General features: G+C 60.9%; 47 protein-coding genes and 1 pseudogene (2 of these 48 cut by a window edge). 23 read left to right on the top strand and 25 right to left on the bottom strand.

Translation table 11 applies throughout. The features are described 5' to 3' along the window. From gspE to QMK54_RS01920, 15 genes are all read right to left on the bottom strand, one after another. On the bottom strand, window positions 1-1,259 hold the 5' portion of the coding sequence (gene gspE, locus QMK54_RS01990; protein ID WP_223591751.1) for a type II secretion system ATPase GspE. Its footprint begins 214 nt before the window's first position; only the first 1,259 of its 1,473 coding nucleotides appear in the window; it begins with the start codon at window positions 1,257-1,259; its stop codon lies beyond the left edge, outside the window. Between the two features lie 3 nt (window positions 1,260-1,262). Continuing rightward, window positions 1,263-3,179: a type II secretion system secretin GspD gene (gspD, locus tag QMK54_RS01985; RefSeq protein WP_223591749.1), complete on the bottom strand. Its 1,917-nt coding sequence runs from the start codon at window positions 3,177-3,179 to the stop codon at window positions 1,263-1,265. An 8-nt stretch (window positions 3,180-3,187) separates the two neighbouring features. Next, window positions 3,188-3,742 (bottom strand): type II secretion system protein N, encoded by a 555-nt coding sequence (locus QMK54_RS01980; RefSeq protein WP_320401957.1) that lies wholly within the window; start codon window positions 3,740-3,742, stop codon window positions 3,188-3,190. Between the two features lie 58 nt (window positions 3,743-3,800). After that, window positions 3,801-5,267, bottom strand: a complete 1,467-nt coding sequence (gene gbpA, locus QMK54_RS01975; protein WP_110660864.1) for an N-acetylglucosamine-binding protein GbpA — start codon at window positions 5,265-5,267, stop codon at window positions 3,801-3,803. A 273-nt stretch (window positions 5,268-5,540) separates the two neighbouring features. Then, a complete protein-coding gene (hemE, locus tag QMK54_RS01970) occupies window positions 5,541-6,608 on the bottom strand; it encodes a uroporphyrinogen decarboxylase (protein ID WP_110660865.1) in 1,068 nt (355 codons plus the stop codon). 232 nt (window positions 6,609-6,840) lie between these two features. Then, on the bottom strand, window positions 6,841-8,259 hold the full coding sequence (locus tag QMK54_RS01965) for an FAD-dependent oxidoreductase (RefSeq protein ID WP_108216250.1): 1,419 nt from the start codon (window positions 8,257-8,259) through the stop codon (window positions 6,841-6,843). A gap of 32 nt (window positions 8,260-8,291) precedes the next feature. Next, the gene (gene gltB, locus QMK54_RS01960; RefSeq protein ID WP_223591737.1) at window positions 8,292-12,737 is read right to left on the bottom strand and encodes a glutamate synthase large subunit; all 4,446 of its coding nucleotides are present in this window, start codon (window positions 12,735-12,737) and stop codon (window positions 8,292-8,294) included. 350 nt (window positions 12,738-13,087) lie between these two features. Beyond that, window positions 13,088-14,677, bottom strand: a complete 1,590-nt coding sequence (locus tag QMK54_RS01955) for an AAA family ATPase (protein WP_223591728.1) — start codon at window positions 14,675-14,677, stop codon at window positions 13,088-13,090. A gap of 10 nt (window positions 14,678-14,687) precedes the next feature. Beyond that, window positions 14,688-15,788, bottom strand: coding sequence for a 3-dehydroquinate synthase (gene aroB, locus QMK54_RS01950; protein WP_320401956.1), 1,101 nt, complete (start codon window positions 15,786-15,788; stop codon window positions 14,688-14,690). A 150-nt stretch (window positions 15,789-15,938) separates the two neighbouring features. Next, window positions 15,939-16,457, bottom strand: coding sequence for a shikimate kinase AroK (aroK, locus tag QMK54_RS01945; RefSeq protein WP_015093141.1), 519 nt, complete (start codon window positions 16,455-16,457; stop codon window positions 15,939-15,941). A gap of 4 nt (window positions 16,458-16,461) precedes the next feature. Next, on the bottom strand, window positions 16,462-18,513 hold the full coding sequence (gene pilQ, locus QMK54_RS01940) for a type IV pilus secretin PilQ (RefSeq protein ID WP_223591723.1): 2,052 nt from the start codon (window positions 18,511-18,513) through the stop codon (window positions 16,462-16,464). A gap of 13 nt (window positions 18,514-18,526) precedes the next feature. Continuing rightward, window positions 18,527-19,054 (bottom strand): pilus assembly protein PilP, encoded by a 528-nt coding sequence (locus QMK54_RS01935; RefSeq protein ID WP_110659704.1) that lies wholly within the window; start codon window positions 19,052-19,054, stop codon window positions 18,527-18,529. Continuing rightward, the gene (locus QMK54_RS01930; RefSeq protein WP_223591720.1) at window positions 19,051-19,674 is read right to left on the bottom strand and encodes a type 4a pilus biogenesis protein PilO; all 624 of its coding nucleotides are present in this window, start codon (window positions 19,672-19,674) and stop codon (window positions 19,051-19,053) included. Before QMK54_RS01930 ends, QMK54_RS01935 begins: the two co-directional genes overlap by 4 nt. Then, window positions 19,671-20,237, bottom strand: coding sequence for a PilN domain-containing protein (locus QMK54_RS01925; RefSeq protein WP_320401955.1), 567 nt, complete (start codon window positions 20,235-20,237; stop codon window positions 19,671-19,673). Before QMK54_RS01925 ends, QMK54_RS01930 begins: the two co-directional genes overlap by 4 nt. Beyond that, window positions 20,237-21,301, bottom strand: a complete 1,065-nt coding sequence (locus QMK54_RS01920) for a pilus assembly protein PilM (protein WP_320401954.1) — start codon at window positions 21,299-21,301, stop codon at window positions 20,237-20,239. Before QMK54_RS01920 ends, QMK54_RS01925 begins: the two co-directional genes overlap by 1 nt. Before the next feature lie 216 nt (window positions 21,302-21,517). On the opposite strand from QMK54_RS01920, the gene QMK54_RS01915 reads away from it, so the two are divergent. Then, window positions 21,518-23,959: a penicillin-binding protein 1A gene (locus QMK54_RS01915; RefSeq protein WP_413787364.1), complete on the top strand. Its 2,442-nt coding sequence runs from the start codon at window positions 21,518-21,520 to the stop codon at window positions 23,957-23,959. A gap of 238 nt (window positions 23,960-24,197) precedes the next feature. Here the strand turns inward: QMK54_RS01915 and QMK54_RS01910 are convergent, their stop codons facing one another. From QMK54_RS01910 to rpmE, 3 genes are all read right to left on the bottom strand, one after another. Beyond that, a complete protein-coding gene (locus QMK54_RS01910) occupies window positions 24,198-25,466 on the bottom strand; it encodes a malic enzyme-like NAD(P)-binding protein (RefSeq protein WP_110659699.1) in 1,269 nt (422 codons plus the stop codon). 179 nt (window positions 25,467-25,645) lie between these two features. Continuing rightward, window positions 25,646-26,437 carry a thermonuclease family protein gene (locus QMK54_RS01905; protein ID WP_110659698.1) on the bottom strand — a complete coding sequence of 264 codons (792 nt, stop codon included), beginning with the start codon at window positions 26,435-26,437 and terminating at the stop codon, window positions 25,646-25,648. A 35-nt stretch (window positions 26,438-26,472) separates the two neighbouring features. After that, complete coding sequence (gene rpmE / locus QMK54_RS01900) at window positions 26,473-26,691, bottom strand: 50S ribosomal protein L31 (RefSeq protein WP_007989302.1); 219 nt, start codon at window positions 26,689-26,691, stop codon at window positions 26,473-26,475. A 283-nt stretch (window positions 26,692-26,974) separates the two neighbouring features. On the opposite strand from rpmE, the gene QMK54_RS01895 reads away from it, so the two are divergent. From QMK54_RS01895 to QMK54_RS01850, 10 genes are all read left to right on the top strand, one after another. After that, the gene (locus QMK54_RS01895) at window positions 26,975-29,194 is read left to right on the top strand and encodes a primosomal protein N' (RefSeq protein WP_223590457.1); all 2,220 of its coding nucleotides are present in this window, start codon (window positions 26,975-26,977) and stop codon (window positions 29,192-29,194) included. Between the two features lie 236 nt (window positions 29,195-29,430). After that, on the top strand, window positions 29,431-31,167 hold the full coding sequence (gene argS, locus QMK54_RS01890; RefSeq protein ID WP_110662536.1) for an arginine--tRNA ligase: 1,737 nt from the start codon (window positions 29,431-29,433) through the stop codon (window positions 31,165-31,167). A gap of 1 nt (window position 31,168) precedes the next feature. Next, window positions 31,169-31,882: an SPOR domain-containing protein gene (locus QMK54_RS01885; RefSeq protein ID WP_320401952.1), complete on the top strand. Its 714-nt coding sequence runs from the start codon at window positions 31,169-31,171 to the stop codon at window positions 31,880-31,882. 287 nt (window positions 31,883-32,169) lie between these two features. Then, entirely contained in the window at window positions 32,170-32,700 is a 531-nt protein-coding gene (hslV, locus tag QMK54_RS01880) for an ATP-dependent protease subunit HslV (RefSeq protein ID WP_046031180.1), read from the top strand. A 55-nt stretch (window positions 32,701-32,755) separates the two neighbouring features. Beyond that, window positions 32,756-34,093: an HslU--HslV peptidase ATPase subunit gene (gene hslU, locus QMK54_RS01875; RefSeq protein WP_110662089.1), complete on the top strand. Its 1,338-nt coding sequence runs from the start codon at window positions 32,756-32,758 to the stop codon at window positions 34,091-34,093. Window positions 34,094-34,247: 154 nt separating this feature from the next. Then, window positions 34,248-34,625: a gamma-butyrobetaine hydroxylase-like domain-containing protein gene (locus QMK54_RS01870; RefSeq protein ID WP_223590462.1), complete on the top strand. Its 378-nt coding sequence runs from the start codon at window positions 34,248-34,250 to the stop codon at window positions 34,623-34,625. A gap of 259 nt (window positions 34,626-34,884) precedes the next feature. Next, window positions 34,885-36,564 (top strand): class II poly(R)-hydroxyalkanoic acid synthase, encoded by a 1,680-nt coding sequence (gene phaC / locus QMK54_RS01865; protein WP_110662090.1) that lies wholly within the window; start codon window positions 34,885-34,887, stop codon window positions 36,562-36,564. Window positions 36,565-36,705: 141 nt separating this feature from the next. Beyond that, window positions 36,706-37,560 (top strand): poly(3-hydroxyalkanoate) depolymerase, encoded by an 855-nt coding sequence (gene phaZ / locus QMK54_RS01860; RefSeq protein WP_110662584.1) that lies wholly within the window; start codon window positions 36,706-36,708, stop codon window positions 37,558-37,560. A 115-nt stretch (window positions 37,561-37,675) separates the two neighbouring features. Further along, window positions 37,676-39,358 (top strand): class II poly(R)-hydroxyalkanoic acid synthase, encoded by a 1,683-nt coding sequence (phaC, locus tag QMK54_RS01855; RefSeq protein WP_110662585.1) that lies wholly within the window; start codon window positions 37,676-37,678, stop codon window positions 39,356-39,358. Window positions 39,359-39,530: 172 nt separating this feature from the next. Next, window positions 39,531-40,151: a TetR/AcrR family transcriptional regulator gene (locus QMK54_RS01850; RefSeq protein ID WP_110663321.1), complete on the top strand. Its 621-nt coding sequence runs from the start codon at window positions 39,531-39,533 to the stop codon at window positions 40,149-40,151. A gap of 195 nt (window positions 40,152-40,346) precedes the next feature. Here the strand turns inward: QMK54_RS01850 and QMK54_RS01845 are convergent, their stop codons facing one another. The 3 genes from QMK54_RS01845 to QMK54_RS01830 form a co-directional block, all read right to left on the bottom strand. Beyond that, window positions 40,347-41,252, bottom strand: coding sequence for a phasin family protein (locus tag QMK54_RS01845; RefSeq protein WP_223590465.1), 906 nt, complete (start codon window positions 41,250-41,252; stop codon window positions 40,347-40,349). A gap of 10 nt (window positions 41,253-41,262) precedes the next feature. Beyond that, the gene (locus QMK54_RS01840; RefSeq protein WP_110663007.1) at window positions 41,263-41,685 is read right to left on the bottom strand and encodes a phasin family protein; all 423 of its coding nucleotides are present in this window, start codon (window positions 41,683-41,685) and stop codon (window positions 41,263-41,265) included. Window positions 41,686-41,930: 245 nt separating this feature from the next. Next, window positions 41,931-42,206 (bottom strand): polyhydroxyalkanoic acid system family protein, encoded by a 276-nt coding sequence (locus QMK54_RS01830; RefSeq protein WP_103397263.1) that lies wholly within the window; start codon window positions 42,204-42,206, stop codon window positions 41,931-41,933. A 155-nt stretch (window positions 42,207-42,361) separates the two neighbouring features. On the opposite strand from QMK54_RS01830, the gene ubiE reads away from it, so the two are divergent. The 11 genes and pseudogenes from ubiE (at window position 42,362) to QMK54_RS31125 (ending at window position 50,552) form a co-directional block, all read left to right on the top strand. After that, window positions 42,362-43,132 (top strand): bifunctional demethylmenaquinone methyltransferase/2-methoxy-6-polyprenyl-1,4-benzoquinol methylase UbiE, encoded by a 771-nt coding sequence (gene ubiE / locus QMK54_RS01825; RefSeq protein ID WP_007989286.1) that lies wholly within the window; start codon window positions 42,362-42,364, stop codon window positions 43,130-43,132. After that, window positions 43,132-43,755, top strand: a complete 624-nt coding sequence (locus QMK54_RS01820) for an SCP2 domain-containing protein (RefSeq protein WP_110662391.1) — start codon at window positions 43,132-43,134, stop codon at window positions 43,753-43,755. Before ubiE ends, QMK54_RS01820 begins: the two co-directional genes overlap by 1 nt. Continuing rightward, on the top strand, window positions 43,752-45,356 hold the full coding sequence (ubiB, locus tag QMK54_RS01815; RefSeq protein WP_110662390.1) for a ubiquinone biosynthesis regulatory protein kinase UbiB: 1,605 nt from the start codon (window positions 43,752-43,754) through the stop codon (window positions 45,354-45,356). Before QMK54_RS01820 ends, ubiB begins: the two co-directional genes overlap by 4 nt. Before the next feature lie 91 nt (window positions 45,357-45,447). Next, window positions 45,448-45,849 carry a phosphoribosyl-AMP cyclohydrolase gene (hisI, locus tag QMK54_RS01810; RefSeq protein WP_007989281.1) on the top strand — a complete coding sequence of 134 codons (402 nt, stop codon included), beginning with the start codon at window positions 45,448-45,450 and terminating at the stop codon, window positions 45,847-45,849. Beyond that, window positions 45,842-46,174, top strand: a complete 333-nt coding sequence (locus QMK54_RS01805) for a phosphoribosyl-ATP diphosphatase (protein ID WP_085725457.1) — start codon at window positions 45,842-45,844, stop codon at window positions 46,172-46,174. Before hisI ends, QMK54_RS01805 begins: the two co-directional genes overlap by 8 nt. Before the next feature lie 25 nt (window positions 46,175-46,199). Further along, window positions 46,200-46,472, top strand: a complete 273-nt coding sequence (locus QMK54_RS01800; protein ID WP_007989280.1) for a twin-arginine translocase TatA/TatE family subunit — start codon at window positions 46,200-46,202, stop codon at window positions 46,470-46,472. A 10-nt stretch (window positions 46,473-46,482) separates the two neighbouring features. Continuing rightward, on the top strand, window positions 46,483-46,935 hold the full coding sequence (gene tatB / locus QMK54_RS01795) for a Sec-independent protein translocase protein TatB (protein ID WP_110662507.1): 453 nt from the start codon (window positions 46,483-46,485) through the stop codon (window positions 46,933-46,935). Next, window positions 46,932-47,726, top strand: a complete 795-nt coding sequence (gene tatC / locus QMK54_RS01790; RefSeq protein ID WP_007989278.1) for a twin-arginine translocase subunit TatC — start codon at window positions 46,932-46,934, stop codon at window positions 47,724-47,726. Before tatB ends, tatC begins: the two co-directional genes overlap by 4 nt. Beyond that, window positions 47,723-48,430 (top strand): 16S rRNA (uracil(1498)-N(3))-methyltransferase, encoded by a 708-nt coding sequence (locus tag QMK54_RS01785; protein ID WP_103397257.1) that lies wholly within the window; start codon window positions 47,723-47,725, stop codon window positions 48,428-48,430. Before tatC ends, QMK54_RS01785 begins: the two co-directional genes overlap by 4 nt. 205 nt (window positions 48,431-48,635) lie before the next feature. After that, window positions 48,636-49,697: pseudogene (locus tag QMK54_RS31130) on the top strand (methyl-accepting chemotaxis protein); the annotation flags it as partial. Further along, entirely contained in the window at window positions 49,680-50,552 is an 873-nt protein-coding gene (locus QMK54_RS31125; RefSeq protein ID WP_413787363.1) for a methyl-accepting chemotaxis protein, read from the top strand. The pseudogene QMK54_RS31130 and the gene QMK54_RS31125, both read left to right, overlap by 18 nt. 175 nt (window positions 50,553-50,727) lie before the next feature. Here the strand turns inward: QMK54_RS31125 and mdoH are convergent, their stop codons facing one another. The 4 genes from mdoH to pip all read right to left on the bottom strand — a co-directional run bounded on the left by mdoH (window position 50,728) and on the right by pip (window position 56,832). After that, window positions 50,728-53,298: a glucans biosynthesis glucosyltransferase MdoH gene (mdoH, locus tag QMK54_RS01775; RefSeq protein ID WP_223590473.1), complete on the bottom strand. Its 2,571-nt coding sequence runs from the start codon at window positions 53,296-53,298 to the stop codon at window positions 50,728-50,730. Next, complete coding sequence (locus tag QMK54_RS01770; protein WP_110659666.1) at window positions 53,291-55,105, bottom strand: glucan biosynthesis protein G; 1,815 nt, start codon at window positions 55,103-55,105, stop codon at window positions 53,291-53,293. Before QMK54_RS01770 ends, mdoH begins: the two co-directional genes overlap by 8 nt. A 321-nt stretch (window positions 55,106-55,426) precedes the next feature. Beyond that, on the bottom strand, window positions 55,427-55,864 hold the full coding sequence (gene dtd, locus QMK54_RS01765; RefSeq protein ID WP_223590479.1) for a D-aminoacyl-tRNA deacylase: 438 nt from the start codon (window positions 55,862-55,864) through the stop codon (window positions 55,427-55,429). Next, window positions 55,861-56,832 carry a prolyl aminopeptidase gene (gene pip / locus QMK54_RS01760; protein WP_103397252.1) on the bottom strand — a complete coding sequence of 324 codons (972 nt, stop codon included), beginning with the start codon at window positions 56,830-56,832 and terminating at the stop codon, window positions 55,861-55,863. Before pip ends, dtd begins: the two co-directional genes overlap by 4 nt. Before the next feature lie 520 nt (window positions 56,833-57,352). Between pip and QMK54_RS01755 the strand changes: the two genes are divergently transcribed. Beyond that, on the top strand, window positions 57,353-57,671 hold the 5' portion of the coding sequence (locus QMK54_RS01755; RefSeq protein WP_320401950.1) for a DUF6124 family protein. It continues 77 nt past the right edge of the window; only the first 319 of its 396 coding nucleotides appear in the window; it begins with the start codon at window positions 57,353-57,355; the stop codon falls past the right edge of the window.

The raw sequence follows: 57,671 nt of genomic DNA, 5'->3' as shown, positions 1-57,671 counted from the left end.
TGCTCACAGCCCGAGGCCTTGAACAGGGTGTGCGGCGTGGCGGTGTCGAGCCCCAGGCGCCGACAGGCCGCCGCATCAGCGATGTACGAAACCTTGCAATGAGGGCACAAGGTGCGCAGCAGGCGCTGGGCCAGGATGCCCACCAGCGAGGACGCCAACAGGTAGGCATCGACGCCCATGTCGACCAACCGCGTGACGGCGCCAACCGCACTGTTGGTGTGCAAGGTCGACAACACCAGATGCCCGGTCAAGGACGCCTGCACTGCGATCTCGGCGGTTTCGCGGTCGCGGATTTCACCGACCATCACCACGTCCGGGTCCTGACGCAAAATCGCCCGCAGGCCCCGGGCGAAGGTCATGTCGACTTTCGGATTGACCGGCATCTGGCCGACACCCGGCAGGTGATACTCAATCGGATCTTCGACCGTGAGAATGTTGCGGGTCTGGTCATTCAGACTGCTCAGCGCGGCGTACAGGCTGGTGGTCTTGCCGGAGCCGGTCGGCCCGGTCACCAACAGGATGCCGTGGGGCTTGTGCAACAACTGGCGCAAGGCCGCGAGGGTATCGTCCGGCATGCCCAGCCGATGCAGGTCGAGGCGCCCGGCCTGCTTGTCGAGCAGGCGCAACACCACCCGTTCACCGTGGGCCGAAGGCAGCGTCGAGACCCGCACATCGACTTCATGCCCGGCCAGGCGCAAGGCCATTCGCCCATCCTGGGGCACGCGCTTTTCCGCGATGTCCAGGCGCGCCATGACCTTGATCCGCGACACCAGCAGCGTCGCCAGCTCACGCTTGGGCCTGAGTATTTCTCGCAGTTGGCCATCCACCCGCATGCGCACCGACAGATACTGCTCGAAGGTTTCCAGGTGCACGTCCGAGGCGTGCTCGCGCACTGCTTCACCGAGCAGCGCGTTGATCAGGCGAATGATCGGAGCATCGCCCTGTTGCTCCAGCAGGTCGGCGGTTTGCGGCACCTGATCGACCAGGCTGAGCAAATCCAGTTCTTCGTCCAGTCCTTGGGCTACCTGCTCCACCGCGCTTTGCCCCTCGCGATAGGCTGCTGCCAGGCGCGAGGCGTATTCTTCGCCGTCGACGATGACAATCGGCAGCGTCGACCCGCACACCCGGTGCGCTTCCGCCAAGGCGGTGAGCGGCGCGTCGCTGCGCATGGCAAGGCGCAGCGACGCGCCGTCATGCTCCAGCAACACGCCAAAACGCCGGGCGAAGCCGAAGGGCAATTGCTCGCAGGGTTCGCTCATGGATTACTGCGCCTTGCTGCGCAAATCGAACACTGGCGCATCCGTGGCCGGTTCGAACAACCCGCGTGCCTCGGATGGCAGCAACAACGAGTTGTTTTCCCCCGCCCCTGATTTGCTCAAGTCACGCAGCGCGTTGTAACGCTGCTGGCTGACCTGGGACAGGTCTTCCTTGCTGCGCACGATGGTCGGCCGCAAGAACACCATCAGGTTGCTTTTGGTCTGGGTGTCACGGCTCCAGCGAAACATCGCGCCGAGGTAGGGAATGTCCCGCAACAGCGGCACGCCGCTTTTCTGGGTGCGCACGCTGTCCCTGATCAGGCCGCCGATCACGATGATTTCGCCATCGTCGGCGAGGATGGTGCTTTTGAGCGCTCGCTTGTTGGTGATCAGGTCCGAGGAATCAATGCCCGACACCGACGGTGCGATGTCCGACACTTCCTGCTCGACCTCCAGGCGCAACGTCGAGCCCTCGTTGATATAAGGCTTGATCTTCAGGCTGATGCCGACGTCCTTGCGCTCGACGGTGGTAAACGGATTCTCCGCGCCGTTGCTGTTGGTGGCATAGGAGCCGGTCTTGAACGGCACGTTCTGGCCGACGATGATTTCGGCTTCCTGATTGTCCAGGGTCAACAGGCTCGGCGTGGACAGCAGGTTGCTGTGGGTGTTGCGGGCCAGGGCCGAAATCAGCGCACCGAAGCGGTCGCCGCCCAGCTGCAGGATCGCCCCTTCCGGCGCCGATCTTTTCTCGTCGAAGCTCAGCCCACCGACAATCGGAATATCGGTGCCGGGAAAGTTTATGAAGCCCTTGGCGTCACCCGTGTTGAGGTTCCACTGCACGCCGACGGCCTCGGCGATGTCGCCGGAAATTTCGACGATGGCGGCATGGATCAATACCTGGGCCCGTGGCTGGTCCAGCTGACGCACGATGCTTTCGATGGTGCGCACCTGCGCCGGCTCGGCGATCAGTATCAGCGCGTTCTGGCTTTCATCGGCCTTGATCATGAAGGTTGCACCGCCGGACGTGTCCTTGGCGCTGCCGACGGCGGATGTCTGCTTCCTGCCCTGCCCCATCGACTCCAGAATCTCGGCCAACTGCTTGGCATCGCTGTGACGCAGGCGAATCACCCGGGCATTGTCGAGCGTGGTGGTGGCCGGCGTATCGAGACCTCGGGCCAGTTCGATCAAGCGCTGGCGAACGACCGGCGGGCCAATGAAAATCAGGCGATTGGTCCGGGTGTCGGCCAATACCTGTATCGCTGACTCGGCATTGCGCTTGCCCATGGAGGCCTCGATCACCGGCGCGACATCGCGCGCCTGGGCATGCTTGAGCTCAACCACCGCAGGCGGGTTGCTCTGGCCCAAGTCCAGTTCACGGATCACCCGGGCGATACGTTTCACATTGGCGGCCGTATCGGTCAGCACCAAGGCGTTGGCCGACACCGAAGGACCGATATAACCATTGGCTGAGACCAGCGGCCGTACCAGCCCGGCAATGTCGGAAGCGCTGCTGGTATTCAGGCCTATGACTTCGGTTACGAACTGCGACGCCGTGGTGGTTTTTACCGTGCCCTGGCCGGCCCGTGTCTTGGCCTCGGCGACCGGGGTGATGAGAATCCGGTCGCCCTCATCGATCACCGTAAAGTGATGGGCGTCGAGTACCGAATAGAACAACCGGCGCACCCCTTCACGATCGAGGGCCTGCCGGGACATGACGGTGATTCGACCGGAGACTTTGGGGTCCAGCACCACCGTGGTCCCCAGAATGTCGGAGATCTCTTCGACGATGTCGCGCAGCTCTGCGTTGTTCATCGCCAGCTGCCATTTTTCTTCGGCGCGAAGCGTGCCCGAAAAGGCTGCTGCCGCCAAAACGGCAAGCACAAGTATGCAGCGCAACCGATGCGCGCCGACGAAGCTGGTCATGAAATTCTTCACTCTGGTTGCCCGGGGAGCGGGCGTAAAAAACGCGTGGTCGTGGAAACCGGCTGGGAGTCGACGGCTGATTCGAGTCCCTTCAGAAAACGTGCGCCTGGGGGTACGAGCGTCAGCAGCTCTTCTCGCCCCTTGTTCCACAGTGCAACCTGGTGGTTCTCGATACGACGCAGGACGCTGCCGCCAGGCAAGCGCTCACCCACCTGATAGAGACGAGCACCCTGTGCATTGGCCAGTAGTGCCTTGGATAAACCGCTGCTGACAAAGCTCGCTTGCAACGTCAGCGGCTCGGCGCTAGGCCGCGGTACGGCCTGCGTCGTCAGGCCGAACACGATGGCAATCGATGCGGTTTCGAGCGGTTCACGCGTGGGCACCGTCAACTGGGTTGCAATGTCGGGCGACGGTGACGCCATTTGCTCGCGAAAATCCCTTTCCTGCCATGCCAGAAACACCGCGCCGCCCACTGGCAAAACGAGCCAGCAAGCGCTGATCAGGCATGCCCGAAAGCGCTGTCCGGAGAAGCTCGGAACCTTCATTTTCAACTCGCTACTCAACAGAAGCACCTGGCTTCAGGCGACCTTTTCCAGGGCGTCTGAAGCCAGTTGCGAGGACTTACAACTTGTCCCACGCCATGTGCCAGTGAGAACCGGCACCCGGCTCATAATGGCTGGCGGAAGGGCTGTACTGCTTGCAGTAACCCGACTCAGGGAAAGGCTTGCATTCAAAGACTTCGTCGGTCTTCGGTTGCAACACCTTGGTGCCGGCGGTATAGCCGCTGATGCCTTCAGGGAACACGAAATCGTATTCGATGCCCGCGCCTTCACCGGTTATCTGGGTGGTCTGGGTGTCCTGACGGGTGGTGCGGCCATCCAGGGTGGTGCCGACCAAGGTCAGTGTGTGTGCGCCAGGATTGCTGCGCACATCCAGAGACAGCCAGGTGGAGCCACTGGCTACTTGTGCGGACGTGGCACCTACCGGTTTGTTGTTCTGATCGAGCAAGGTCGCTTCGACGTTCATCGGGCGGTTCGAAATCATGCCGAACTCGACCTTGGCCCGGCCTTTATCCAGAACGTATTCGGCTTGCTGCGAGGCCACCGCCATGCGCGCAGCGGCGTCTTCCATCATGCCCAGTTGCACTTCGTAGCGAACTACGCCGCTTTCTTTTTGCACGTAGAGGCGGTTGGTGCCCTTGACCGGGACAACATCGCCGCTCTCGTCACGGATACCGGCGCGAACCAGGGTGTGGGTCTGGTTGATTTTTTCGGCCAGCTTGAACGCCCAGTTTTGCGGTGTGCCTTCCTCAGCGGTATCGATATTGATGACTACGCTGTAGTCCGGACTCTCACCCTTGGCGGTAAACGCGCGGGCCTTGACCTTGTCACCCACCAGCAACGTGGTCGATGGCGCAATACTGCCTACCGGAGACCAACCGCCCGGCAGGTCCGGTTCGGCAAGGATGTTCACGTCTGCGACGTTGTAAAACGCGGCGTCGGTGTCGCCGACGGTCCAGATGGCCAGGATGACGTGCTGGCCGGACTTGTCAGACGGGAGGGTGCAGTTGTGCTTGGCACCCGACGTCGGCAACTGGTTGGCGCCATCGACGGTGCAGAACGGCGTGCTTTCGAAGGTGGCGCGCTTGAGCGACTCGTTCTGGTTCCAGCCGTCGCGAGTAATGAAATACTCGTGCTTGGTAGCCGGATGGACAGCGGTGTAACGCCATTCGAAATCGATGTTGCGATCCTTGATTTCCGTCAGGTGCCAGCGGGTGGCGGACTGTGCATCCATGGCGGAAAACAGCGCGTGACCGCCGCTGGCGATCTTGCCATCGACCGGGCCCTGCATGGGAGCACCGCCGACGCCGGCCGGAAAGCCCTTGAAGGTTTCACCGACGCTCTGCGGCTCGTACTGCGCGCCACCGCAGTTGGTGTTCAAGCCTTTCTGACAGGCCAGTGCGCGTGACGGCGGAACGTCCAGATAGCCATGGGCGGAAGCGGTTTGAGAGGCCAACATTGCCGATAACAGGATCATCGATGAAGTGCAGGCCGTTAATGCACTTCTCTTATGGAATGTAATTTTCATGATCTATTCCAGACTACTTATTGAAAACAAGGCGCCTTGCAGGCGGCGATGTTTGCTTCGTTATTGTTCAACGCTGCGCTGAACAGGGGTCTGGAACCTTACTGGGATGACCAAGAGTTCTATGTAGGAGTAATCATCGAACCAAGCGGGAAAAGTCTGCTCATTCGACTTTCCGACAAGAAAGGAAACGCTTTACTCGGGCAGTTTTCTGTCGGGCATAAAAAAGCCTGTCCGGCACGAGGCGGGACAGGCTTCTGGAAACGGCGCTGACCGTTACTCGTGATACTGCGCCGACAATTCATGCACTGCGCGCAGGAACGCACCGGCGTGTTCCGGGTCGACTTCCGGTGTGATGCCATGGCCGAGGTTGAACACATGGCCGCTGCCCTTACCGTAGCTGGCGAGGATGCGGCCGACTTCGGTGCGAATGGCTTCCGGCTTGGCGTAAAGCACTGTCGGGTCCATGTTGCCTTGCAGCGCGACCTTGTCGCCGACACGGGTGCGGGCGCTACCGATGTCGCAGGTCCAGTCCAGGCCCAGTGCATCAGCACCGGCGTCGGCGATGCTTTCCAGCCACAGGCCGCCGTTTTTGGTGAACAGGATCACCGGCACCTTGCGGCCTTCGTGTTCGCGGATCAGGCCGCTGACGATTTTCTTCATGTAGGCCAGGGAGAATTCCTGATAGGCCGCCGCCGAGAGGCTGCCGCCCCAGCTGTCGAAAATCTGTACCGCCTGCGCACCGGCCATGATCTGGCCGTTGAGGTAGCTCGTAACCGTCTGCGCGAGCTTGTCCAGCAGCAGGTGCAAGGCTTGCGGGTTGTCGTAGAGCATGGTCTTGGTCTTGCGGTAGTCCTTCGACGAGCCGCCTTCGACCATGTAGGTCGCCAGGGTCCATGGGCTGCCGGCAAAGCCGATCAGCGGCACCCGGCCGTTCAGCTCGCGACGGATAGTGCTGACCGCGTCCATCACGTAACCCAGGTCTTTCTGCGGGTCAGGAATCGGCAGGGCTTCGATATCAGCCAGGGTGCTGACGACTTTCCTGAAGCGTGGACCTTCGCCGGTCTCGAAGTACAAGCCTTGGCCCATGGCATCCGGGATGGTCAGGATGTCGGAGAAGAGGATCGCCGCGTCCAGTTGTGGATAGCGGTCGAGCGGTTGCATCGTGACTTCGCAAGCGAACGCCGGGTTCATGCACAGGCTCATGAAATCGCCGGCCTTGGCACGGCTGGCGCGGTATTCAGGCAGGTAGCGACCGGCCTGACGCATCATCCATACAGGAGTGACGTCAACGGGTTGCTTGAGCAGGGCGCGCAGGAAACGGTCGTTCTTCAGGGCAGTCATGTCGGCATCCGGAAAAAAAGTGCGGACATTTTCTCAGAGCCGGGCGCAAAAGGCACGGATGCAGGTCAGCCTTTTGTCTATCGGGTCAATTTGTCGCGGTGGAATATATCTTTGCAACACCACAAATCACTGTAGGAGCCGACTTGCTGGCGATGCAGACGACGCGGTGTATCAGGTACACCGCGTTATCGTTCATCGCCAGCAAGCCGGCTCCTACAGGGTCAGGCGTGGATTAGACGCCCAGATAATCCAGGATCCCTTCGGCGGCATTACGGCCTTCGAAGATCGCCGTCACCACAAGGTCCGAACCGCGCACCATGTCGCCACCGGCGAAGATTTTCGGGTTGCTGGTCTGGTGCTTGTATTGACCTTGCTCGGGCGCCACGACGCGGCCCTGGCTGTCGGTCTGGATCTCGAACTGCTCGAACCACGGCGCCGGGCTCGGACGGAAACCGAACGCGATGACCACGGCATCGGCCGGGATGATCTCTTCGGAACCCGGGATCGGCTCGGGGCTGCGACGGCCACGGGCATCCGGCTCGCCGAGACGGGTCTCGACCACCTTCACGCCTTCGACCTTGTCTTCACCAACGATGGCAATCGGCTGGCGGTTGTAGAGGAATTTCACGCCTTCTTCCTTGGCGTTCTTCACCTCTTTGCGCGAGCCAGGCATGTTCGCTTCGTCACGACGATAGGCGCAGGTCACCGACTTGGCGCCCTGGCGGATCGACGTACGGTTGCAGTCCATCGCCGTGTCGCCGCCGCCGAGAACCACGACCTTCTTGCCTTTCATGTCGACGAAATCTTCCGGCGACTTTTCAAAGCCCAGGTTGCGGTTGACGTTGGCGATCAGGAAGTCCAGCGCGTCGTACACGCCCGGCAGGTCTTCACCGGCAAAGCCGCCCTTCATGTAGGTGTAGGTGCCCATGCCCATGAATACCGCATCGTATTCTTCGAGCAGTTGCTCCATGGTCACGTCCGTGCCCACCTCGGTGTTGAGGCGGAACTCGATACCCATGCCAGTGAAGACTTCGCGGCGATTGCTCAGCACGGTCTTTTCCAGCTTGAACTCGGGGATACCGAAGGTCAGCAGGCCACCGATTTCCGGGTTCTTGTCGAACACTACCGGGGTCACGCCGCCGCGCACCAGCACGTCGGCACAGCCCAGACCCGCAGGCCCGGCACCGATGATCGCGACACGCTTGCCGGTCGGCTTGACCTTGGACATGTCCGGACGCCAGCCCATGGCGAACGCGGTGTCGGTGATGTACTTCTCCACCGAACCGATGGTCACCGCGCCGAAGCCGTCGTTGAGGGTGCAGGCACCCTCGCACAGACGGTCCTGCGGACACACCCGGCCGCAGACTTCCGGCAGGGTGTTGGTCTGGTGCGACAGCTCGGCGGCCTGGAGGATGTTGCCCTCGGCCACCAGCTTCAGCCAGTTGGGAATGAAGTTGTGCACCGGGCACTTCCATTCGCAATACGGGTTACCGCAACCCAGGCAACGGTGGGCCTGGTCGGCCGACTGCTGGGGTTTGAAGGGTTCGTAGATTTCCACGAACTCTTTCTTGCGTTGACGCAACAGTTTCTTCTTCGGATCCTTGCGCCCGACCTCGATGAACTGGAAGTCATTATTCAGACGTTCAGCCATTTTAAAACCTCATCAAACTCTTCAGGCGCATATCACTGCGGGTTGGCACGGGTGCTGGAAAGCAACGACTTCAGGTTGGCAGCCTTGGGCTTGACCAGCCAGAAACGACGCACGTAATCATCGAGGTTTTCGGCGAGCTCACGACCCCACTCGCTGTCGGTTTCCTCGACGTACTCGTTCAGCACGCGTTGCAAATGGCTACGGTAGGCTTCCATCGCCTCGCCGCTGATCCGCTGGATTTCCACCAGTTCGTGGTTGACCCGGTCAACGAAGCTGTTGTCCTGGTCGAGCACGTAGGCGAAACCGCCGGTCATGCCAGAGCCGAAGTTGTAACCGGTCTTGCCCAGGACGCAGACGAAACCACCGGTCATGTACTCGCAGCAGTGATCGCCAGTGCCTTCCACTACGGTGTGGGCACCGGAGTTACGCACGGCGAAACGCTCGCCAGCGGTACCCGCGGCGAACAGCTTGCCGCCGGTAGCGCCGTACAGGCAGGTGTTGCCGATGATGGCACTGTCCTGGGTACGGTAGACGCTGCCCTTCGGCGGAACGATCACCAGCTTGCCGCCGGTCATGCCCTTGCCGACGTAGTCGTTGGCGTCGCCTTCCAGGTACATGTTCAGGCCGCCGGCGTTCCACACGCCGAAGCTCTGCCCGGCCGTGCCTTTGAAGCGGAAGGTGATCGGTGCGTTGGCCATGCCCTGGTTGCCGTGCTTGCGCGCGATTTCGCCGGAGATCCGTGCGCCGATGGAACGGTCGCAGTTGCAGATTTCCAGGTCGAATTCGGCGCCGCTCAGGTCGTTGATTGCCGAGGTGGCCATGTCGACCATTTTCTCGGCCAGCAGGCCCTTGTCGAACGGCGGGTTGCGTTCCACGCCGCAGAACTGCGGTTTGTCCGCCGGCACGTGGTCGCTGCCCAGCAACGGAGTCAGGTCCAGGTGATGCTGCTTGGCGGTCTGGCCTTCGAGGATTTCCAGCAGATCGGTGCGACCGATCAGCTCTTCGAGGGAGCGCACGCCCAGCTTGGCCAGCCACTCACGGGTTTCTTCGGCGACGTAGGTAAAGAAATTCACCACCATGTCGACGGTACCGATGTAGTGATCCTTGCGCAGCTTCTCGTTCTGGGTTGCAACGCCGGTGGCGCAGTTGTTCAGGTGGCAGATGCGCAGGTATTTGCAGCCCAGGGCGATCATTGGCGCGGTGCCGAAGCCGAAGCTCTCAGCGCCGAGAATGGCTGCCTTGATCACATCGAGGCCGGTTTTCAGGCCGCCGTCGGTCTGAACCCGGACTTTGCCGCGCAGATCGTTACCGCGCAGGGTCTGGTGGGTTTCGGCCAGGCCGAGTTCCCACGGAGCGCCCGCGTATTTGATCGAGGTCAGCGGCGATGCACCGGTACCGCCGTCGTAGCCGGAGATGGTGATCAGGTCCGCGTAGGCCTTGGCCACACCGGCGGCGATGGTGCCGACGCCCGCTTCCGCTACCAGCTTCACCGAGACCAGTGCCTTCGGGTTGACTTGTTTCAGGTCGAAAATCAGCTGCGACAAGTCTTCGATCGAGTAGATGTCATGGTGCGGCGGCGGCGAAATCAGGGTCACGCCCGGCACTGCGTAACGCAGCTTGGCGATCAGACCGTTGACCTTGCCGCCTGGCAATTGACCGCCCTCGCCCGGCTTGGCGCCCTGGGCGACCTTGATCTGCAGCACTTCAGCGTTGACCAGGTATTCCGGGGTCACACCGAAACGACCGGTCGCCACTTGCTTGATTTTCGAGCTCTTGATGGTGCCGTAGCGTGCCGGGTCTTCACCGCCTTCACCGGAGTTGGAACGCGCACCCAGGCGGTTCATGGCTTCGGCCAGGGCTTCGTGAGCTTCCGGCGACAGGGCGCCCAGCGAGATACCGGCGGAGTCGAAGCGCTTGAGCACCGATTCCAGCGGTTCGATCTCGCTGATGTCCAATGGAGTGTCGAGGGTTTTGACTTTCAGCAGGTCACGGATCATCGACACCGGGCGGTTGTCCACCAGCGACGTGTATTCCTTGAACTTGCTGTAGTCGCCCTGCTGCACGGCGGCCTGCAGGGTGTTGACCACGTCCGGGTTGTAGGCGTGGTACTCGCCACCGTGGACGAACTTCAGCAGGCCACCCTGCTGGATCGGCTTGCGCGGGCTCCAGGCTTCGGTAGCGAGGGCTTTCTGCTCGGCTTCGATGTCGACGAAACGCGCACCCTTGATACGGCTTGGCACGCCACGGAAGCTCAGGTTGCAGACTTCCTCGGACAGGCCGATGGCCTCGAACAACTGCGCACCACGGTACGAAGTAATGGTCGAGATGCCCATCTTCGACAGGATCTTGAGCAAGCCCTTGGTGATGCCTTTACGGTAGTTCTTGAACACCTCGTAGAGGTCGCCCAAGACTTCACCGGTACGGATCAGGTCGCCCAGCACTTCGTAGGCCAGGAACGGATAAACGGCAGAGGCGCCGAAACCGATCAACACGGCGAAGTGATGCGGATCGCGAGCGGTCGCGGTTTCCACCAGGATGTTGGAGTCGCAACGCAGGCCTTTTTCGGTCAGGCGGTGGTGCACCGCGCCGGTAGCCAGGGAAGCGTGGATCGGCAGCTTGCCCGGAGCAATGTGACGGTCACTCAGCACGACCTGGGTACGACCGGCGCGCACGGCTTCTTCAGCCTGATCGGCGACGTTGCGGATTGCCGCTTCGAGGCCGACGCTTTCGTCGTAGTTGAGGTCGATGATCGCGCGTTCGAAGCCCGGACGATCGAGGTTCATCAGCGAGCGCCACTTGGCCGGGGAAATGACCGGCGAGCTGAGGATCACGCGCGAAGCGTGTTCCGGCGACTCCTGGAAAATGTTGCGCTCGGCACCGAGGCAGATTTCCAGCGACATGACGATGGCTTCACGCAGCGGGTCGATCGGCGGGTTGGTGACCTGCGCGAACTGCTGGCGGAAATAGTCGTACGGCGTGCGCACGCGCTGGGACAGCACGGCCATCGGCGTATCGTCGCCCATCGAGCCCACGGCTTCGTAGCCTTGCTCGCCGAGTGGACGCAGCACCTGGTCGCGCTCTTCGAACGTGACCTGGTACATCTTCATGTATTGCTTGAGCTGATCGACGTCGTAGAACGCCGAACCGTGGTCGTTGTCTTCCATGGTCGCCTGGATGCGCAGGGCATTCTTGCGCAGCCATTGCTTGTACGGATGACGGGACTTCAGACGGTTGTCGATCGCATCGGTGTCGAGGATCTGACCGGTTTCGGTGTCCACGGCAAAGATCTGGCCAGGGCCAACGCGACCCTTGGCGATCACGTCTTCAGGCTGGTAGTTCCAGACACCGATTTCCGAAGCCAGGGTGATGAAACCGTTCTTGGTGGTGACCCAGCGCGCCGGACGCAGACCGTTCCGGTCGAGCAGGCACACCGCGTAGCGACCGTCGGTCATTACCACGCCGGCCGGGCCGTCCCACGGTTCCATGTGCATCGAGTTGTATTCGTAGAACGCACGCAGATCCGGGTCCATGGTCTCGACGTTCTGCCACGCAGGCGGAATGATCATCCGCACGCCACGGAACAGGTCGATGCCACCGGTGACCATCAGCTCAAGCATGTTGTCCATGCTCGAGGAGTCGGAACCGACGCGGTTGACCAGCGGGCCGAGTTCTTCCAGGTCCATCAGATCGTTGGTGAACTTGGTGCGACGGGCCACGGCCCAGTTGCGGTTGCCGGTGATGGTGTTGATCTCGCCGTTGTGCGCCAGGAAGCGGAACGGTTGGGCCAGCGGCCATTTCGGCAGGGTGTTGGTGGAGAAGCGCTGGTGGAACACGCAAATCGAGGTTTGCAGGCGCTCATCGCTCAGGTCCGGATAGAAGGCGGTCAAGTCCGCCGGCATCATCAGGCCTTTGTAAATAATGGTCTTGTGCGAAAAGCTGCAGACGTAGTGGTCGGTGTCAGCGGCGTTGGCCACGGACGAGCGACGACGGGAGGTGAACAGCTTGACGGCCATGTCCTGATCGCTCAGGCCTTCACCGCCGATGAACACCTGCTCGATCTGCGGCAGGCGCTCAAGGGCCAGGCGGCCGAGGACGCTGGTGTCGATCGGCACTTTGCGCCAGCCGACCAGCTGCAGGCCAGCGGCGAGGATCTCGCGGTTCATGTTCTCGCGAGCGGCTTCGGCTTTGACCGGGTCCTGGTTGAAGAAGACCATGCCCACGGCATATTGCTTGGGCAGTTCGACGCCGAAGGTTTCCTGGGCGATGGCTCGCAGGAACACGTCCGGCTTCTGAATCAGCAGACCGCAACCGTCACCGGTCTTGCCGTCGGCATTAATCCCACCGCGGTGGGTCATGCAGGTCAGGGCCTCGATGGCCGTTTGCAAAAGGGTATGACTGGGCTCGCCCTGCATATGGGCTATCAGGCCGAAACCGCAGTTATCCTTGAATTCATCTGGTTGGTACAGACCTGCTTTCATAGACACTTTCTCACCAGGCTGCCTCTTTTCGAGGCAAATTTCTTTTCAATTCAACCACTTGCATTCCGCGCCGAACGTACGCCGGCTTAGCGGGGGCAAAAGGGTGGTCATTGTACACAGCGACACAGAGGCTCACAAATTTGACGACGAAATGTCGCAAATTCATGTCGCATTTGTGAAAGGTTTAAAGCGATCTGCTGTGCTAGTCAAAACTTTTTTAATTTTGACCGCAACGACTCAAAGACTACTGTAACGCAGACACCACAAGGCACGCAGCCTGGAAGGCGGCGCGCACTCGTAGAAATTTTTGAGGTGCTTGGAGAGGCGGCCTGGGTAAGGCCGCCGAATCTTCAGCGAGTTGTTGCCAGTTCCTGTTGGACGCTGGCGACAGTGCGAGGCCAAGGTTTACCAGCCTGAACCTTCGCTGGCAAGGCCTTGATGGCAGAAACGGCTGCATCACGATTGGCGAAGTTGCCGTAGGTGATCACGTAGAGCGGCTTGCCGTTGAGGACTTTCTTGAAGTAACGGTACTCGCCGCCCTGCTCCTTGACGAAGCTTTGCGCGCTCGCCTCAGAACTGGTACCAAGGATCTGCACCACGTAGTTGCCCGGTGCCTGACCGGCGTACCAGGTACCACCGGCCGCTTTGGCCGCCGGGGCTGGTTTCTCGGCTGGCTTGGCTGGCGCAGCAACGACCGGCTTGGCTGGCGCTGGAGCAGGCTTGGCCACTGGAACCGGCGCTGGCTTGGCGGTAGCGACCTGAGTTGGCGCAGGCGTCGGCTTGGCCGCAGGTGTCGGCGCAGGGCCGGCAGGAACGCCCACAGGTGGCGCAGTGGTGGTCACCGTCGGCGGCGTAGCGCTGGAACCTTCAACCGGCACGCCATCATCGCCTTCGGTGATGCCGCCCGCGGCTTCAGCCAGTGGACCACGCATGACTGGTTGCGAGTTACCGACCAACGGCAATGGCATCGGCTGTGTATTGCCAGCGAATTCGACGGCTGGAGCACCGCCATTAGCTGTTGGCTGACCCTGACCAAGCGGCAGTTGCGCCTGTTCGTTGGCCGGTGCACCCGTGGTCGGTGCCTTGCTGCGACCCGGCATCAACCAGGCGGCAGCTACCGCGACCACGACCACGGCGGAAATCGCCAATACGTGTTTCTTCGGCATATTGAACCCCATTTTTGGACGCTTGACCGCTGAGCGGCTGGCGATCATGGCTTCGATCATTGCATCGCGGGCGACCTGATTGATGCTGCCAGGCCAACCTTCGGAGCTTTCGTGAATATCAGAGATCTGATCCGCGGTGAAAAGTTCGATACCGCGACCAGCGCCTTCGAGCCGCTGCTCCAGATATTCGCGGGTTTCTTCCTCGGTGTAGGGCTGCAGCTCGATGACATGGAAGCGCTCTTCCTCGAGATGCAAAGCCTCAAGCTGGGCAATCAGCGAGGTTTCACCGAACAGGAATACGTGCGGGCGACCTTCAGGCGCGCCGGCCCCCAGGATCATCAGCGCCTCGAGCGCGGACTCGTCGAGTTGCTCGGCGTCATCGACCAGCAGATAGACTTCCTGCCCGGTCAGGGCAAGCTGCACCACCTGGGCCAAAATGGCGTCGGCATCAGCCTGGGCGACGTTCAGCGCCTGGGCTACCTGACGCAGCACCCCGGCCGCATCGCCAGCGCCGCGGGCGGACACCACCACACTCTGTACCGACTGCTTGTTGGTACTGGCGACCAGGGCCTGGCGCAACAGGGTCTTGCCACTGCCCTCGGGACCCGTGACCACCAGCAGCAACTGGCTGTAACGGGCCAGGTGATGCAACTGCCCCAGCACGGGTTTGCGCTGGGCCGGAAAAAATTTGAAGCCAGGCACCCGTGGAGCAAAAGGGTCATGACTCAACTGGAAATGGCCGAGGAAAGCCTCGTCGGCATGCAAACTAGTCATCGCGTTCTTATTAACCTTTAAGCTGGGCCAGGGCGCGGTAGTCTGCCCCCAGCGTGGCCTGTAGAACCTCTTTCGGATAATCGTCGGTCACCACCGCTTCACCCATGCGGCGCAGCAGCACCAGGCGCAAACGACCGTCGATCACTTTTTTATCAATGGACATATGTTCGAGGAAATCGGCTTCTGTCATCTCTTCTGGCGGAATGACCGGCAGTCCCGCACGCTGGAACAGTCGAATGCCGCGATCGCGCTCTTGCTCGCTGATCCAGCCCAGTCGCGTGGACATTTCCAGCGCCATTACGGTGCCAGCAGCCACCGCTTCACCATGAAGCCACACACCATAGCCCATGTGGGTTTCGATGGCGTGGCCAAACGTGTGACCCAGGTTCAATGTGGCACGAACGCCCGTCTCTTTTTCATCGGCACCGACCACCGCCGCCTTGGCCGCGCAGGAACGCTCGATGGCGTAGGTCAGGGCTGGCTGGTCCAGACTGCGCAGGCGATCGACATTGTCTTCGAGCCAGGTCAGGAACGGCTCATCACAGATCAACCCGTACTTGATGACTTCAGCCAACCCGGCGGACAGTTCGCGCGCCGGCAGGGTATTGAGGCTGGCGGTATCGATCAGCACCACGTTCGGCTGATAGAAGGCGCCGACCATGTTCTTGCCCAGCGGATGGTTGATCCCGGTCTTGCCGCCCACCGAGGAGTCGACCTGCGACAGCAACGTGGTTGGAACCTGGATGAAATCGACGCCGCGCTGGTAGCAGGCAGCGGCGAAGCCGGCCATGTCACCGATCACACCGCCACCGAGGGCGATCACCGTGGTGCGGCGGTCATGCCGTGCAGTCAGCAGGCCGTCGAAAATCAGTTGCAGGGTTTCCCAGGTCTTGAAGGCTTCGCCGTCGGGCAGCACCACGGAAATCACCGAGAACTGCGCCAGGCTGCGGGTCAGACGCTCCAGATAGAGCGGCGCAACAGTCTCGTTGGAGATGATTGCTACCTGCCGTCCGCGAATGTGCGGGGCCAGCAGCTCAGGCTGATCCAACAAACCTTCGCCAATATGAATCGGGTAGCTGCGCTCGCCTAGATCGACCTTGAGTGTCTGCATGTGTCCCCACAGTGAAGATGAATCAGGCGTCCTGCCTTGAATTAACGAATGTCCACGGCCTCTGCTGGTGTGACGCCGTCCGGTAGCCATGCGCCACAACCTTGCGCGATCATGGCGGGACGCCGAGGATAGCGCATTTCGCCCGGCGCTTTAACGGGGTGGCAACTGCTGCAGGCGCTCTAGAATGTCGAGTACGACCATTCGCGGCGGCCGCTCATCGGTTTCGACCACCAGGTCGGCAATTTCCCGATAAAGCGGATCGCGGATCGCCAACAGATCCCGAAGGGTCTTGGCCGGATCGGCAGTACGCAGCAATGGCCGATTGCGGTCGCGGGCCGTGCGGCCGACCTGCTGCTCGACTGAGGCATGCAGATAAACCACTCGCCCACCGGCATGCAGTGCCCGACGATTGGCTTCGCGCATGACCGCGCCACCACCTGTCGCCAACACCACACCGTCGTAATCGCACAGCTCGGCAATCATTGCCTGCTCGCGATCACGAAAGCCCGGTTCGCCTTCTTTATCGAAGATCCATGGGATATTGGCGCCCGTGCGCAATTCAATTTCCTTATCGGAATCTTTGAATGGCAGGCGCAGCTCTTTGGCCAGCAACCGGCCGATGGTGCTTTTTCCAGCGCCCATCGGTCCAACAAGAATCAAATTTCGCACAGAATCAATGACTCACAGCAATCGCCTGATTGTTCATGATACGCGGAGTGAGGAACACCAGCAGCTCGGATTTTTTCTCCGAAACCACATCACGCCGGAAAAGGCGGCCAAGATACGGCACATCGCCAAGAAATGGCACCTTATCTACAACCTTGCTCTGGGTATTTGAGAAAACTCCGCCAATGACGATGGTCTCGCCATCGTTGACCAGGACCTTGGCGTTGACTTCGTTTTTCTTGATGGGTGGTACATCCTGGACCTTGTTCAGGTAGTCCGGTTCGTCCTTGGTCACCTTGACCTCCATGATGATCCGGTTGTCGGGCGTGATCTGCGGCGTCACCTCCAGCGACAGCGACGCCTCCTTGAACGACACCGAGGTCGCGCCACTGGAGCTGGCCTCCTGGTAGGGAATCTCGGTGCCCTTGAGGATTTTGGCGGTTTCCTTGTCGGACGTGACCACCTTGGGTTGCGAGACGACTTCCCCGTTGCCGGTTTTCTCCATGGCTGACAGCTCCAGGTCCAGCAAGACGTTATCGGTGATGAACGCGATGCCGATCCCCGAGGTGTTATTGACCGCGCCCATGTCGACGAACGGTGAGTTGGTACTGGTACTGCCGGGCGTGCCGATGGTCGACGAGGCATTGAGCCCGTTATTGACCCCGGAAGTGTTCCAGTTCCCTTTCCGTACCGAACCGCCCCAGCGCACCCCGAGGCTTTTGTCATAGTCGACGTTGGCTTCGACGATTCGCGCCTCGATCATGACCTGACGCACCGGAATATCCAGCTGCGTGACGATCCTGCGCAACTCATCAAGCCGGTCCTGGGTCTGGTAGGCAATGATGTTGTTGGTGCGCTCATCGACGGTGATCGACCCCCGCTCGTCGGGTTTCGCTTCGGCACTGGTCACCGACTGGAAGAGCTTGGCAATGTCCGCCGCCTTGGCGTAATTGACCTGCAACAGCTCCCTGCGCAACGGCGCCAAATCGGCGATCTGCTTTTGTGATTCCAGTTCCTGACGCTCACGGGCAGCAATCTCATCGGCCGGCGCAACAAGCAGGACATTGCCGATCTTGCGCTTATCCAGCCCCTTGGTTTTAAGCACCAGATCCAGCGCCTGATCCCACGGCACGTTCTGCAAGCGCAGGGTAATTCCCCCCTGCACCGTATCGCTGGCCACCAGGTTGAGGTTGGTGAAATCGGCGATCAGTTGCAGCACCGAACGCACATCGATGTCCTGGAAGTTCAGCGAAAGCTTCTCGCCGCTATAGACCTGTTGCCCGGCATTGCGCTTTTGCAGGTCGTCGACCGTCGCCGGGCGTACGCTGACCGTGAGCTTGCTGTCAGTCTGATAGGTCGAATAATCGAACGCGCCACCGGGCTCGATGCTGATGATGGCTCGATCGCCGCTCGCGCTGGCATTGACGTACTGCACTGGCGTGGCGAAATCCTTCACATCCAGACGCACACGCAACGGCTCGGGCAATCGGGTCTTGGCAAACCCGACAAGGATCTTGCCGTCGCGCTTCTGGATGTCGGGCGCTATCGACGGATCCGACAAGTCGATCACCACATTGCCCTCGCCCTGTGTGCCTCGCTGAAAATCCACCCCCCGTATGGCCTTGCCCGGCGTTGCAGCGGCTCGTGCCGGAACCGGCATTGCCGTGGCCGACGGCTTGATACCCTGCCCGACAACCACCAGCAGATTGTTGCCTTCAATTCGTGAGTCGTAGGAGGCTGGCTGGCTCAGGTTGATGATCAATCGCGTACGGTCCCCGGCCTCCACCACCGTTGCACTGCGGGCATTTCCGCTGCCCAGATCGCGAGTCTTGCTGGCCAGCTGGCTGGCGACACCCGGCAAGTCCAGCGCAATCCGGGCCGGCGACTCCGTCATGTATCCGTGGGGTACCGGAGGCGGTTCATCGAACGACAACTTCAACTCGACACGGTCTCCCGGCAGCGCGGCGACATCCAGCGCCTTGAGATTGACCGCTTGTACCATCGGCGACAACATCGCTATCCATAGCGAAAGGCCGACGGTGGAGAAAATCCTGTTCATTTTTCGAGTTCCACTATGAGTGCTCTTTCAAAGGGATGGTCCGGGGGCGCTCCAACCACGCGCCCTGACCATCAGGGACAATTTCCACCACATCGACCTGCGAGCCACTGATCGCAACGATCCGTCCGTCGTTGCGCCCAAGGTAATCACCGACTTTCAGCCGGTGCACCCCGCCCGCCCCGCGCAGCAGGACATAGGAGCCCGCCGCATTGGAAAGGGTGCCGACCATTTCAAACTGCTCGATGTTGAAACCCTCGAGGTATTGCCTGACCCGATCAGGGTCGGGCTTGACGTTATGTGATCCCTTGCGTCGAGCCGCCAGGTCAGTGCTGATCTGCGGCGAAAACGGGCTGCGCAGATTCGCCGCGTTGTAGGTGAACGCCGGGTAAGACCGGATTACCGGCGTTGGTTCAATCCTGCCCGGCCCGCGCAGGCGCATTTCGCTCATGTACTCATCCAGATCGTCGTAGTCATCGCCTGCGCCACAACCGGACAGGGCAGACAGCAGCAGCACCGCCGAAAAACAACGTGCCAGGCTCATTGATGCTGCCCCTTGTCGCTGTAGCGGTAGGTCTTGGCGAGGATGCTCAAGCGCAGTTTTGGAGCACCCTGGGGGCTGACGGGGGCAAGGTCGAAATCGTGCAGGGTGACGATTCGCGGCAACCCGGCCACACCACTGACGAAGGTGGCCAGGTCGTGGTAATCGCCGCTGACCGTGATCTGGATCGGCAATTCGACGTAGAACGGTTGGGCAACCTCCGGCAGCAGCTTGATCTCTTCGAACTCAAGGCCGCTGGCCAGACCGGTACGGGTGATGTCTTCCAGCAAGCCGGGCACTTCGGTGTCGCCGGGCAGTTGCCGCAATAGCACGCCGAAGGCGTTCTCCATCTCCTTCAATTGCCGGGTGTAGAGATCCAGATTCGCCGCCATGCGGGCTTTGTCAGCGAACTGTTCCTTGAGCATCGACTCTTCCTCACGCTTGAGATCGAGCTGGCTCTGAAGGTCGCGCGTGGAAAAGTTGTAGCCCAGGACCAGCACCAGAAGCATGAGTAAACCAGCCACCAGAAACTTGATCGCCAGCGGCCAGGAACCCATGTTGCTGGTATCGAGCTCACTGATGTCGATCTTGCGCAGCCCTTCGAACCATTCGGATGGACTCATTGCCCCCCCTCCGGTGCCGGAGGCTGGGTCTGGCGAACGGTCAACTGGAAGACATTGGCCTGCGCCACCTGACCGGCAGCTGCGGCCTTGACTTCAGTCAGGCTCGGCGCATCGAACCAGTCTGATGCCTCGAGATTGCGCATCAACTCTGAAACACGATTGTTCGATTGCGCGGCGCCGGTGATGGACAAGGTCTTTGCGGTCATTTTCACTTCGGTGAAATACACGCCTTCGGGCAGGGCTCGCGCCAACTGGTCAAATATTCGCCCGCTGACTTGGCGATTGCCTTGCAGGTCCTGGATGATGCGCATGCGCTCGACCAGTTGCTGACGATGCGTCTTGAGGTCATTGATCTGTGTGATTCGCTCATCGACCACAGCGATTTGCTTGCCGATATAGTCGTTACGGGCGATTTGCCGGTCGATGACACCGCTGATGACCTGGTTGGCAACCAGCACCACGCCGATCATGCCCACCGTTGCAGCCACCAGAACCAGCAGGAAGCGCTTGCGGCGGGCTTCACGCCGCTCTTCGCGCCAAGGTAGAAGGTTGATCCGGGCCATCAGTCAAAGCTCCTGAGGGCAAGACCACAGGCGATCATCAGCGCCGGGGCATCACTCGCCAGGGCAGCACCATTGACCTTGCTGCCCAGAGTCATGTCGCAGAAAGGATTCGCGACCTGGGTCGGCGTGCCCAATTGCCGCTCGATCAAACGGTCCAGCCCCGGGATCGCCGCGGTACCGCCGGCCAGCAGGATATGGTCGACGGCGCTGTACTGGCCGCTGGCAAAGAAGAACTGCAGCGAGCGCGACACCTGCTGCACCAGTGCCTCTTGAAATGGCTGCAAGACTTCACGGGAATAGTCATCAGGCAGGCCGCCCTTCCTTTGCACCAGACCCGCCTGCGCCAGTGTCAGGCCATAGCGACGCTGGATTTCCTCGGTCAGCTGCCGACCGCCGAACAGTTGTTCACGGGTGTAGATAATCCGCCCGCTGTGCAGCACGCTCAGGGTGGTCATGGTGGCGCCGATGTCCACCACGGCGACCGTCAAAGGCTCCCCGGAGACCGCGAGCCGAGTGGCCAGCAACCCGAATGAGCGCTCCAGCGCGTAGGCCTCGACATCGACCACCCGAGCGGTCAGCCCCGCCAGGGTCAGGGCGGCCTCGCGGACTTCGACGTTTTCCTTGCGACAAGCGGCGAGCAGCACGTTGACGCGTTCCGGGTTGCGCACGGAGGTGCCCAGGACTTCAAAGTCGATCGCGACTTCATCCAGGGGATAGGGAATGTATTGATCGGCCTCGATCTTCAGCTGGTTTTCCATCTCGTCTTCGCCAAGCCCGGCATCCATCTCGATGATCTTGGTGATCACCGCCGAGCCTGCCACGGCCACGGCCACGTTCTTGAGGCCGGTTCTGGCCCTGGCCAGCGCGCGCGAGAGGGCCAGCCCCACGCCTTCGAGTTCAGCGATGTTCTTTTCGACCACCGCGCCGACGGGCAACGGCTCGACCGCATAAGCCTCGACCCGGTAGCGCTCACCTTGACGGCTCAATTCCAGAAGCTTCACCGAGGTGGAGCTGATATCGATTCCGAGGAGCGTACTGGTTTTTTTGTTGAAGAGTCCTGGCACTACCAATTCCCTATGACTTTCCGTGAGTTACGGACTGTGCAATGTCCATTGCGTTCAATCCGCCCGTCTTGACAGAAGCGTCGGCCACGCTCCCGATCAGAAAAATGCTTATAATGCCCAGCGTTTTTTTCCGCATTTGCTCAAGCGCGGGTCGTTCTCATTTAGCCTGAGCCCTGTAGCCCAATTCATTTTTGCCCTGGATATCCAAAAGCCTTGATTCGTCTGCTGAAGTTTTTCGGTTGGTCCATCGTCGCGGTTTTCTGCGGACTCCTTCTGGGTCTGAGCGGGGCGTACCTCTACCTTAGTCCCGGGCTGCCGTCCGTGGAGGCGCTGAGAAGCATCCAGTTGCAGATCCCTTTGCGGGTCTACAGCAGCGATAACAAGTTGATCGCAGAATTCGGCGAAATGCGCCGCACACCGATCCGTTTCGCCGACATTCCCCCCAACTTCATCAATGCGTTACTAAGTGCTGAAGACGACAATTTCGCCAACCACTACGGCGTCGATCCGAGCAGCCTGATGCGTGCCGCGACCCAGCTGGTAAAAAGCGGACACATCCAGTCTGGCGGCAGCACGATCACCATGCAGGTGGCGAAGAACTTCTTCCTGAGCAGCGAACGCAGCTTTTCGCGCAAGACCACCGAGATCCTGCTGGCCCTGCAGATCGAACGGCAGCTGACCAAGGACGAGATCCTTGAGCTGTACGTCAACAAGATCTACCTGGGTAACCGCGCCTATGGCATCGAGGCGGCGGCGCAGGTCTATTACGGCAAGTCGATCCGCGATGTCAGCCTGGCGCAGATGGCGATGATTGCCGGCCTGCCCAAGGCGCCGTCACGCTTCAACCCGCTGGCCAACCCGGCACGCAGCAAGGAACGTCGCGACTGGATCCTGGGGCGCATGTACAAGCTCGGGAAAATCAGCGAGGCCGACTACAACGCCGCGATCAACGAGCCGCTGAACGCCAGCTATCACGTGCCGACTCCGGAAGTGAACGCCCCGTACATCGCCGAAATGGCCCGTGCCGAAATGGTCGGACGTTATGGCAGCGACGCCTATACCGAAGGCTTCCGCGTCACCACCACGGTGCCGAGCGACCTCCAGGAACTGGCCAACACCGCAGTCCACGAAGGCCTGATGACCTACGATCAACGCCACGGCTATCGCGGGCCTGAGTCGCGCCTGCCGGGCAAGACTCGCGAAGCCTGGGCGATCGAGCTGACCAAGCAACGCACCATCAGCAGCCTGGAACCGGCCATCGTGACCCAGGTCGACAAGAGCGGCCTGCAAGTGCTGACCCGCACCGGCCAGGAACACGTGAACTGGGACACCATGAAATGGGCCCGGCCGTTCCTGAATACCAACAGCATGGGCGCCAATCCGAAGCAACCCTCGGACGTGGCCCAGGTCGGCGATCTGATTCGCGTGCAGCGTCAGCCGGACAACTCGCTGAAGTTCAGCCAGATCCCGCAGGCCCAGGGCGCACTGGTGTCCCTGGACCCACAGAACGGCGCCATTCGTTCGCTGGTCGGCGGTTTCGCCTTCGAGCAGAGCAACTACAACCGCGCATTGCAGGCCAAGCGCCAGCCAGGCTCGAGCTTCAAACCGTTTGTCTACGCCGCCGCACTGGATAACGGCTACACCGCCTCCAGCCTGGTGAACGATGCACCGATCGTGTTCGTCGACGAGTACCTGGACAAGGTCTGGCGTCCGAAGAATGACACCAACACCTTCCTCGGTCCGATTCGCCTGCGTGAAGCACTGTACAAATCGCGCAACCTGGTATCGATCCGCTTGCTGCAGGCGATGGGCGTCGGCAAGACCATCGACTACATCACTCGCTTCGGCTTCAACAAGCAGGACCTGCCACCCAACCTGTCCCTGGCGCTGGGCACCGCGACCCTGACGCCAATGGAGATCGCCACCGGCTGGAGCACCTTCGCCAACGGCGGCTACAAGATCACCCCGTACATCATCGACAAGATCGAAAGCCGCAACGGCGACACGCTGTTCGTCGCCAACCCGCCGAGCGTGCCTCAGGGCGGCGCTGCCAGTGATGGCATTGCCGCGCCAACCGCCCCTCAGGCCTTCACGGTCAACGCTACACCGGGTGAAGTCCCAGGCACTGCGCCGACGCCACAAGCACCCGCCGTGGCCGAACGCATCGTTGACGGGCGCACCACGTACATCCTCAACAGCATGCTTGAGGACGTGATCAAGCTCGGCACCGGCCGTCGCGCACTGGCCCTCGGCCGCCCTGACATTGCCGGCAAGACCGGCACCACCAACGAATCCAAGGACGCCTGGTTCTCCGGCTACAACGCCGATTACGTGACCACCGTATGGACTGGCTTCGATCAACCGGAAAGCCTGGGCCGCAAGGAGTTCGGCGGTACCGTCGCGCTGCCGATCTGGATGAACTACATGGGCCCTGCGCTCAAAGGTAAACCGCCGCATACGCAGCCGGAGCCGGAAGGCATCCTCAGCCTGCGCGTCGACCCGGTCAGCGGCCGCGCAGCCACGCCGGGCACGCCAGGGGCCTACTTCGAGCTGTTCAAGGCCGAAGATACGCCACCGTCGGTCAACGAACTGGGCAACGGCAATGCGCCAGGCAGCCCTCTGCCAGCGGATGAAGCGGCGCCGATCGATTTGTTCTGATAGCAGCAAATTAAAATGCCCCGCCTTCGAAAGAAGTGCGGGGCTTTTTATTGCCTGAAGGTTTTGAGGTGGCTTATCCGGCCTCTTCGCGAGCAAGCCCGCTCCCACAGGGTAATGCGGTCAACTGTGGGAGCGGGCTTGCTCGCGAAGAGGCCCTGACAGCTGGCACAAAACCTTCAAACACAAAAAAGCCCCGACTCTCACAAGCCGGGGCTTTTCGTTGAAGCGCTACAACGGCTTAGCCGTTGAACACGTCATCCACGCTTTTCAGCGGGTAGTTCTTCGGATACGGCAGGGTCGCCACACCGGTCTCGATGGCGGCTTTGGCCACGGCATCGGAGATCAGGGTGATCAGACGGGCATCCATTGGCTTCGGAATGATGTACTCACGACCGAATTCCAGCTTGATGCCGCCATAGGCGTCGCACACTTCCTGAGGCACCGGCAGCTTGGCCAGTTCACGCAGGGCGTTGGCCGCAGCCACTTTCATTTCTTCGTTGATGCGCTTGGCGCGAACGTCCAGGGCACCACGGAAGATGAACGGGAAGCCCAGTACGTTGTTGACCTGGTTCGGGTAATCCGAACGGCCGGTGGCCATGATCACGTCGTTACGCGTGGCGTGCGCCAGTTCCGGGGAGATTTCCGGATCAGGGTTCGAGCACGCGAACACGATCGGGTTGGCCGCCATCGACAGCAGGCCTTCAGGGCTCAGCAGGTTCGGGCCGGACAGGCCTACGAACACGTCAGCGCCTTGCAGGGCGTCAGCCAGGGTGCGCTTGTCGGTCGCGTGAGCGAACACAGCCTTGTACTGGTTCAGATCGTCACGGCCGGAGTGGATCACGCCGGTACGGTCGACCATGTAGATGTTTTCGATGTTGGCGCCCATGCTCACCAGCAACTTCATGCAGGAGATAGCGGCAGCGCCGGCACCCAGGCAAACGATCTTGGCTTCCGCCAGGGTTTTGCCAGCGATTTCCAGGGCGTTGATCATGCCGGCGGCAGTCACGATAGCGGTGCCGTGCTGGTCGTCGTGGAATACCGGAATATCGCACTGCTCGATCAGAGCGCGTTCGATTTCAAAGCACTCTGGTGCCTTGATGTCTTCCAGGTTGATGCCACCGAAGGTGATGGAGATGCGCTTGACGGTGTCGATGAACGCCTGCGGGCTTTCGGAATCGACTTCGATGTCGAAAACGTCGATGCCGGCGAAGCGCTTGAACAGTACGCCTTTACCTTCCATCACTGGCTTGGAAGCCAATGGGCCGAGGTTACCCAGGCCGAGAATCGCGGTGCCATCGGAAATGACTGCAACCAGGTTGCCTTTGCCGGTGTATTTGTAGGCCAGCTCAGGATCGCGGGCGATTTCGCGTACTGGTTCGGCTACGCCGGGGCTGTAGGCCAGCGACAGGTCGCGGGCGGTAGCGGTGGCCTTGGTGAGCTCGACACTCAGCTTCCCTGGACGAGGATTGGCGTGATATTCGAGAGCGGCAGTTTTCAGATCAGACATTTTGGCATTCCGCTTTTACTGTTGGACAGACTGGTCAGCGAGGATACGCGCCTCGCAAAGTCCCCACAAGACTGGCTGGTCACCCCTGTCAAGCGCCCGGCCTTACGACTTTGGGCCAAGAGCCGCGGAACACAAGGGATAGACTGTTCACAATCGACAGAAAAAATGTCTACAATTTTTTATCGCTGCGCTGCTTGAAGCATCGCCGGGTCGGTCAAGGGCAACATCCAACGTGCCTGGCCATTCTTGAGTCCGCCCTTGCGCGAACGATCCAACACCCAGCCACGCGCCTCGACCTGCTTGCCCTTGAGGCCTTCCAGCGAATTCACATCGAAACGCGTCAACAGATTGGGTGCAACACGCAATACAACCGAATCCTCTAACTCGATCCAAACCCCACCGCGATTGCGCTGCACCTTGCTCACACGACCGCTGAGCACAGCAAAACCTGAAGCGGAGATCTGCTCCGCTTTCAGTACAGGTGACTGCCGCCACAACCCCAGGCCAGCCTGGCGCGCACTGAGCTCAGCCGCTTGCTGACAGGCGACCAGATCGACATTCGGCGCCACGGCCACCAGAAAACCCAGGCCTTCGGCGAGCATTTGCGCTTCGAGGTTGGCGCCATCGGCACCGTAGACATGGGCCAGGGTGCGGCCGTAATGGTCTTTGCTTTCTTTGCCCGGCAGCAGGCCAACCTGACCGTCGCTCGCCGCCACCAGGGCTTCAAGGCGCTTGCGTGCGGCCACGGCAAACGGTTCGTCGGAACGGCCCTTCTTGCCCAGCTCTGGCGTATTCAAGCCGATCATGCGCACGTTGCGACCATCGCTCAGGCGCAGGGTGTCGCCATCCACCACCCGCTGCACCGCGACGGGCGTCAGGCCGCTTGGCGTCGGGCAAAAGGCCTGCGCGCCAGACAGCCAAATCGCGGACACAAAAAAGGCGCCCGCGAGGGACGCCTTTTTCATCAGCATGGAAAAACCGTAGCGGCTTCCCAAGTTGATCGGCCTTAGGCCTTTTTCGCGCCGAAAGCACCGAAACGGTCGGCGAACTTCTGTACGCGACCACCGGTGTCCAGAGTCTTCTGCTTACCGGTGTAGAACGGGTGGCATTCGTTGCAAACGTCGATCGCCATGGCTTTGCCGAAGGTCGAACGGGTTTCGAACTTGTTGCCGCAGCTGCAGGTAACAGCAACTGCTGGGTATTCTGGATGGATATCAGCTTTCATGGTGTTTTCCTCGGGCTAGCGTGCCGCCACCCAACACTATTGTTGAATACCGCACGTAATTAGGCCGCGGATTCTACCAGACAATCCCATTCACGCAAGCTGTCGCTTCTACCGACCGTCTGCTAGGCTCCCGGCCTCAAACGCATTCCAATGTGGGAGCGGGCTTGCTCGCGAAAGCGGCGTGTCAGGCGACTTAAATGTTGACTGACACGCCGTCTTCGCGAGCAAGCCCGCTCCCACAGGTACAGCCCTGCTGTTTATTCCGCTTATCGAGATCCCCCGCGTGCCCGACGCCATTCTGCGCCTCGCCCTGCCTTCGCCGCTGCGCCGCCTGTTCGACTACCGCGCTCCGGCCGGCGTCCTGCGCGCCCAGTTGCACCCTGGCATGCGCCTGCGGGTGCCGTTCGGTCGACGCGAGATGATCGGGATCCTGGTGGAAGTCACCGACACCAGCGAAGTGCCAGTCGAGAAACTCAAGCCGGCCCTCGCCCTGCTCGACGCTACGCCACCGCTGCCACCGGCGCTGTTCAAACTGTGCCTGTGGACGTCGCAGTACTATCAGCACAGCCTGGGCGACACCTTGAGCTGGGCACTGCCGGTGCTGCTGCGCCAGGGTGAGCTGGCCGAAGCGCGCCAGGAACGCTTCTGGTCCGTAGCGCCGGGGGCCAGCCTCGATGATCCGCGCATCGCCCGCGCCCCACGCCAGCGCGAAGCCCTGGCCACGCTGGCCCAACACCCCCACGGCGTCGCCCATCAATTGCTGAGCAAGCTGATGCTGAGCAAGGACAGCCTGGATTTGTTGCTGGCCAAGGAGCTGGTGCAAGTCGAGATCCGCCGCCACGCCCCCGGTGCACGCCATGAACACTGGCTGGCGCAACCGGAACTGCCGCTGAACCCGGAACAGCGTGCCGCCTATGAGGCGATTCGCGCCGGCTTCGACAGTTACCATGCGTTTCTGCTGGCCGGCGTCACCGGCAGTGGCAAGACCGAAGTCTATCTACAGTTGATCCGCGAAACCCTCGAGGCCGGCAAGCAAGCGCTGGTGCTGATCCCGGAAATCAACCTGGGCCCGCAAACCCTGGCGCGCTTCGAACAGCGTTTCAATGCCCGCATCGCGCTGATCCATTCGGCGGTCAATGACCGCGAACGCCTCGAGGCCTGGCTGGCCGCCCGGGATGGTGAGGCCGACATTATCATCGGCACCCGTTCAGCCCTGTTCACACCGATGAAGAACCCCGGCCTGATCATCATCGACGAAGAGCACGACGGCTCCTATAAGCAGCAGGAAGGCTTGCGCTACCACGCCCGCGATCTGGCACTGGTACGGGCGCGGCAGGAAAACATCCCGATTGTCCTCGGCTCCGCTACTCCCTCGCTGGAAAGCCTGCACAACGCCTACACCGGCCGCTATGGGCTGCTGCGCTTGAATGAACGCGCCGGCGGTGCCAAGCAGCCGCGCTTCCTGCGCCTGGATGTCAAAAGCCGCCCGCTGGACAGCGGCATTTCCGGGCCGATGCAACAAGCCATCGGCCAGACCCTGGCCGCCGGGCAGCAGGTACTGGTGTTCCTCAACCGCCGCGGGTTCGCCCCGACCCTGCTGTGTCATGACTGCGGCTGGATGTCCGAATGCCAGCGTTGCGACGCGCGAATGACCGTGCATCAGCGATACGGTGAACTGCGCTGCCACCATTGCGGTTACGTCGAACGCGTGCCGCGCCAGTGCCCGAAATGCAACAAGGTCGATCTGCGCCCCGTTGGCGCCGGCACCGAACGGGCCGAGGAGCGCCTGTCGATTCTGTTCCCGGACTATCCGGTGCTACGGGTCGACCGCGACAGCACATCACGCAAGGATGCGATGAACCAGTTGTTCGCGACCATTCAAAAAGGCCAGCCGTGCATTTTGATCGGCACGCAAATGCTCGCCAAAGGCCACCACTTTCCACGGGTGACACTGGTGTCGATCCTCGACGCCGACGGCGGCCTGTTTTCCGGTGACTTCCGCGCCAGCGAGCGCATGGCTCAGCTGATCGTCCAGGTCGCGGGCCGCGCAGGCCGCGCCGAAGAGCCGGGCAAAGTGATTATCCAGACGCACCTGGCCGACCATCCGCTGCTGGTGCAACTGACCGAGCAAGGCTATTTCGCCTTTGCCGAACAGGCCTTGAGCGAACGCCGTGCGGCCGGCTTGCCGCCGTTCGCGCACCTGGCGCTGCTGCGGGCCGAGGCGCACAAGCCGGGTCAGGCCGAAGGTTTCCTCGATGAAGCTTGCAGTGAGGCTGAGCGTTTACTGACCGAACAGGGCCTGACCGGCATTGAATTGCTGGGGCCGGTGCCGGCGCCAATGGAGCGACGGGCCGGGCGTTATCGGGCGCAGTTGTTATTGCAGGCTACGGCGCGGGCACCGCTGCATCGATTGCTGGCCGGTTGGTTGCTGGTGCTGGAGCAGATGCCTAGCGGGCGAGCGGTGCGCTGGTCTTTGGATGTTGATCCCGTAGATCTATATTGATTTTGAAATCGCTTTCGCGAGCAAGCCCGCTCCCACAATGGTTCTCGCGTGGAACTACATTTTGTATCCACCTCAAAACCTGTGGGAGCGGGCTTGCTCGCGAAGAGGCCCAAATTGTCACCACACATCCACAACCTGCCTGCTAAGGTTGGCAAGCCCGTCTTCGCAACGGATAATGCCCAGTTTTTCCACCAGCGCATGATGCGCCGCCGCGCCTGCGGTCGAAAGAGAAGACCATGAAAGACACCATTCGCCAGCTGATCCAACAAGCCATCACCCAACTCGTCAACGAAGGTGTGTTGCCTGAAGGCCTGTCGCCGGCGATCCAGGTGGAAAACTCGCGCGACAAGAAAAATGGCGACTTCGCCAGCAACATCGCCATGATGCTGGCCAAGCCGGCCGGCATGAAGCCCCGCGATCTGGCAGAAAAAATCATCGCCGCGCTGCCGGCTGACGAAAACGTCTCCAAGTGCGAAATCGCCGGTCCCGGTTTCCTGAACTTCTTCCAGAACACTGACGCCCTGGCCTCGCGCCTGGACGCAGCCCTGGCCGACGCCCACATCGGCGTGCGCAAGGCTGGCCCGGTGCAGCGCACCGTGGTTGACCTGTCGGCCCCCAACCTGGCCAAAGAGATGCACGTCGGCCACTTGCGCTCGACCATCATCGGCGACGGCGTGGCCCGCGTACTGGAGTTCCTCGGCGACACCGTGATCCGTCAGAACCACGTCGGCGACTGGGGCACCCAGTTCGGCATGCTGATGGCTTACCTGCAGGAAAACCCGATCACCAGCGACGAGCTGTCGGACCTGGAGAACTTCTACCGCGCCGCCAAGCAACGCTTCGACGAATCCGAAGAATTCGCCGACCGCGCCCGTGGCCTGGTGGTCAAGCTGCAGGCTGGCGATCCGGACTGCCTGGCGCTGTGGACCAAGTTCAAGGACATCTCGCTGTCGCACTGCCAGAAGATCTACGAACTGCTCAACGTCAAGCTGACCATGGCCGACGTGATGGGCGAAAGTGCCTACAACGACGACCTGATCAACGTGGTCAACGATTTGAAGGCCGCAGGCATGCTGGTCGAGAGCAACGGCGCCCAGTGCGTGTTCCTCGACGAGTTCAAGAATGCCGACGGCGACCCGCTGCCGGTGATCATCGTCAAGGCTGACGGCGGCTACCTCTACGCCACCACCGACCTGGCGGCGGTGCGCTACCGTAGCGGCAAGCTCAAGGCCGATCGCGCACTGTACTTCGTCGACCAGCGTCAGGCCCTGCACTTCCAGCAAGTGTTCGCCGTGGCGCGCAAGGCCGGTTTCGTGACCCATCCGATGGAAATGGAACACATGGGCTTCGGCACCATGAACGGCGCTGACGGCCGTCCGTTCAAGACCCGCGATGGCGGCACCGTGAAACTGATCGACCTGCTGACCGAAGCCCAGGAACGCGCCTACACCCTGGTCAAGGACAAGAACCCGGAGCTGGCCGAAGCCGAGTTGCGCAATATCGCCAAGGTCGTGGGCATCGGCGCAGTGAAATATGCCGACCTGTCCAAACACCGTACCAGCGACTACAGCTTCAACTTCGACCTGATGCTGAATTTCGAAGGCAACACCGCGCCGTACCTGCTGTACGCCTACACCCGTGTGGCCGGCGTGTTCCGCAAACTCGGCAAGGACTTCAGCGAAGTCGACGGCCAGATCGTTCTCGAAGCGGCACACGAACACGAACTGGCGGCAAAACTCGCGCAGTTCGGTGAGATCCTGAACAACGTGTCCGAAAAAGGCACCCCGCACATCCTCTGCACTTACCTGTACGACGTTGCCGGCCTGTTCTCCAGCTTCTACGAGAACTGCCCGATCCTCGCCGCCGACACCCCGGCACAAATGCAGAGCCGCCTGCGCCTTGCCGCGCTGACCGGACGCACTCTCAAGCAAGGCCTGGAACTCTTGGGCCTGGAAACTCTGGAGCGTATGTAAGTTGGCTGCCAAGAAAAAACCAGCACCCAAGCGTGGCGCCAGCCGTTACCAAGCTCCTGCAAAGCAACCGATCCCGGGCTGGCTGTGGATGGCGATCGGCCTGACGGTCGGCGCCTTCATCGTATTCCTGATGAAACTGGAACCGGGCAAGGGCAGCGACACGGTCAAGCGTGAAAAGGTCGAACAACAGCAACAGCAGAAAGCCAGCAAGATCGCCGAGGCCAACAAGACCCCGCCGAGTCCGACGCAACCGGTGAAACCGAAGTACGACTTCTACACCTTGCTGCCGGAATCGGAAGTCATCGTGCCGCCGGATGCCGTGCCGGAAAAAACCCTGCCGACGCCACAAGTGCCGACCATTCCGACCACGCCGGTGACCCCGGCCGAAGCGGCGAAGATCGACACGGCTCGCGCCCAGGCCGCCCTGGCCGGGATCACGCCGCCACCAGCGCCGCCGGTCAAGGCGGCGCCGGTGACCAAGTTCTTCCTGCAGGCCGGTTCGTTCCGCAAAGAAGCTGACGCGGACAAGGTTCGCGCGCAGATCATCCTGCTCGGCCAGGCTGTGGCGCTTGAGTCCGGGACGGTGAAGGACGAAACCTGGTATCGGGTTCTGGTCGGTCCGTTCAGCAATCGCGAACAACTGACCACTGCGCAGAAACAGCTGGCCGGCGCCGGCTTCAGCAATCTGTTGTTACAACAACGTCAAAGCCGCTGAGTCCTCACTGTGGGCACCTTGCTTGAGGTTGCCCACAAAACCCTGTGGCGAGGGGGCTTGCCCCCGTTCGGTCGCGCAGCGGCCGCAAAACCGGAATTCCGGATTTGCCTGAAGCAACATGGAGTCTGGGTTTGGGGGCGCTTCGCACCCCAGCGGGGGCAAGCCCCCTCGCCACAGTTATTGCACGCCATTCGTCCCCCGCCGCGTCCTACAGTTGAAATCCATTCCAGCACCCCCATATGAATGGGCATAAGGCATTTTCGCCCCGCTGCGTGGAGACTCTTCCCTTGACCACCATCGTTTCAGTTCGCCGCCACGGCAAAGTCGTCATGGGTGGCGACGGCCAGGTTTCCCTTGGTAATACCGTGATGAAAGGCAATGCGAAAAAAGTTCGCCGCCTGTACCACGGCCAGGTCATCGCCGGGTTTGCCGGTGCCACCGCCGACGCCTTTACCCTCTTCGAACGTTTCGAAGGCCAGCTGGAAAAACACCAGGGTCACCTGGTGCGCGCCGCCGTCGAACTCGCCAAAGAATGGCGCACCGACCGCTCCCTTAGCCGCCTTGAAGCCATGCTCGCGGTCGCCAACAAAGACGCCTCCCTGATCATCACCGGTAACGGCGATGTGGTTGAACCCGAAGAAGGCCTGATCGCCATGGGTTCCGGCGGCGGTTACGCCCAGGCTGCTGCCAGCGCGCTGCTGAAGAAAACCGATCTGTCGGCCCGGGAAATCGTCGAAACCGCCCTCGGCATCGCCGCCGACATCTGTGTATTCACCAACCACACCCAGACCATCGAGGAGCAGGACTGCGCCGAGTAAGCCCGTGCAGCCCACCGCACCAAGGCCCATTCTTGCTTGAGGTCCACTGAATATTATGTCCATGACTCCCCGTGAAATCGTCCACGAACTCAACCGCCACATCATCGGCCAGGACGATGCCAAGCGCGCCGTCGCCATTGCCCTGCGCAATCGCTGGCGCCGCATGCAACTGCCTGAAGAGCTGCGCGTTGAAGTCACGCCAAAGAACATCCTGATGATCGGCCCGACCGGTGTCGGTAAAACCGAGATCGCCCGTCGCCTGGCAAAACTGGCCAATGCGCCGTTCATCAAGGTCGAAGCGACCAAATTCACCGAAGTCGGTTATGTCGGCCGCGACGTCGAATCGATCATTCGTGACCTGGCCGATGCGGCGATCAAGCTGCTGCGCGAGCAGGAAATCGTCAAGGTTCGCCACCGCGCCGAAGACGCCGCCGAAGAGCGCATCCTCGACGCTCTGCTGCCACCGGCGCGCATGGGCTTCAGCAGCGACGATGCCCCGACTGCCGATTCCAACACCCGCCAGCTGTTCCGCAAGCGCCTGCGCGAAGGCCAGCTGGATGACAAGGAGATCGAAATCGAAGTCGCCGAAATGGCCGGCGTCGACATCTCCGCGCCACCGGGCATGGAAGAAATGACCAACCAGTTGCAGAGCCTGTTCGCCAACATGGGCAAGGGCAAGAAGAAGTCCCGCAAGCTCAAGGTCAAAGAAGCGCTGAAGATGGTGCGCGACGAAGAAGCCAGCCGCCTGGTCAACGATGAAGAGTTGAAGGCCAAGGCCCTGGAAGCGGTCGAGCAGCACGGCATCGTGTTCATCGACGAAATCGACAAGGTCGCCAAGCGTGGCAATTCCGGTGGCGTCGATGTATCCCGTGAAGGCGTACAGCGCGACCTGCTGCCGCTGATCGAAGGCTGCACCGTCAACACCAAGCTGGGCATGGTCAAGACCGACCACATCCTGTTCATCGCTTCCGGCGCGTTCCACCTGAGCAAGCCGAGCGACCTGGTGCCCGAACTGCAAGGCCGCCTGCCGATCCGTGTCGAGCTCAAGGCCCTGAGCCCGGAAGACTTCGAACGCATCCTCAGTGAGCCTCACGCCTCTCTCACCGAGCAATATTGCGCGCTGCTGAAAACCGAAGGCCTGGGCATCGAGTTCCTGCCTAGCGGCATCAAGCGCATCGCGGAGATCGCCTGGCAGGTCAACGAGAAAACCGAAAACATCGGTGCCCGTCGCCTGCACACCCTGCTCGAGCGTCTGCTCGAAGAGGTGTCGTTCAGCGCCGGCGACCTGGCCAGCGCCCATGACGACAAGGTGATCCAGATCGACGCCGACTACGTCAACAGCCACCTGGGTGAATTGGCGCAGAACGAAGACCTGTCCCGTTATATCCTGTAAGCCATACTTACAGCGATGACGGACCCTGTGGGAGCGGGCTTGCTCGCGAAAGCGGTCTGACAATCAACATCACTGTTGAATGTTAAGGCCCCTTCGCGAGCAAGCCCGCTCCCACATTTGAATCGGGGTCCCACACACAATTGGACATCCGCTCATGACCCAACTCCCCACCGACATCAAGCTGCACAAAGCCTCGAAAACCCTGTCGCTGAAATACGCGTCCGGCGAGGAATACACCCTGCCCGCCGAGTTCCTGCGCGTGCACTCTCCTTCCGCCGAGGTCCAGGGCCACGGCAAACCCATCCTGCAATTTGGCAAGATCAACGTCGGCCTGGCCAAGGTAGAACCGGCCGGTCAGTACGCACTGAAACTGACCTTCGATGACGGTCACGACAGCGGTCTGTTCACCTGGGAATATCTTTACGAGCTGGGGCGACGTTATGACGCACTCTGGGAAGATTATCTGGCCGAGCTAAAAGCCGCCGGAAAAACCCGCGATCCGAACGAATCCGTCGTCAAGCTGATGCTCTAATCCAAGCCTCTCGCTCTTTAGAGGGCATTTTCTAATTTCATCTGTTTGAATGCTCCGCTCCAAGGCCGTCGATTGGCCTGCTTGCGAAAAAAATTAAACTCGGGTAACCAATGGAACTGGCAAGTTCCCTGCAGTGCTCTCTGCGAACAAAAAGCAGCGATGCAGTATTAACGGTCACCCGAGCAGCAGTACCTGGCATTGATTGTGTGACTGCACAGCAGGACCCGGGTACTCGTCTCAGGACATTGGAGCGTCGTAGATGAGTAACAAGAATAACGATGACTTGAAGCAGCAAGCCTCCGAAAATACCTTGGGGCTGAATCCTGTCGTTGGATTGCGTGGAAAAGATCTACTGGCTTCTGCTCGCATGGTGCTCAGGCAGGCCATCAAACAACCGATTCACAGCGCAAAGCATGTCGCTCATTTCGGCCTTGAACTCAAGAACGTACTGCTAGGCAAATCCGAACTGCTGCCCAACAGCGATGACCGTCGCTTCGCCGATCCGGCCTGGAGCCAGAACCCGCTCTACAAACGTTATTTGCAAACCTACCTGGCGTGGCGCAAGGAACTCCACGACTGGATCGACGACAGCAGCCTGCCGGCCAAGGACGTCAGTCGCGGCCACTTCGTGATCAACCTCATGACCGAAGCCTTCGCCCCGACCAACACGGCGGCCAACCCGGCGGCAGTCAAACGTTTCTTCGAAACTGGCGGTAAAAGCCTGCTTGACGGCCTCTCGCATCTGGCCAAGGACCTGGTACACAACGGCGGCATGCCGAGCCAGGTCAACATGGGTGCGTTCGAAGTCGGCAAGACCCTGGCCGTGACCGAAGGTGCAGTGGTGTTTCGCAACGACGTGCTGGAGCTGATCCAGTACAAGCCCATCACCGAGCAGGTGCACGAACGCCCGCTGCTGGTGGTGCCACCGCAAATCAACAAATTCTACGTTTTCGACCTCAGCCCGGAGAAAAGCCTGGCGCGGTTCTGCCTGCGCAGCAACGTGCAAACCTTCATCGTCAGCTGGCGCAATCCGACCAAGGAGCAGCGTGAGTGGGGCCTGTCGACTTACATCGAGGCGCTCAAGGAAGCGGTCGACGTGGTCACCGCGATCACCGGCAGCAAGGACGTGAACATGCTCGGCGCCTGCTCGGGCGGCATCACCTGCACCGCGCTGCTGGGCCACTACGCAGCGATTGGCGAGAACAAGGTCAACGCCCTCACGCTGTTGGTCAGTGTGCTCGACACCACCCTGGACAGCGATGTGGCGTTGTTCGTCGATGAACAAACCCTCGAAAGCGCCAAGCGCCACTCCTATCAGGCCGGCGTACTGGAAGGCCGCGACATGGCGAAAGTCTTTGCCTGGATGCGCCCCAACGACCTGATCTGGAACTACTGGGTCAATAATTACCTGCTGGGTAACGAGCCGCCAGTATTCGACATCCTGTTCTGGAACAACGACACCACCCGGTTACCGGCCGCGTTCCATGGCGACCTGATCGAAATGTTCAAAAGCAATCCACTGATTCGTCCGAATGCACTGGAAGTGTGCGGCACACCGATCGACCTGAAACAGGTCACCGCCGATATTTTTTCCCTGGCCGGGACCAGCGATCACATCACCCCGTGGCGCTCTTGCTACAAGTCGGCGCAACTGTTCGGCGGCAATGTCGAATTCGTGCTGTCCAGCAGTGGGCATATCCAGAGCATTCTGAACCCGCCGGGCAATCCGAAATCGCGCTACATGACCAGTACCGAAATGACCGCCAATGCCGATGACTGGCAGGAAGAGTCGACCAAGCACGCCGATTCGTGGTGGCTGCATTGGCAGGCCTGGCAGACACAGCGTTCGGGCAACCTGAAAAAAGCTCCGCTGAAATTGGGCAACAAAGCTTATCCAGCAGGCGAAGCTGCACCAGGCACTTACGTGCACGAGCGCTAGACCCGCAGACCTGTAGGAGCCGGCTTGCTGGCGAACGCATCACCACGGTGAGACTGGCAAACCGAGGTGACCGCATCGCCAGCAAGCCGGCTCCTACAGAATGCGTGTCAGGAACCAAGATCCACCCACAGGGCCAGAAGCATGCCGCAACCCTTCATATTCCGTACCGTCGATCTGGATGGCCAGACGCTCCGCACGGCGGTACGCCCCGGCAAGCCTCACTTGACGCCCCTGCTGATTTTCAATGGCATCGGCGCCAACCTGGAGCTGGTGTTCCCGTTCATCGCGGCGCTGGACCCGGACCTGGAAGTCATCGCCTTCGACGTACCCGGTGTCGGCGGTTCATCGACGCCGAACCGACCGTATCGCTTTCCGGGGTTGGCCAAGCTCACGGCGCGGATGCTCGACTACCTCGACTACGGGCAGGTCAACGTCATCGGCGTGTCCTGGGGTGGCGCCCTGGCCCAGCAGTTCGCTTACGACTATCCGGAACGCTGCAAGAAACTCGTGCTGGCGGCGACGGCGGCGGGTGCGGTGATGGTGCCGGGCAAGCCGAAGGTTTTATGGATGATGGCCAGCCCGCGACGCTACATCCAGCCGTCCCACGTGATCCGCATTGCGCCGATGATCTACGGCGGCGCGTTCCGTCGCGACCCGACGCTGGCCGCGAGCCATGCGGCCAAGGTGCGTTCGGCGGGCAAGCTCGGTTACTACTGGCAGCTGTTCGCTGGCCTCGGCTGGACCAGCATTCACTGGCTGCACAAGATACGCCAGCCGACCCTGGTGCTGGCCGGCGACGATGACCCGTTGATCCCGTTGATCAACATGCGCTTGCTGGCCTGGCGGATTCCCAACGCCCAGCTGCACATCATCGATGACGGCCATCTGTTCCTGATTACCCGGGCCGAAGCGGTGGCGCCGATCATCATGAAATTCCTCGAAGAGGAGCGCCAGCGCGCGGTGATGCATCCGCGTCCGGCGCCATTGGGCGGCTAAAGCGCTGCATCAGCGGTCGGCAGGACGCCACGCCGCGCAGCAACCCGTTACAGCGTCTATGGTGTTCTGGTTCGGTGTATTTGTATTTGGCCTGAAGACGAAGGAGTGTTGACTCATGCGCGAGAAACCAGCGAGGGAATCCTTACCGACTCCCGCCGCGTTCATCAATGCACAGAGTGCGATTACCGGTCTGCGCGGCCGGGATCTGCTGTCGACCCTGCGCAGTGTGGCCGCCCATGGCTTGCGCAATCCGGTGCACAGCGCTCGACATGCCCTCAAACTCGGCGGTCAGCTTGGCCGTGTGTTGCTGGGCGAAACCTTGCACCCGACCAACCCGCAGGACGCTCGCTTCGCCGATCCGGCGTGGAGCCTCAACCCGTTTTATCGCCGCAGCCTGCAGGCCTATCTGAGCTGGCAGAAACAGGTCAAGAGCTGGATCGACGAGAGCAACATGAGCCCGGACGATCGCGCTCGCGCGCACTTCGCTTTCGCCTTGCTCAACGATGCGGTATCGCCCTCCAACACCCTGCTCAATCCACTGGCGGTCAAGGAACTGTTCAATTCCGGCGGTAACAGCCTGGTGCGTGGCATCGGCCATTTGCTGGACGATCTGCTGCACAACGATGGCCTGCCCCGACAAGTCACCAAGCAAGCGTTCGAGGTCGGCAGGACGGTCGCCACTACCACAGGTGCCGTGGTGTTTCGCAACGAGCTGCTGGAGTTGATCCAGTACAAGCCCATGAGCGAAAAGCAGTACTCCAAGCCCCTGCTGGTGGTGCCACCGCAAATCAACAAGTACTACATTTTCGACCTGAGCCCGCACAACAGCTTCGTCCAGTACGCCCTGAAAAACGGCCTGCAGACCTTCATGATCAGTTGGCGCAACCCAGATGTGCGTCACCGCGAATGGGGGCTCTCGACCTACGTGGAGGCCGTGGAAGAGGCCATGAATGTCTGCCGGGCGATCACCGGCGCACGCGAAGTCAACCTGATGGGCGCCTGTGCCGGCGGGCTGACCATTGCCGCGCTGCAAGGCCATTTGCAGGCCAAGCGGCAACTGCGCAGGGTGTCCAGCGCGACTTACCTGGTGAGCCTGCTCGACAGTCAGCTGGACAGCCCCGCCACGTTGTTCGCCGACGAGCAGACCCTGGAGGCTGCCAAGCGCCGTTCCTATCAGAAAGGCGTGCTGGACGGCCGTGACATGGCCAAGGTCTTCGCCTGGATGCGCCCCAACGATTTGATCTGGAGCTACTTCGTCAACAACTACCTGCTGGGCAAGGAGCCACCGGCGTTCGACATTCTCTACTGGAACAACGACAACACCCGCCTGCCTGCGGCCCTGCATGGCGACCTGCTGGACTTCTTCAAGCACAACCCGCTCACTCATCCAGGTGGGCTGGAAGTGTGCGGCACGCCGATCGATTTGCAGAAAGTCACCGTCGACAGCTTCAGCGTCGCCGGTATCAACGATCACATCACGCCATGGGATGCGGTGTATCGCTCGACGTTGCTGCTCGGTGGCGAGCGGCGTTTCGTGCTATCCAACAGCGGTCATGTGCAGAGCATCCTCAACCCGCCGAGCAACCCGAAAGCCAACTATGTCGAAAACGGCAAACTGAGCAGCGACCCCCGTGCCTGGTACTACGACGCCAAGCATGTCGACGGCAGTTGGTGGACCCAATGGCTGGGCTGGATTCAGGAACGCTCCGGCGCGCAGAAGGAAACCCACATGGCGCTCGGCAACCAGAACTATCCACCGATGGAAGCTGCGCCCGGTACCTACGTACGTGTGCGCTGAACCTAAAAAAGGCCACAGTCAGTCTCCGACCCGGTAGGAGCGAGCTTGCTCGCGATGGACATCCAGACGCCGCGGGTCATCAGGTAGCCCGCGTAATCGTTAACGACCATCGCGAGCATGCTCGCTCCTACAGGACTGGAGGTTGGCCTGGCACGAACATTAAGAAGACTGGATGAAAACCCGCGACCGGATCCTCGAATGTGCCCTGCAGTTGTTCAATCAAAAGGGCGAACCGAATGTCTCCACCATGGAAGTTGCCAATGAAATGGGCATCAGCCCGGGCAACCTCTACTACCACTTCCACGGCAAGGAACCGCTGATTCTCGGGCTGTTCGAGCGCTTTCAGGGCGAACTGGCCCCACTGCTCGATCCGCCGGCCGATGTCGAACTGGCCCCCGAAGATTACTGGCTGTTCCTGCACCTGATCGTCGAACGCCTGTCCCACTACCGGTTCCTCTTCCAGGACCTGTCGAACCTCGCCGGGCGCCTGCCGAAACTGGCCAAGGGCATCCGCAATCTGCTCAATGCACTCAAGCGCACACTGGCGTCGCTGCTGGCACGATTGAAGGCACAAGGGCTGCTGGTCAGTGAGACCCAGGCATTGGGACAACTGGTGGAACAGATCACCATGACACTGCTGTTTTCGCTGGATTATCAGCGGATTCTTGATCGCGAAGGTGAGGTGCGGCTGGTGGTTTACCAAATCATGATGCTGGTCGCGCCACACCTGCTGCCCTCGATGAAGGCTGCGACCGAGCAGATGGCGATGGCGTATCTGGAAGACCACGAATAACTCTGACCACAGCCATTCCCTGTGGGAGCGGGCTTGCTCGCGAAGGCGGTGTGCCAGTCAACATTGATATTGACTGACCTGACGCTTTCGCGAGCAAGCCCGCTCCCACAGTGGATCTTTGTTGTGTTCCCGAATGCACTCACAAACAAAAACGCCCGACCTTGGCAGGCCGGGCGTTTTTTTGAGCCCTGAAAATCAGGACTGACTGGTTGGCGTCGATGGAGCTGGCGCGGCAGTCGGAGTGACAGCAGGGGTCGGTGCGGTCGCGGAGTTCGATGCGCTGACCGGAGCTGCTGTCGGGGTTGCCGGGGTCGCCGGTTTGGCAGCTGCTACTGCTGGTTTTGGCGCAGCGGCTTTTGGAGCTGCTGGCTTCTTCACTGCAGGTTTTTTCGCGGCAGCAGGTTTGGCTGCCGGTTTGGCGGCGGCTGGTTTTGCTGCAGCCGTTTTAGCCGCAGGCTTGGCCGCTGCTGGCTTGGCAGCCGGTTTGGCGGCAGCTTTCGCAGCAACCGGTTTGGCCGCAGGCTTGGCTGCTGCAGGTTTGGCGGCTGCAGTTTTAGCCGCAGGCTTGGCAGCAGGTTTAGCCGCTGCTTTTGCCAGTGGCTTGGCAGCAGTTTTCGCTGCTGGCTTGGCGGCGGCAGTCTTGGCAGCAGGTTTGGCCGCCGCGGTTTTCGCCGCAACAGGCGCAACCTTGGCACCGGTCAGCTTTTCGATTTGCTTGGTCAGGGTCTCGACCTTGCTGTGCAGCGCCTTGACTTCGTTGCGGCTCGGTACACCCAGACGCGAAATGGCACTGTTCAGACGCTTGTCGAAAGCACCTTCCAGCTCATCCCACTTGCCCAGTGCGCGATCTTTCACGCCGCTGATGCGCGATTTGGCCGAAGAAGCGGAGTCCTTGGCGGCGTCGACGGTCTTGCCAACAGCGCTCTTGGTGAGCTTCTCGGCTTTCTCGCCGTCCTTAACCAATGCATCGAAGAGTTTGCTGCCGTCAGTGTCGATCTTCGAGTACACGCCTAAACCAGCCAGCCAGATTTTTCGGGAGTAATCTTCAACCTTCCCGATCCACGAGCTGCCTTCTTTTTCGGTTTTCTTTTTAACAGCCATCCCGTTCTCCTTAAGATTTACGCGCGACACGTTCGAGCAATGCCGTTAGCTCATCGAGCTTAGCAGAGAGTGTCTCAACGTCATGTTTAGACGGAATGCCGATACGATTCAAGGCACTTGCGACACGCGTGTCGAACGCCTTCTCGACCTTGTCGAGTTGAACTTCGACGCGGCCTTTGAAAGTACTGACTTCACTCTTGACTTCATCGATCTCGGCATTGGCCGCTTCAAGTTTCTCAGCGACTACTTTTTTGCCTTTCTTTTCAACAACCTGACCAGCCTTGATCAGCTCTTGAAAGTATTCGCTGCCCTCTTGACCGACCTTGGCGTAGGCACCCAGGCCTGCCAGCCAGATCTTGCGGGCATAGGATTTGACGTCGCCCAGCGTGCTGGTCGATACGTCGATTTTTTTCTTCAAAATAACTTTGGCCATGGTGCACCTCACGCGCAGAAGGTTTGAGGAACTGCCCGGATAAGTGTCGGGCTCTGGCACAAAGTAGGGAGAAAAATTAGAAACGGCACCCTAACAACTGACATAAACCTTTGGCCACACCACAAAACAAAATGTGGGAGCGGGCTTGCTCGCGAAAGCGTCAGGTCAGTCAACATCAATGTTGAATGACGCACCGCCTTCGCGAGCAAGCCCGCTCCCACAGCGGATCTCATTTCAAACAGAAATCAGACCAACGCCTTGTCCAGCGCCTTTTCGATCTCAGCCTTGATCATGCCGCTCATGGCCGACATCATCAGGCCCAGTTCCACTTCGACGCGAATCGAATCCTCGGCGACATGCACCGCGCCTTTCACACCCGAGCGCTTGAGGTTCAGGGTATCGCCGGACCACTGCGGCTCCAGGCCATACTGATCGGAAAGTTTCTGCGCCAGCTTGTCGGCCTTTTCGCGAGCCGCTTCCTTACCCAGGCCATGGGCACGTTCAACACTAATACGGGCCATCAAATGACTCCTGCTTTATGGATGCTTTCCCCAGGCATCTTGACCTCTGCTGCGTCAAAACGTCCCGATGGTTGCCCATCTTACCTTCAGCCTTGCCAAGACAAAGCATGCCTTGGGGATTAGAATGTCGCGCATTCTCTTTTGGTGACAGCGATATGACTGATCAGCGCAAAGGCAGCGATGCCGAACCCACCACTCACTTCGGCTTCAAAAACGTTCCGGAAAGCCAGAAAGCGGAAAAAGTCGCTGAGGTATTCCACTCGGTAGCCGCCAAGTACGACCTGATGAACGACCTTCTGTCGGGCGGCATGCACCGTCTGTGGAAGCGTTTCGCGATCGAACTGTCGGGCGTTCGTACCGGCAATCGCGTGCTCGATATCGCTGGCGGTACCGGCGACCTGACCCGCAAGTTCTCGCACCTGGTAGGCCCGACCGGCCAGGTCGTATTGGCCGACATCAACGAATCCATGCTCAAGGTCGGTCGTGACCGCCTGCTGGACCTCGGTGTGGCCGGCAACGTCGAATTCGTCCAGGCCGATGCGGAAAAACTGCCGTTCCCGGACAACCATTTCGACTGCGTGACCATCGCCTTCGGCCTGCGCAACGTGACCCACAAGGAAGATGCCCTGCGCTCGATGCTGCGCGTGCTCAAGCCGGGCGGCCGTTTGCTGGTGCTGGAATTCTCCAAGCCGACCAACGCGCTGATGTCCAAGGCCTACGACGCCTACTCGTTCGCCTTCATGCCGCTGATGGGCAAGCTGATCACCAACGACTCGGAAAGCTACCGCTACCTGGCCGAATCGATCCGCATGCACCCGAATCAGGAAACCCTGAAGTCGATGATGGTCGAGGCCGGTTTCGACCGCGTGACCTATCACAACATGACCGCAGGCATCGTTGCCCTGCACCGCGGCATCAAGCCCTGATGCTGCTCGCCGGCCTGCTCGCCAGCGTTGAACTCGGTCTGAACCGGGTGCTGCGTCTCGACAGCACGGCGCTGCCGCGGCTGGCGCATTTGACCGGCAAGGTGATTGCCGTCGATTGCCGCAGCCCGGCGCTGCACCTGTTCATCCTGCCCAGCGACGAAGGCCTGATGCTCGCCTCCCAGTGGGAAACCGGCGCCGACTGCACCTTGCGTGCACCGGCCTCGAGCCTGCTGAATCTGGCCATGAGCAAGGACAAGACCGCGATCCTGCACAGACCTGAAGTGGAACTCGACGGCGACAGCGGCGTACTGCTGGAACTGGCGGCGATCCTGCAGGACCTGGAGCTGGACTGGGAGTACGAACTCTCGCGCTGGCTGGGTCCGGTCGCCACGCAACTGGTTGGTGGTCACCTGCGCAGCCGCGCCCGCTGGTATCAGCAAGGTTTCGCCAGCCTGGGCCAGAACCTGGGCGAATACCTGGCCGAAGAATCGCGCACCCTTGTCGGTCAGCGCGAAGCCGAAGCCCGATTCAGTGAACTGGACCAGATCAAGCTTGATCTGGAACGTCTCGAGGCGCGTTTCGAGCGCCTTTCCCGATCCCTCGACCCAAGCGATAACGCATGAAGCTGCTTGCCGTCCGCCGTTTGTTGCGCATCCAGCGCGTCGTGATCCGCTACCGCCTCGATGACCTGCTGTTCGCCCTGCCGTTGCCCTGGTTCTTGCGGGCGCTGCGCTATGCCCTGCCGTGGCGCTGGTTCCCGCGCAAGACCCTGGACCTGAGCCGTGGCGCGCGCTTGCGCCTGGCACTGCAGGACCTGGGGCCGATCTTCATCAAGTTCGGGCAGATCCTGTCCACACGTCGCGACCTGTTGCCGGAAGACATCGCCGATGAGCTGATGAAGCTGCAGGACCGCGTGCCGCCGTTTGATTCGCAAGTATCGGTCAAGCTGATCGAAGAACAGCTGGGCAAGAAAATCAGCGACGTGTTCAGCCGTTTCGACGTTGAACCGCTAGCCTCGGCCTCGGTGGCGCAGGTGCATGCCGCGCAACTGAAAACCGGCGAAGAAGTGGTGGTCAAGGTGATCCGCCCGGGCCTCAAGCCGGTGATTGCCCAAGACCTGGCGTGGCTGTTCATCCTCGCCCGCGCCGCCGAAAAACTCTCGGCCGATGCGCGTTTGCTGCACCCGGTGGACGTGGTCAGCGATTACGAAAAAACCATCTACGACGAACTCGACCTGCTGCGCGAGGCGGCCAACGCCAGCCAGTTGAAGCGCAACTTCGAAGGTTCGCCGCTGCTGTACGTGCCGCAAGTCTATTGGGACTGGTGCCGGCCGAAAGTCCTGGTGATGGAGCGCATCTACGGCATCCAGGTCACCGACCTGGCGACCCTGGCCGACCAGCGCACCGACATGAAAATGCTCGCCGAGCGTGGCGTGGAGATTTTCTTCACCCAAGTGTTCCGCGACAGCTTCTTTCACGCCGACATGCACCCCGGCAACATTTTCGTCAGCACTGTAAGTCCGTGGAGCCCGCAGTACATCGCCATCGACTGCGGCATCGTCGGCAGCCTGACCCCGGAAGACCAGGATTACCTGGCACGCAACCTGTTCGCCTTCTTCAAGCGCGATTACCGTCGCGTGGCGCAGTTGCACATCGATTCAGGCTGGGTGCCGGCGGAAACCAAACTCAACGAATTCGAAGCGGCGATCCGTACGGTGTGCGAGCCGATCTTCGAAAAACCGTTAAAAGATATTTCCTTTGGCCAGGTGCTGATGCGCCTGTTCCAGACCGCTCGCCGCTTCAACATGGAAGTGCAGCCGCAGTTGGTCCTGCTGCAAAAGACCCTGCTGAACATCGAGGGCCTGGGCCGCCAGCTGTACCCTGACCTCGACCTGTGGAACACCGCGCAGCCGTTCCTTGAGCGCTGGATGCGTGAGCGCGTCAGCCCCAAAGCCCTGCTCGGCAACGTGCACAGCCAGTTCGAGCAGCTCCCGCACCTGGCCAACATGGCCCGCGACCTGCTCGAACGCATGTCCCAACCCCATGCCTACGACCCGCCGCCACCCTGGCATCGGCGCCGTGACGACTGGTTCCTGCGCCTGCTCGGCACGGCTCACCTGGCCGGGGGCGCCATCCTTGCCGCTGGCGGCCCGCTGAACCAGTTGGCTTACTGGCCGGCCGGCATCATGATGGCGGTGGGTTTGTATCTGGTCGTTCGCCGATAGCCAGTCGCGCAACACGCTGGCACACTGTTTGGACGCTGCATTGAACGTAGGCCCCCGATTATTGAAGTGCGGGCCCGTATCGGAGTCGTAGATGAAGAATTGGCTGGACGAGATCAAGTGGGACGCCGACGGCCTGGTGCCAGCGATTGCCCAGGATCACAAGACCGGGCGCGTCCTGATGATGGCCTGGATGAACCGCGAAGCACTGGAACTGACGGCTGCCGAGAACCGCGCCATTTACTGGTCGCGTTCCCGTGGCAAGCTGTGGCGCAAGGGCGAAGAGTCCGGCCACGTGCAAACCCTGCACGAGATGCGCCTGGACTGTGACGCCGACGTCATCATCCTGATGGTCGAGCAAATCGGCGACATCGCCTGCCATACCGGCCGCCAGAGCTGCTTCTACCGCGTCTATGAGAACGGCGACTGGACAACGGTCGACCCGGTCCTGAAAGATCCGCACGCCATCTATTCCGCAGGACACAAACATGAGTGACACTCTGACCCGTCTGGCCGAGGTACTGGAAGCGCGCAAAGGCGCCGCCGCCGACAGCTCGTATGTCGCCAGCCTGTACCACAAGGGCTTGAACAAGATTCTGGAAAAAGTCGGCGAAGAGTCGGTCGAGACCATCATTGCCGCCAAGGACGCCGCCGTCAGCGGCGACTGCAGCGATGTGATCTACGAAACCGCCGATTTGTGGTTCCACAGCATGGTCATGCTCGCCCAACTGGGGCAGCATCCACAGGCTGTACTCGATGAACTGGACCGTCGTTTCGGTCTCTCCGGACACGCCGAGAAAGCCTCGCGCCCGTCCGCCTGAATAACTATTAGAGAGGAGCAGCAGCATGGGCATTTTTGACTGGAAACACTGGATCGTCATCCTGGTTGTCGTGGTACTGGTATTCGGCACCAAGAAGCTGAAAAACCTCGGCACTGACGTCGGCGAATCGATCAAGGGCTTCAAGAAAGCCATGAACGACGACGAAAAACCGGCCGACCCGAATGCGACCCCGGCCCAACCGGTTCCGCCGGTACAGCCCCAGGCCTCTGTGAACCAGCCGCACACCATCGACGTGCAGGCACAGAAAGTCGAAGAGCCGATCCGCAAAGACGTGTGAGCACTGACTAATGTTTGGTATCAGCTTCTCTGAACTGCTGCTCGTCGGCCTCGTCGCCCTGCTGGTGCTGGGCCCCGAGCGTTTGCCGGGTGCTGCGCGCACCGCCGGCCTGTGGGTCGGGCGCCTGAAGCGCAGCTTCAACGCGATCAAACAGGAAGTTGAACGTGAAATCGGTGCCGACGAGATTCGTCGGCAACTGCACAACGAACACATCCTGTCGCTTGAGCAGGAGGCGCGGAAAATCTTCACGCCGACCCAGCAGGAGCCGACGCCAGTGGAGCATGTGGGTGCGCAGACGATTCAAGCGCCTGCCGCTGCCGTCGAGCCAACACCTGCTCCCGTTGTCGCGCCTGTCGAACCTGCGCCTGTTGTTGCAGCCACTCCGGTTGAACCTGTTACACCTGCGGCTGCGCCCGTTGCGCCGGCCCCTCATGACCCAACACTGCCGCCGCGAGCCCCATGAGCGATCTTCCTGAAAACGACCAGCACATGCCGCTGGTTTCGCACCTCACCGAGTTGCGTACCCGCCTGCTGCGCTGCGTAGCGGCGATCTTCATCATCTTTGCCGGGCTGTTCGCCTTCACCCAGCAGATCTACACCTTCGTCTCGACGCCGCTGCGCGCGTACCTGCCCGCTGGCGCGACGATGATTGCCACCGACGTGTCGTCGCCGTTCCTGACGCCACTGAAGCTGACCATGATGGTCTCGCTGTTCCTGGCCATCCCGGTGATCCTGCACCAGATCTGGGGTTTCATCGCCCCGGGCCTGTACAAGCATGAAAAGCGCATCGCCGTGCCCTTGCTGGTCTCCAGCATCTTTCTGTTCTACGCCGGCATGGCGTTCGCCTATTTCCTGGTGTTCCCGCTGATCTTCAAGTTCTTCGCCTCCGCCACCCCGGCCGGCGTGGAAATGATGACCGACATCACCAGCTACCTCGATTTCGTCATGACGCTGTTCTTTGCCTTTGGCGTGGCGTTCGAAATCCCGGTGGCCGTGGTGCTGCTGGTGTGGATCGGCGTGGTCGACGTCAAATACCTGAAGAAGATCCGCCCGTACGTGATCATCGGCTGCTTCGTGGTCGGCATGATCCTGACGCCGCCGGACATCTTCTCGCAGACCCTGCTGGCCGTGCCGATGTGGCTGCTGTTCGAGATCGGCATCCTGTTTGGCAGCCTGATCAGCAAGCGTGGCGAACATCCGGACGACCAACCGGCTGACGATCACAACGACCAGCCGCCAGCGACCCAAGCGTGAACCTGCTGCTCCTCGAAGAGGCCGATTTCATTGCGACCGACCGGGCGGTCCTGCGTGATCGCCGGTTGACCCACATGCAGGAAGTCCACCGCTGCGAAGTCGGCGACAGCATGCGCGTCGGGCGGATCGGCGGGCTGATGGGCTCGGCCGAAGTGCTGCGCCTGGACGCCGGCGAAGCGGAATTGCGCGTCACCCTCGACCAGCCACCACCGGCCAAGCTGCCATTGACCCTGGTGTTGGCCCTGCCACGGCCCAAGATGCTGCGCAGGGTGTTCCAGACCGTGGCGGCCATGGGAGTGCCACGGGTCGTGCTGGTCAACAGCTATCGCGTCGAGAAGAGCTTCTGGCAAACGCCGTTCCTGGAGCCCGAGGCGATTCGCGAGCAGTTGATCCTCGGCCTCGAACAGGCCCGGGACAGCGTGCTGCCGGAAGTCGTGATCGAGAAGCGCTTCAAGCCGTTCGTCGAAGACCGCCTGCCAGCGATTACCGACGGCACCCTCGGCCTGGTCGGGCATCCGGGCAATTATCCACCCTGCCCTCGCGCACTCAGCGAACCGGTGACCCTGGCCATCGGCCCCGAGGGCGGCTGGATTCCCTACGAGATCGACCTGCTGGGCAAGTCCGGCCTGCAACCGGTGCAACTGGGCGAGCGCATCCTGCGCGTCGAAACCGCCGTGACCGCGCTGCTGGCAAGACTTTTCTAATCCCAGACACAATCCCCTGTGGGAGCGGGCTTGCTCGCGAAGGCGGTGTATCAGTCGGCATTGAAGTGACTGACACTCCGCTTTCGCGAGCAAGCCCGCTCCCACAGGTCATCATCCGTCCTTACATCGGGCAGCGCCTACAGATTCAGGCGCCCCTGCCGATACCCCCCCCATAAAACCAAATTGTGGTCCGGGGAGTTTCAGCATGTACCAATGGCTAGCCGAGAATCTGGGAAACGTCAGCGTCAAACGCAAGCTGGGAATCGGCTTCGGTCTGGTGCTGTTATTGACCCTGTTGATCACCTTCACCGGCTGGAGCGGCCTGAGCAGCGTGACCAGCCGCGGCGATAAACTGGGGTTCATCGCCAGCCTCAACGACCTGACCAAGGACCTGCGCATTGCACGCCTGGATTACGAGATGCGTCGCGGTGAACAAGGTCCCGGCGCCGTCAACGATCTGCTGGGCAAACTCGAAAGCGGCCTGCAGACCGCCCGTGGCCTGATCGAGCAACCGGCTGATACGGCCATGGTCGATCAACAACTGGCCGCTGTCGCCGAATACCGTCGCGCCTTCAGTGACATGACCCAGGCCGGTGCCCAGCGTGAAGACGCCCGCGGCAAACTCGGCGCCACCGCCGACAACGCCGTGGCCCACGTCGCCGAAGTGGAAAGATCCATGCTGCAAGGCGAGAGCGTGGCGGCGTTCAACAGCGTGATCGACCTGAGCAAACTGATCCAGCAAGCACGCTTCCAGGTTCGCGGCTACACCTACAGCGGCAAGAGCGAAGCCGAACAACCAGCCCTCGATGCGATCGACAACGCCCTGAAGAACCTCGAGAGCCTGCCGGCCAAACTGCCCGAAGAACACATCGCCAATCTGCAACAGGCGTCTGATTCGCTGAAGGCCTACCGCGCCGCCGTCAGCCAGTTCCGCGACTCCCAGGTGGCCAGCGCCAAAGCCCTGGTACGCATGTCCGCGCAAGGCGACATCCTGTTGGACATGAGCCAGAAACTCACCGTCTCGCAAACCATCGTGCGCGACGCCGACGCCGCCCACGCCAAGAACATGCTGACCCTCGCCACCGTACTTGCTATCGCCTTCGGCCTGCTGGCAGCCTGGGCGATCACCCGGCAGATCATCATTCCGCTGAACCAGACCCTGGCCGTCGCTGAGCGAGTAGCCAGTGGCGACCTGACCCACAACCTGACGTCCAAGCGCCGCGACGAGCTCGGCCAGTTGCAGCGCGCCATGCAGAGCATGACCCAGGGCTTGCGCGAGCTGATCGGCGGCATCAGCGATGGCGTCACGCAGATCGCCAGCGCCGCTGAGGAATTGTCTGCAGTCACCGAGCAGACCAGCGCCGGGGTCAACAGCCAGAAGATCGAGACCGACCAGGTCGCGACGGCCATGAACGAAATGGCCGCCACCGTGCAGGAAGTTGCGCGCAACGCCGAAGAGGCCTCCGAAGCTGCCGTCGCCGCCGACCAACAGGCCCGCGAAGGCGACAAGGTGGTCGGCGAAGCCATCGCCCAGATCGAACGCCTGGCCAAGGAAGTCGGCCACTCCACTGAGGCCATGGGCGAACTCCAGCGCGAAAGTGACAAGATCGGCAGCGTGCTCGACGTCATCAAGTCCGTGGCCCAGCAAACCAACCTGCTGGCGCTTAACGCCGCGATTGAGGCGGCCCGTGCCGGTGAAGCCGGGCGTGGTTTTGCCGTGGTCGCCGACGAAGTCCGCAGCCTGGCCCAGCGCACGCAGAAGTCCACCGAAGAGATCGAAGAGCTGATCGTCGGCCTGCAAAATGGCACGCAGCAAGTGGCGACCATCATGGACAACAGCCGCACCCTGACCGACAGCAGCGTCGAACTGACCCGCCGCGCTGGCGGCTCACTGGAAAGCATCACCCGCACGGTGTCGGCGATCCAGGCGATGAACCAGCAGATTGCGGCGGCGGCTGAGCAGCAAAGCGCTGTGGCCGAGGAGATCAACCGTAGCGTGCTGAACGTGCGGGATGTGTCGGACCAGACCTCGGCAGCCAGTGAAGAAACCGCCGCCTCCAGCGTTGAGCTGGCGCGGTTGGGGACGCATTTGCAGATGCTGGTGGGCAAGTTCAGGGTTTGAGGTGACGCCTTCGCGGGCAAGCCCGCTCCCACAGGGAATGGCGTTGTACACACAACCTTGTGGGAGCGGGCTTGCCCGCGAAAGCGATCGACCAGACACTGCTATTGCAGAGTCTGGTGCAAGCTCAAGAACAAACCTCAAGCCATAAAAAAACCCGCTTTCGCGGTTTTTTTCATTACGCCATCTGAGGCTGTTCGCTCATTGGCTTGAGCGGCAGCAACGGTGCATGGGGATCGGCCTTGACCGACTTACGCCAGGCGCCCAGCCACTCTGGGTGACCTTCGTTCCAGACCTGCTCATGCAGACGGGCCAATGCCACCGGATCGCTCAACAGTTGCACACGTTCGTTGTTGGTCAGACCTTCAGGCCCAACCTTCATCGCGTGGCGAACCCGCTCGATCCGCAACCACTCGATCGGCTCAGCCTGATTGTGCCGGGAGGTCGCCAGCGAGCACGCCAGGGCGTTCTGCTGTGGGTCGACCACCGAACGGACGAAGCCGTCGTTCAGCGCATGCCAGCGGTTTTCGTGGGTGTACTGGTCGGTGGCCAGCAACGCCTGCGGCGGATTGTATTCCTCAGGGATCAGGAACAGGCTCTCGTCACGGGACTTGAGACCCAGACCAACGCGGCTGGAGATCACCGACACCGGGATCGACAGCATCAGCGAACCGACGATCGGCACCAGCCACCACAGGAAGCTCGGGTTCAGCCAGATCACCAGCATGGCCCAGAAGAAGCCCAGCAGGGTTTGCGGACCATGGCGCTTGATCGCTTCGCTCCACGGCGTGGAGTCGTCGTCACGCTGTGGCGAGTTCCAGGTCGCGGCCCAGCCGAGGAACGCGGCGAGGACGAAACGGGTGTGGAAAATCATCCGCACCGGCGCCAGCAGCATGGAGAACAGCATCTCCAGCAGCATCGACAGGGTCACCTTGAACTTGCCGCCGAACTCTTTCGCGCCCTTGGCCCAGATCAGGATGATGCTCAGCAGCTTCGGCAGGAACAGCAGCACGATGGTGGTCGAGAACAACGCAATCGCCTTGTCCGGGTGCCATTGTGGCCACAGCGGATAGAGCTGGCGCGGTTCGAGGAAGTACTGCGGCTCCATCAGCGTGTTGACCGCCAAAAGCGCTGTCGACAACACCAGGAAGAAGAACCACAACGGCGCCGACAGGTAGGACATCACGCCGGTCAGGAACACCGCGCGGTGCACCGGGTGCATGCCCTTGACCAGGAACAGGCGGAAGTTCATCAGGTTGCCGTGGCACCAGCGACGGTCACGCTTGAGTTCGTCCAGCAGGTTTGGCGGCAGCTCTTCATAGCTACCCGGCAAGTCGTAGGCAATCCACACGCCCCAGCCGGCACGGCGCATCAAGGCGGCTTCAACGAAGTCGTGGGACAGGATCGAGCCGGAGAACGCGCCTGTACCCGGCAACGGCGCCAGGGCGCAGTGGTCGATGAACGGCTTCATGCGGATGATCGCGTTGTGACCCCAGTAGTGCGACTCGCCCAGTTGCCAGAAGTGCAGGCCGGCGGTGAACAGCGGGCCATACACGCGAGTGGCGAACTGCTGCATGCGCGCATACAGGGTGTCCATGCCCGACGCACGCGGCGCGGTCTGGATGATCCCGGCGTCCGGCGTGGCTTCCATCAGGCGCACCAGACTGGTCAGGCACTCGCCGCTCATCACGGAGTCGGCGTCGAGTACGACCATGTACTTGTAGTCACCGCCCCAGCGACGGCAGAAGTCGTCGAGGTTGCCGCTTTTACGTTTTACGCGACGACGACGGCGGCGATAGAAGATCTTGCCGAAGCCGCCAGCTTCGCGGCAGACATCCAGCCAGGCCTGTTGCTCGGCGACACAGATATCGGCGTCGTTACTGTCACTGAGGACGAAGAAATCGAAACGGTCCAGGTCGCCCGTGGCCGCCACCGACTCGAAGGTCGCGCGTAGACCGGCGAATACCCGTGGCACGTCTTCGTTGCAGATCGGCATCACCAGGGCGGTGCGCGCATCCTTTGGAATCGGCTCGTTGCCAGCACTTTTACCGGAGATACGGTATTTATCGTGGCCGGTCAGCAATTCCAGGAACCCCATCAGCGCGGTCCAGAAACCGGCCGACACCCAGCAGAACAGAATCCCGAACAGGATCAGGATGCTGGTCTGCAACGCATACGGCAGCACTTGCGTGGCGGTTTGCAGCAGCGGTTGGTGCAGCACTTCGTTGAGGTCGACGAACGACCAGCCCTGGTACGGCATGATGCCTTTCATGTACCAGCCGGCGACGATGGTCTGGCCGAGCATCAGCAGCAACAGAATGTAGCGACGGATCGATCCGACGGTGCGCCAGCGCGCGGCCGGCAGGACACGTTCGTCCTTCGGCGGCTTCGGCGGGTTGGTTCGACCGGTCATCCGCCGCCAGCCACGCACCAGAATGTTGGTGCGCCACGGCTCCGGCACGACCTTGGTCCGCCGGATCGGCGGGGTCGCCTTGAGGCAGACCCGGCCGTTGGCGTCGAGCACCAGCATTTCCGCGTCCTGCAGTTCTTCGGCGGTGCTCAGGGTCAGGCGTTTGCCCACCGAAGCCTGGGCGGCTTCGGTCGGGGCATCGAACGTCGAGGACGACAGGCGTTCATGCAATTCGCTGAAAGACTGGCAGCCCGCGAGTTCCGCGCGCTGCTGGTCGGTCATCGGCAGATGCGCCAGATACTCGGAGAGAGTCTCTGGCCGTACTTGAGAGTTACTCATCGGCAGGCAACTGATAGCTCCAGGTCTCGGTCAGGACTTCTTCAGTCGGGGCCGATTCCGGTGTGGCTGGGGCCGCGTCGGCAGCGACAGGCTGCTTGGCGTCTTTATTGGCCTTGTCCTTGGCATCTGCAACAGGCTTGGCTTCAGCCTGCTTGGCCTCCGCTTGCTTGGCTTCCTTGTCCGCTTTCTCTTGTTGCTTGGCGGCAACCTTGTCGGCCTTGGCAACCGACGAGTTCGACGCTGGAATCGAAGTCTTGGCCAGGTCCGCCGGCACGATGTTCTGCACCAGTGCGGCACGCATCTCGGTGGACTTGCCCGGATCCTTGATCTTCATCCGCAGGGTCAGGCGCCAGCCCTTGGTTTCAGGGTTGTAGCGCACGCTGTTTTCCACAAGCTCAGCGTTGTCGCCGACGCTGACCTGGCTGCGAACATCCGCATCGGCCGGCAAAGCCGCCAGGGACGGGCCTTCGAAGTCCACCAGGTAGGCAACGCTGCCGTCCGGCTGACGAATCAGGTTGGACTGTTTGACGTCACCGGTCGAACGCAGGGTCTGCTTGACCCAGGCGCTGTCTGGCGCGTGAATCGAGTCCTCATCCATGGTCCAGTGCATACGATAAGCGACATCGAGCGGCTGGCCAGGTTCCGGCAATTTTTCCGGGTTCCAGAAAGCAACGATGTTGTCGTTGGTTTCGTCGGCGGTCGGAATCTCGACCAGGTCGACTGTGCCCTTGCCCCAGTCACCCTTCGGCTCGATCCAGGCGCTTGGGCGCTTGTCGTAGCGATCGTCGAGATCTTCGTAGTGGCTGAAGTCACGGCCACGTTGCAGCAGACCGAAGCCGCGCGGGTTTTCCACGCTGAAGTTGCTCACGGCCAGGTGTTTCGGGTTGTTCAGCGGACGCCAGATCCACTCGCCATTGCCGGCATGGATCGCCAGGCCGCTGGAGTCGTGCAGCTCGCGACGGTAGTTGAGTACTTTCGACGGCTGGTTGGCGCCGAACAGGTACATGCTGGTCAACGGGGCGATACCCAGTTTGCCGACCTTGTCACGCAGGTACATCTGCGCCTTGACGTCGACGATGGTATCGCTGCCCGGACGCAGGGTCAGGCGATAGGCGCCAGTGGCACGAGGAGAATCCAGCAGGGCAAAGATCACCAGGTGCTTGTCGCCTGGCTTGGGCTGCTGAATCCAGAACTCGCGAAAACGCGGGAATTCTTCGCCGGACGGCAATGCGGTATCCAGCGCCATGCCGCGAGCGGACAAGCCATAGACGTGACCCTTGCCGACGACGCGGAAGTAGCTCGCGCCGAGCATGGTCATGATTTCGTCTTGCTTGTCGGCCTTGTTGATCGGGTACAGCACACGGAAACCGGCATAACCCAGTTGTTCGGTGGCCTTTGGATCGAACTGCATGTCGCCGAAGTCGAAACGACTCGGATCATATTTGATCTCTTCGACGGTGTTCGCGGTAATTTCGTTGATTTTCACCGGCGTATCGAAATGCATGCCCTGGTGATAGAAGGACAGCTTGAACGGCGTCTTCTGATCAGCCCACTCGGCTTTTTCCGTCAGAAAACGAATTTTCTGATAGTCCGCGAATTTCATGTCGCGGAACTCGTTCGGCAGGTTACTGCGCGGCGCTTCGTATTTCTGCGCGGCCAGCTCTTTTGCCTTGGCCGATACATCATCCAGACTGAATGCCCAAAGCTGGCCGGCGCTGAGCAGGCAGAGCAGCGCAGAGCCCGCTAACAGGGCGCTGCGTAACCGTTTGGCAGACAATTTTGGTGCGTTACAGGGACTAACAATCACGAGCAACCCTCGCCGAAAACAGATCAAAAAACCAACGGCCAGTTAAAGGGTCTGCACGGTGTACGGCATGAAAAAACCGCCCTTGCAAACCACTCTTGCCAAGTTGGCGAGCATTGTTCCGACTCCGCTAGGGCGAAATGATTCCCCAATCGGATCCAGACAAGTCTCTACCTAAGTCAAAATGGACCAACGAACGCTGATCCCCGTAGCGCGCGATTATCTAGTAGGCCGCGTTACAACGCATCAGGGGTAACAAAGTATTTATCGCGATAAAGCCCTGTTTTCAGTCGAAATGAGCTTAAAAACTTGTTTCAAGCGCTTTCAGGACTGTAACAGGAAGGTTACCGGGCCATCATTGACCAGGTGCACCTGCATATCCGCGCCGAATCTACCTGATGCCACAGTGCCATGCACCTGTTTCGCTTTGCTTAATAGATAGTCGAACAGTTCCTCTCCCAGCGCCGGAGGGGCCGCAGTCGAGAAACTCGGACGCAGCCCGCTTTTGGTATCGGCGGCCAGGGTGAACTGAGAGACCAGCAGCAGCCCGCCGCCCACATCCGCCAAGGACAGATTCATCTTGCCCTCAGCGTCACTGAACACTCGATAGTTAAGCAGCTTATTGAGAAGTTTGTCAGCGCTGGCCCGCGTGTCGTCGGGCTCAACGGCCACCAGGACCAGCAATCCCTGATCAACGGCACCCACGACCTCGCCCGCAACCTCGACTCTTGCGCCACGCACCCGTTGCAGCAGACCCTTCATGCCTCGTCAGGCGCCAGGTCGAGCAGACGTCGAGCCATCTGATCGGCGGCGCGGACCAGTGCGTCAGTGATGCCCGGTTCGGAAGCGGCATGACCGGCATCGCGGATGACCTGCAGTTCGCTGTTCGGCCAGGCCTGGTGCAATTCCCAGGCGTTATCCAGCGGGCAGATCACGTCATAGCGGCCATGGATGATTACGCCAGGCAAATGGGCGATCTTGCCCATGTCGCGGATCAATTGGTTCGGCTCCAGGAAGGCGTTGTTGCTGAAGTAGTGGCATTCGATGCGGGCAATCGACAATGCACGTTGTGGCTCGGAGAAGCGATCGACCACCAGCGGGTTCGGACGCAGGGTCGCGGTGCGGCCCTCCCAGGTGGACCAGGCCTTGGCCGCATGCATCTGGGCAATCTGGTCGTTGCCGACCAGGCGTTTGTGGAACGCAGTCAGCAAGTCGCCGCGCTCATCCAGCGGGATCGGCGCAATGTAGTCCTGCCAGTAATCGGGGAACAGACGGCTCGCCCCGGCCTGATAGAACCATTCGATCTCCTGCGGGCGGCACAGAAAGATCCCGCGCAGGATCAGGCCGTGTACACGCTCAGGATGGGTTTGCGCATAGGCCAGCGCCAGGGTCGAACCCCAGGAACCGCCAAACAGCACCCATTTGTCGATGCCCAGGTGCTGGCGAATCCGCTCAAGGTCCGCGACCAGATCCCAGGTCGTGTTGTTTTCCAGGCTGGCGTGGGGCGTGGAGCGACCGCAACCGCGCTGATCGAAAGTGACAATGCGATACAGGTTGGGATCGAAGAAGCAACGACTCTGGGCATCACATCCGGCACCGGGGCCGCCGTGGATGAACACCACCGGCAATCCTTCCGGTGAACCGCTTTCGTCGACGTACAGGGTGTGGGTTGCATCGACGGCCAGATCGTGCCGGGCGTAGGGTTTGATCTGCGGGTACAAAGTCTGCATTGCGCGCTCCGTAAGGGGTCGAGGTCATCCCTGGGGGGACTTCTATTATTCTGCCGTGGGGCATCATAAACCCGAATTACGTCAATGAGCATGTCTTGCAGACTCAGAGTCTTTCAGCCGTTTTTTTCAGACTCGTTCTTGCCAAAATTTCGGTAGTTAAACACCGCTAGACAGCGTTTGATTAAAACGCCTCAAGGCTACTTCCTGCAAGCTACAACACCTTGCGCTGTTGCCTACGGCTACGCCAGAATCCGCCGGCTTGTGCGCCTTGGGGGCGGTCGGTAACTTGGTTGCTGTCACTGCCCATCAGTGATCGGGTTTAGTCGCTCGCTGGTAATTGAAGTTGCACAAGCATCCGTCAGACAGGTATTTCCTACCTGCATTTGATGGTGGCTGTGCGTAGGGCACCTTCGGGTGCGCCGGCTTCTTCAATTCCCCGGTCCGACTAACCTGCGTACAGCTGCCACCCCTTCGTTTAGTCGGCGAAGTGTTGTCAGCATCATTCAAGGAATTGAAGATCATGTTCAAGGTAACTCCAAATCCGCCGGACACCGATCCGGTCTCTCCCTACGAAAGCCCCGATTCAAACAAACTCAACGAAGCCGCCGAGCGCGCCCTCGACCATCACTTCCCGCCAGCCGACCCCAAACCACCAAAACGCAACGGCCAGCTCTTCATCGTCTGCCCGGGCATCCACCCTGAAACCCTGCTCGCCAATGCCTCGGAAGATTTGCTGTCCATCAGCGCCATCGCCGCCAACCTCGCCGACGATGTGGATGGCTCCCGCCGCTCCGTAGCCTTGGCGCTCAGCCGCATGGCTGACGGCGTGCATTTGTTGG

This window comes from Pseudomonas sp. P5_109, from assembly GCF_034009455.1.
Taxonomy (GTDB): domain Bacteria; phylum Pseudomonadota; class Gammaproteobacteria; order Pseudomonadales; family Pseudomonadaceae; genus Aquipseudomonas.
The sequence above is the reverse complement of the archived record's forward strand: the minus strand, read 5'-3'. Positions and strand labels throughout refer to the sequence as shown.

Excerpts from the sequence above, each read along its gene's own strand:
- QMK54_RS01905 (WP_110659698.1), bottom strand. The coding sequence starts at position 26,437 with ATGCTGATGAAAAAGGCGTCCCTCGCGGGCGCCTTTTTTGTGTCCGCG.
- pip (WP_103397252.1), bottom strand. The coding sequence starts at position 56,832 with ATGCAGACTTTGTACCCGCAGATCAAACCCTACGCCCGGCACGATCTG.
- QMK54_RS01800 (WP_007989280.1), top strand. The coding sequence starts at position 46,200 with ATGGGCATTTTTGACTGGAAACACTGGATCGTCATCCTGGTTGTCGTG.
- phaZ (WP_110662584.1), top strand. The coding sequence starts at position 36,706 with ATGCCGCAACCCTTCATATTCCGTACCGTCGATCTGGATGGCCAGACG.
- QMK54_RS01870 (WP_223590462.1), top strand. The coding sequence starts at position 34,248 with ATGACCCAACTCCCCACCGACATCAAGCTGCACAAAGCCTCGAAAACC.
- hemE (WP_110660865.1), bottom strand. The coding sequence starts at position 6,608 with ATGACTGCCCTGAAGAACGACCGTTTCCTGCGCGCCCTGCTCAAGCAA.
- ubiB (WP_110662390.1), top strand. The coding sequence starts at position 43,752 with ATGAAGCTGCTTGCCGTCCGCCGTTTGTTGCGCATCCAGCGCGTCGTG.
- gltB (WP_223591737.1), bottom strand. The coding sequence starts at position 12,737 with ATGAAAGCAGGTCTGTACCAACCAGATGAATTCAAGGATAACTGCGGT.
- tatC (WP_007989278.1), top strand. The coding sequence starts at position 46,932 with ATGAGCGATCTTCCTGAAAACGACCAGCACATGCCGCTGGTTTCGCAC.
- tatB (WP_110662507.1), top strand. The coding sequence starts at position 46,483 with ATGTTTGGTATCAGCTTCTCTGAACTGCTGCTCGTCGGCCTCGTCGCC.
- hisI (WP_007989281.1), top strand. The coding sequence starts at position 45,448 with ATGAAGAATTGGCTGGACGAGATCAAGTGGGACGCCGACGGCCTGGTG.
- QMK54_RS01845 (WP_223590465.1), bottom strand. The coding sequence starts at position 41,252 with ATGGCTGTTAAAAAGAAAACCGAAAAAGAAGGCAGCTCGTGGATCGGG.
- gspD (WP_223591749.1), bottom strand. The coding sequence starts at position 3,179 with ATGACCAGCTTCGTCGGCGCGCATCGGTTGCGCTGCATACTTGTGCTT.
- aroB (WP_320401956.1), bottom strand. The coding sequence starts at position 15,788 with ATGCAGACACTCAAGGTCGATCTAGGCGAGCGCAGCTACCCGATTCAT.
- gbpA (WP_110660864.1), bottom strand. The coding sequence starts at position 5,267 with ATGAAAATTACATTCCATAAGAGAAGTGCATTAACGGCCTGCACTTCA.
- QMK54_RS01850 (WP_110663321.1), top strand. The coding sequence starts at position 39,531 with ATGAAAACCCGCGACCGGATCCTCGAATGTGCCCTGCAGTTGTTCAAT.
- argS (WP_110662536.1), top strand. The coding sequence starts at position 29,431 with ATGAAAGACACCATTCGCCAGCTGATCCAACAAGCCATCACCCAACTC.
- phaC (WP_110662585.1), top strand. The coding sequence starts at position 37,676 with ATGCGCGAGAAACCAGCGAGGGAATCCTTACCGACTCCCGCCGCGTTC.
- dtd (WP_223590479.1), bottom strand. The coding sequence starts at position 55,864 with ATGAAGGGTCTGCTGCAACGGGTGCGTGGCGCAAGAGTCGAGGTTGCG.
- pilQ (WP_223591723.1), bottom strand. The coding sequence starts at position 18,513 with ATGAACAGGATTTTCTCCACCGTCGGCCTTTCGCTATGGATAGCGATG.
- QMK54_RS01840 (WP_110663007.1), bottom strand. The coding sequence starts at position 41,685 with ATGGCCAAAGTTATTTTGAAGAAAAAAATCGACGTATCGACCAGCACG.
- QMK54_RS01965 (WP_108216250.1), bottom strand. The coding sequence starts at position 8,259 with ATGGCTGAACGTCTGAATAATGACTTCCAGTTCATCGAGGTCGGGCGC.
- ubiE (WP_007989286.1), top strand. The coding sequence starts at position 42,362 with ATGACTGATCAGCGCAAAGGCAGCGATGCCGAACCCACCACTCACTTC.
- QMK54_RS31125 (WP_413787363.1), top strand. The coding sequence starts at position 49,680 with ATGCAGAGCATGACCCAGGGCTTGCGCGAGCTGATCGGCGGCATCAGC.
- QMK54_RS01925 (WP_320401955.1), bottom strand. The coding sequence starts at position 20,237 with ATGGCCCGGATCAACCTTCTACCTTGGCGCGAAGAGCGGCGTGAAGCC.
- QMK54_RS01910 (WP_110659699.1), bottom strand. The coding sequence starts at position 25,466 with ATGTCTGATCTGAAAACTGCCGCTCTCGAATATCACGCCAATCCTCGT.
- rpmE (WP_007989302.1), bottom strand. The coding sequence starts at position 26,691 with ATGAAAGCTGATATCCATCCAGAATACCCAGCAGTTGCTGTTACCTGC.
- QMK54_RS01820 (WP_110662391.1), top strand. The coding sequence starts at position 43,132 with ATGCTGCTCGCCGGCCTGCTCGCCAGCGTTGAACTCGGTCTGAACCGG.
- hslU (WP_110662089.1), top strand. The coding sequence starts at position 32,756 with ATGTCCATGACTCCCCGTGAAATCGTCCACGAACTCAACCGCCACATC.
- QMK54_RS01830 (WP_103397263.1), bottom strand. The coding sequence starts at position 42,206 with ATGGCCCGTATTAGTGTTGAACGTGCCCATGGCCTGGGTAAGGAAGCG.
- QMK54_RS01805 (WP_085725457.1), top strand. The coding sequence starts at position 45,842 with ATGAGTGACACTCTGACCCGTCTGGCCGAGGTACTGGAAGCGCGCAAA.
- phaC (WP_110662090.1), top strand. The coding sequence starts at position 34,885 with ATGAGTAACAAGAATAACGATGACTTGAAGCAGCAAGCCTCCGAAAAT.
- mdoH (WP_223590473.1), bottom strand. The coding sequence starts at position 53,298 with ATGAGTAACTCTCAAGTACGGCCAGAGACTCTCTCCGAGTATCTGGCG.
- QMK54_RS01955 (WP_223591728.1), bottom strand. The coding sequence starts at position 14,677 with ATGACTAGTTTGCATGCCGACGAGGCTTTCCTCGGCCATTTCCAGTTG.
- QMK54_RS01930 (WP_223591720.1), bottom strand. The coding sequence starts at position 19,674 with ATGAGTCCATCCGAATGGTTCGAAGGGCTGCGCAAGATCGACATCAGT.
- QMK54_RS01935 (WP_110659704.1), bottom strand. The coding sequence starts at position 19,054 with ATGAGCCTGGCACGTTGTTTTTCGGCGGTGCTGCTGCTGTCTGCCCTG.